The sequence below is a fragment of the Pseudoalteromonas sp. 0802 genome (assembly GCF_013350085.1).
Lineage (GTDB): Bacteria > Pseudomonadota > Gammaproteobacteria > Enterobacterales > Alteromonadaceae > Pseudoalteromonas.
In genome coordinates, this window is sequence record NZ_JABVXE010000013.1 from 1 (window position 1) to 56,532 (window position 56,532).

Consider the following 56,532-nt stretch of genomic DNA (forward strand, 5'->3'; position numbering starts at 1 on the left):
AGCCATTAAGCTAACCTGTACTAATTACCCGTGAGGCTTAACCATACAACGCCAAACGCGTTTTATGACAGCGTAACGAACAGAAGTTAAGACACTAAAGTAGACATTTACTTGATATCAGAATTCCAGATTTTAGTTAATTGCCAAGGCGATTAACAAACCAAATTTGCTTGGTGACAATAGCGTTTTGGACCCACCTGACCCCATGCCGAACTCAGTAGTGAAACGAAACAGCGCCGATGATAGTGTAGCAGCTGCTATGTGAAAGTAGGTCATCGCCAGGCTCCAAATAAGAGAAGCCCGATTCGAAAGAGTCGGGCTTTTTTGCGTTTTGAGCTATCCACACAACGTGCCCTATTTATTCTTGAGGTAGGTTGGGTAGAGCGAAGCGAAACCCAACGAGTTAGCGAGTTGCTAGTTAGCAAGGGTAAAGTTGAACTGTGTGGTTGTTTAGTACAGAGTCATTCTAAGCTCACCCTGTTCATTCTCTAGGTAGGTTGGGTAGAGCGCAGCGAAACCCAACAAGTTAGCGAGTTGCTAGTTAGCAAAGGTAAAGTTGAACTGTTTGGTTGTTAGGTAACTGAGTCACCCTCAGCAACAACCTCCGTAAGAGGCACTTCAGTGCCGAATTCAGACCAGAACAAACACATTTACGGCTAAAGCCGTACCTACAAGTACACTTTGCCTAGAACCTCCAGCTGAGGAAGACGCAGCACCAAACACCTCCACCGCGCGGCTGATCGCTGACGGCTGAAAGCTGATAGCTCTGTGTTGGGTTCCGCTGCGATCTACCCAACCTACGCCAGACCTTTAAACTTTCCCCTTTCTAACTTTACTCTCGCTAACTTATGTTGGGTTTCACTTCGCTCTACCCAACCTACCACCCAATTTACCCTTTGTTGCAATTTTAATCTTGGTTTAGTACCTGAGCTATGTAAAACTATTTCCGTTTTTAAACCACAATCAGGTGACATGAATGTCTCAAATAAAAGCTTGGAAACTTATCAGCCTGTTTTGTTTGGTAAGCTTGCTTATGGGCTGTGAGTCGAAAGAAGAGCAGCTGAAACAAACAATACAACAATCCATAGAAAAAGCTGAAGTTGAATTAAATCAACTCGGTACAGCGCTTGATAATGGCTCTTTGCGTAATGCGACGATACTTAAACAATACGGCAAGGTGCTTGCTGAGCAGCAACCGCAACTTTCTGAGATCGCCCGTGTAATTAGTCTTGATGCGACTCGTGAAGGGGCTATTTATTCAGGTCTTACACAACGCTTAGCTGATGTTAAGTCTACGTATCTAATACCACCATATGAAGATACTCTTCATCAACTTGATCTTATTCGTGATGCTGCCAAGCCATCTTTATTTCAAGATGCGCTTACCGATCCTATCAATATGCTTGCTGATATGTCGCAGGGGTCACTAGCACGGGTTGGCGCAATTAGTGAGGCCGCTGAAGGTGAAAGTGTTGGTAACCAGTTAGTTGGTAATCCTAACTATGGGCAATGGCAAACGAATAGCAGCGGTACCAGCTTTTGGGTTTGGTACGGGATGTATCGTATGTTAGGCGATGTATTCGACCGAGTTGAGTATGGTCGCTGGAGCCGTCACAGAAAGTACAGCTATTACAATGACTATGGCCGTTACCGTTATTCGAGCCCAAACCAGATTAAAGCACAACAAACGGTAGAGACACGTACTCGTCAGTCTTATCAACGCCAAGGTAAACAATTCACTAGTCCGTATGCCACTAAGCGCAGTGGTGCATCTGGATTAAGCCGTAGCAGCTATACGCCGCCACGCACACGCAGTAGCTATGCTTCTAGCAGTAGTTACAGTAAAAGCTCTGGGTCATTACGCAACAGCTCGAGCAGAACATCACGTGGCATTAGCCGCGGTAAGTAGTGAAAAGAATAACCACCGGAGTTACAACACATGTATGAATTTAATGGAATAACAACTTGGTCGTTGCAAGCTTTAGCAATCGACTTTGCAATCATTATCGCTTTATTTGTCAGCCTAAAATTTATCAAAGGCTGGGTATCTAACTTACACGCTAATGATGAAATAACTGAGCGTGACAATTTTGCTTTTGGTATTAGCTTTGCGGCAGGACTTGTGGCACTGGCTATTGTTCTAAGTGGCGTGAGCAGCGGCTCATTTGCACCGACTTTACAACAAGAAGCATTACAAATGCTAGGTTATGGTGTGATGGCGATTGTGCTTATCAAGCTAGGTCACTTCTTCCAAGACAAGGTAGCGCTTCGTAAAGTGAGCCTGCATGACGAAATCGTAAAAGGTAATGCGACTGCTGCACTCATTGATTTTGGCCATGTGGTGAGTGTGGCTATTGTTATTCGCTCAGCTTTATTTTGGGTGGCGACTGAAGGCTGGCATGGTATTCCAATTGTGATCGCAGCTTTTGCCATTGGCAGCATTGCGATGCTACTGATCAGTCAATATAGAGTGCAGTTATTCAAGCGTACTAATCGCAGTGGTGATTGCTTACAGCAAGCGGTTATTGACGGTAACTTAGCAGTAGGTATTCGTTACGCTGGCTTTTTAGTGGGTAGTGCATTGGCATTAACTGCTGCATCAGGTATTGCTCCTTATGCGGCTGACAACATTGTTGCTAGTTTAGGTTACTGGGCATTAAGTGCTGCAGTGAGTTTAGTTGCTTTCATTTTACTGCACTTAGTGACTATCAAAATCATCCTATCTGGTTGTGATATTTCAGATGAAGTGAACCGCCAGAAGAACGTGGGTGTAGCAGCTATCTCTGCAGCAATCTCATTTGCGATTGGCTCGACTATGGCAACCTTGTTAGGTGCCTAATTAAGTGTCTACTACAACAAGCGCCCCAAGTAGAGCCAATCTACTTGGGCATGATTTCCTATTAATAACTGTTATGGCCGTACTCGCTGGGTGCGGCCTAATTTATGAATACCTGCTATCTCATTATGCAGGTCGTGTCTTAGGCTCGGTCGAGAGTGCCATTTATGCCATGATCGGCACCATGATTGTCGCTATGGGTATCGGTGCATTTTTAGCACGTTGGTTTAAAGATGCATTTACTGCTTTCGCGTGGCTAGAGAGCATAATTGCTTTGGTCGGCATGGGCTGTATTTTAGCGATAGCGAGTGTTATCGCTGTCAGTTATTCATTGCCGCATATCTTCTCCGAAATTTTTAACTTGCCTGCAGATACCGTACTTAATGGCTATGTATTTGAAAAGCTACAAGAGTGGTCACGTTTCTTACCCTATGTGTTTGGTCTGTTACTCGGGCTATTGATCGGTATGGAGATCCCGCTGATTGCGCGTATTCGCCAGCAAGTTTATGGCCGCTTTTTAGAAAATAATGCGGGAACTATTTACGGGGCGGATTATATCGGTGCCGGTGTCGGTGCTGCTATTTGGGTGAGCATTATGCTTGCTATGCCAATTATGCAAGCAGCAGCTTGGACGGCGTTGTTTAATATTATTGCTGGTCTCGTGTTTTTATGGCGCTATCATCAACATGTTCGCTTCGCTAAGCTACTGCTAGTTTGCCATGTGCTGTTGTTGGTGTTTTTTGCGTTTGTGCTCGTGCTTGGCACCAGCTGGATGAAAAACCTAAGCAATGTTTTATACAAAGATAAAGTTATCTACTCGCAAGCAACTAAGTATCAGCACCTAGTTTTAACTGAGCGTTTGAGCCGCAATCAGCCCAATGCGATTACCGATCTTTACCTCAATGGCCGTTTACAATTCTCAAGTGTGGATGAGCAAATTTATCATTCAATGCTTGTCTATCCTGCTATGTTGGCCTCAAATCGCCATGACCGCGTGTTGATCATCGGTGGCGGTGACGGGCTTGCATTACGTGATGTTCTGAAGTGGCCAGTAGAGCATGTCACTCTGGTTGACTTAGATGGTCAGCTGTTAAACTTATTTGGTAATGATGTTGGCGACTATGATGCGCCAGAGAAAATCAGAACACGTTTAACAGCGCTAAATAAACATTCTATGAGCGATCCCCGGGCTGATATTCGCATTGCAGATGCCTTTTTAGAAGTCGAAGCAATGCTGGCAAAAGGCGAGCGCTTTGACACTATTTTAATTGACCTACCAGACCCTAATCATCCTGATCTTAATAAGATGTACAGTGATTATTTTTATAATCATGTGCGTCAGTTGTTGGCACCTGATGGGGCTGTGGCTGTGCAATCAACATCGCCTTATCATGCGAAGAAAGCATTTTTAAGTATTGCTAAAACAATGAAAGCTGCTGGCTTTGGTTATGTTGAGCAATACCAACAAAATATTCCTTCGTTTGGTCAATGGGGTTGGACTATCGCGACCACCGCTGGCAAATCAGCAAGTCAGCGAATTCGCGAAACTAACGAATTACCGGTGCCATCTCGTTGGGTAAGCAAAGAATATTTATTGGCTTCTTTTGTGTTTCCGAATCATTTTTTTGAACAAGTAAACACGATTGAAGTCAATAGATTAGGTTCAGGAACCTTATATGATTATTACCGCCAAGCGTGGCAAGTTGAAACCGAATTGTACAAAAATTGATATTTTATAGTTGACATAATATGTCGGCTATGCAAATCTTAACTCAGACATAATATGTCAAAACGTAAAAAGGTGAGACATGGAATTAAATGAACTATCAATCAAACTGGCTTCTTTTGAAACAGAAGGTGTGAGCTTTGAGTCTTTCTTGATTGCCAACGAAGGTGAGCAAGATGTGTTACAAGTTATCGTCGATGGGAATGATGAGTTACCTATCTTTGTTACTCAAACAGAAGAGCAATTACTGTGTATTAGCTACCTGTTTGCTGAAAACGAAGTACAAGCAGATATGCGTAATGAGTTAAACGAAACGTTACTACGTTTAAATGTACCAATCCCATTAAGCGCATTTGCAAAAATTGATGATAAATACGCTATTTTTGGCGCGTTATCGGTTAATTCATCGTTTGATGATATTACCCATGAGTTGGTAACACTGGCAGACAATGCGATTGATGCACTTGAAGCCGTGACTATTTATTTAAACGATTAATTAGCAATTTCTGGAGTTAAGATTATGAGTATTTTAAAGAAACTATTTACAGCTGTACGTGGTGGCGCTCGTGAAGCAGGACAAGCAATTGTTGATGCAAACGGTATCCGTATCTTTGAACAAGAAATTGCTGATGCACAAAATGCCCTACAACGCGCTAAAAAAAGCCTGACTGAAGTAATGGCAAAAGAGATGCAAACGAAGCGTAAAATTAGCGCACTAGATGCATCAATTGCAGAACATGAAGCGTATGCAGGTCAAGCACTTGAAAAAGGCAATGAAGCGCTAGCATTAGAAATCGCAGAAAAAATCGGTGATTTTGAAGCTGAGAAAGCAGAGCACGAAGAAGTGTTAGCTGGTTTTAGTAACCACATTGTGCAACTAAAGCAGCAAGTCAAAGATGCTGAAAAGTCGATTAAAGAAAACCAACGTCAATTAACGATGGTTAAAACGACAGAGAGTGTGCAGCAAGCAACAATGGCTGTTAATAGCACGCTAAATACTAATAGCTCATCAATGACATCAGCACGTGAGTCTCTAGAGCGTATTAAGCAGCGTCAGCAAGACCGCCAAGACCAGTTAGGTGCGGCTAAGCAATTAGAAGCTGATACTAATGGCGATGATTTAAAAGCGAAAATGGCTGAAGCGGGTATTGGTGATACCAACCCGAAAAGCGCGGATATTCTGGCGCGTATTAAAGCAAAACAAAATAGCTAATCAGTTAACACAAAGACAAAAGGTAACCCACGCACTGGGTTACCTTTTTTGCTTCAATAAGGAGTCAGCCAATGTTTAACTTTTTCAAATCTAAAAAAGCACCAGAGCGTCAGCTTACTGATCCAAGCCAATTACTCGTTGGTGATATGCTGACGGTGATTGATTCGTTTGCTTACCCAAGCTGGTTAAAAGGACAGACACTGCGTGTTATTGATGTGCAAACGTATCAGTATCAACGTAGTGCAGAGTATGAGTTGGTACTCGAAAGCGAATCTGGCCAAGTGGTGTTTTTGCAAATTGAATCAGATGACGGTGAGCAATGGGCAAATTTTGCGATCAAAATCCAACGCGACGATGTTGATGAGATTTTTACCCTTGATGAGTTCGCTCGTATTTTTGATGAAGACGAATTAACGGCAATTAACGTGCAAAATAGTCCGGAGCGTTTTAGTCACTTTTTAGCATCGAGCTACAAGCAATCAGAAGCGCCTTATGTGTGTTATTTCCATAATAAGGACTACCGTAATAAGCCTTTACCTCGTTATGAAGATGAAGGCGGTGAACCGTGTGAAATGATCTGTTTAAGCTCAGATGATGAATCGCATAGTTTAAATATTGAGATTTGGGAAGGCGGTGAAACAGAGGTATCACTTACGTTAACCAGACCAATTAGCGATATTGTTGACTTATTTCCTGGGGATGCCAAGTGAGTGATGCAAAAGCCAAATGGCAGCGTCAGGAGCAAGCCGTTAGAGCCACGCAAATGGCGTTTGATTTAAGCTCTGAAGTGCAAAAATCAATTAAGAAGCAAGCCATTGACCAAGAGCTTACGCCATCAGATATGATCCGTAAGATTTTGGAGCTCGACGTTAAGTCGAAAAAAACCAGACAGCGTTTATCGTTTAACTTAAATGATGAAGAGATTGCTTTATTGGCTGAGCGCTTTGGTGTTGCAGCCGATGATAAGCGTGCTGTGAAGCAGCGCGTGGCTGAATTACTCATTGAACACAGTAAAAAAAGCTAAGGTTTTGCCTTTACTTCTTTAAGCCCTTACACTGAGACTAGATGTTTTAAAGAAGTGGCATGACTGTGGATATTATTTTACTTGCGTATTTAGTTATTTTTGCATTATTTGGTACTGCAGCAAGTTACTTTGTTCGCTACATTTATGCTTACTGGGTGCATAATACAATGCAGGTTAAATACATATATAAGGCCGGGATTTGTATCATCAGCGTGGTGATAGTATCCGGCCTTATTGTATTGTTTACTTAATCTCGATTGCTTGGCACTGCTGTGAAATACACAGAGATTGTACAGGCAGAACTGGTGAGCAATCGTTAACAGTTAATGCTTGATCAGATGACTTCTCAGCCGCTGTAATTCGCTCTGCAAGTTGCTCTGCTTGCTCTTGTGTGTTGTTTAATGTTGAATAAACCACATAGCGACTTGGGCCACCACATGCCCGCTCACCAACTTCTAACACCTTACATTGAAAACTCGCAGTACAGCTATTATTGCTAACGATATCGTTCAGCTGATCGTTTAAATCACCTAGATCAACGCGCGCAGAACTACCCGACGTTGTTGTTTCGCAACCGCTTAAAGCAATGCTTGCTAACACAGTTGTGGTGATGAAAAGTTTCTTGAAAGTCGATGAACGAACCATTATTGCTTATTCCTTAGTATACACTTGCCGCAGAGCCTTCGATTCTAACACAAGTATTCTCAGAACACTGCGCACCCGGTGCGGTTAGATGCTGACAAATACTCATCATGTCGTTTGCTGCGTTAAATTGCTTTTCAAGGGCGGTGATATCTTTTGCAAGTTTTTCAACCTCAGCCGTGTCAGCTGTTTTGGTTGAATAAACAATGAAGCTACTTGGGCCGCCACAAGCACGACTACCAACAGGTAATACTTTACATTGGCTGCTGTTGTCACAGCTTGGATCATCGATTAATTGTTTAAGTTGCTCATGGGCAGAGCTAATAGTGGCTTTATCTGGGGCTGCTTTGGTCACTTCCTCAGCGTTTTTTATTTCAACGGCTTTTGGTGCCTCGACAAGTTTATTGCTGGTTGCCGTTGATTCGGCTTGCTCATTAGTTGCAGCGTCCGAGCACGCAGTTAATAACACAGGAAATAAAATTGCCAATAGTGGATAGCGCATAACATACCTAAAAATCGTTGAATAAGTACTCACTATCATACACATTGCTCAAAGTGGAGCAATAAAAACGTTAGCTTTCAGTAAGTAGCTCTGTATTCACAGAGCTACAGTAAGATAAAAGTTTTACACCTATCTGCAATAAATAGGTATTACAAACCACCTTGGGTTAGTTTGGCAGGGTTCAGTAACTCGCTCAGTTCTTCGCGCGAAATATCCGTATGCTCAGCAGCAACATCAATAATAGGACGACCTTCTTGATAAGCTAATTTGGCAATTTTTGCGGCTTTGCTATAGCCGATCACCGGATTAAGTGCAGTAACCAGAATTGGGTTTTTAGCGAGCGCTTTATCAACATTGCTTTGGTTTACTTTAAAGCTGGCAATCGCTTTATCTGCCAGTGCTTCACTGCTATTTGCTAACAGTTCGATACTTTGCAAAATGTTTAAGGCAATCACAGGCAGCATTACATTGAGCTCAAAGTTACCCGCTTGACCAGCCACTGTAATGGTCGCGTCATTGCCAATGACTTGTGCGCTGACCATGGCGGCCGCTTCAGGGATCACAGGGTTTACTTTACCCGGCATAATTGATGAGCCCGGTTGTAAAGCCTCAAGCTCAATTTCTCCAAGCCCTGCAAGAGGGCCTGAGTTCATCCAGCGTAAGTCATTGGCTATTTTCATTTGTGCTACAGCAAGTACCTTTAGCTGACCTGACAGCGCAACAATGGCGTCTTGTGAACCGATGTTATAAAAGAAGTTTTTGCTTGGGCTAAAGCGAATACCTACATTCTCACTCAAGTGTTGGCAAAACTCACCGGCAAACGCTGGGTCGGCATTAATGCCGGTACCAACCGCTGTGCCACCTTGTGCAAGTTCACAAACTCGCTCAAGAGCTTGGCGAATACCAGCCATTGCATGATCCACTTGTAACTGCCATGCAGCCAGTGTTTGTACAAAGCTAACAGGCATTGCATCCATTAAATGAGTGCGACCGGTTTTAACAATATGGCCCACTTCGGCTTGTTTGTTTTGTAGGCTTTGACTGAGTTTATCGAGTTTAGGAAACAGCTCATAAATGATGTTAATAGCGCTACTTACAGCAATCGCAGTGGGGATCACATCATTTGAGCTTTGTCCCATGTTTACATCATCGTTGGGGTGAACGGTTTCCCCTGCAAATTGGCTCGCCAGCGTTGCAATGACTTCATTGGCATTCATATTTGAGCTAGTGCCAGAGCCTGTCTGAAATACATCAACAGGAAACTCTGAAAAATGCTTACCATCGATGACCTCTTGGCATGCTTGCTCAATGGCTTTGGCTTTACCTTGGCTCAAATGGCCTAAAGCAGCATTACTTTGCGCGGCAGCTTGCTTAATGTAGGCGAGGGCGGTGATAAATTGCTTAGGCATGGCTAAGCCACTAATTTGAAAATTGTTGATAGCGCGTTGCGTTTGAGCTTGATACAAAGCATTCGCAGGGACTTGTAGCTCACCCATGCTATCTGATTCGGTTCTAAATTGGCTCATAAACACTCCTAAATCGGGTTAAATTCTTGGCTGAGAAGGCACGCTTCTCGCTCCAAACTGAAATACTTTTCAATACAGTTATGAGTTTTGTAGTAACGCTTTAGCGCAAGTTGCGGTTTATAAAGCTGAGCTAAACATTGTTTACGAATTGCATTATGCACTAATGAATCACACATTTTTTCAAGTAGTTCATGAAAGGTGCGTCTTAGATACAGCTCTTGCAAAATAAAGTTGTGATGCTTTTCGTAATAGCGTGAAATGTTTAAACCCGCTTCAACATAGTTAGCAACAAGTGCAGGGGCATGTAGCCCAGGTCTTTGGCAAACACATTTCATTTGCCGCTGATAATGGAGCATAGCATTGTGAGAGTGCATAGAAAACCGATTAACTGTAATGATAATTGTTATCATTACAGTTAATCGGTTTTAGTGCAAGTCTTATATAATGAAGCTAAGACTGAATGGATTAACTGTGTGTGATTAATTGTAGCCGAGAATAAAAATCTGGTCTGTTTCATGTTTTTTCGGCGCCTGTACATTTTCTTTGTTACATTGAGAAAGAAGATCGATCACGGTTGCTCTGTCGTCACAACTTGTTAAGGCGGCTTTTTCGCTTTCAGCACGTTCGCTGGCTGCAAGTGCTGCATCTACAGCGGTGTAGGGTGAGATATACATAATATTGCTCCTATTGGTTAACTCACTTAAGAAATAGCATAAGCTGTACCAATATTGATCAATAAATTTAACTTGTTGAAAATTATAGTTTTATATTTTTAACTAATAAATTCACCGCGACTTTATTATTTATTTTTGCTTTACTGTTGTGCACTAATTACCAAACATGGTGCACTAATTTGTATGGATAAACCCTTCTCTCAAGCCTGTGAAAACAACAAATTACCTATTTTAAACGTATTAGCAGAGTTCTTTTCTGATGTGACGGATGTATTAGAAGTCGGCTCAGGTACTGGGCAACATAGTGTGCATTTTGCAACGCATTTAGCACATTTGCAGTGGCATTGTAGTGATCGCGAGGTTAATCACCCGGGGATTTTACAATGGCATCAAGAAGCTGCATTAACTAACTTGCATGCGCCACTGACACTCGACCTTAATGATCCTTGGCCGGTTGAAACTGTGAATGCCATTTTTACGGCGAATACAATGCACATTATTAGCTGGCCACTGGTGGAGCGCTTTTTCCAAGGTGTAGCAAAGCATTTAGCGCCAAAAGGTAAACTGTGTATTTATGGACCATTTAAGTACCAAGGTAAGTTTACCAGTGCTAGTAATGCTGAATTCGATGCGTTTTTAAAACAGCAAGATGCACATAGTGCAATCCGTGATTTTGAAGCGATTTGCCAACTTGCAGAGCAAGCTGGCTTAACCTTGGTTGAAGATGTGCAAATGCCAGCGAATAACCAATTATTGCTGTTTAAAAGGCAGTAAGCTTTCGCAATGGGCTTTATAGAGCGCCATATGTTGGCGTTCTCTAGTTATAAAATCGCTAATGGCAGCTGCAAAATCACCGTGCTGAATATGATGCAGTGAATAGGTAGATACGGGCTTAAAACCGCGACTTATTTTATGCTCACCTTGTGCGCCAGAATGGAACTGTTTAAGTTTGTTGGCAATGCAGTATTCAATGCCTTGGTAATAGCAAAGCTCAAAGTGCAAACTATCAAGCTCATAATTTGTTCCCCAGTATCGACCGTATAAACAGTTCTGATCTTTAAAACTGAGTGTGGCGGCAATCACTTCTCCTTGATACTTAGCGAACATTAACACCAGTTTGTCGGCCATGCTTTGCTGTAATAACTCAAAAAAGGCGGTATTCAAATAACCATTGTGGCCTGAGTGCTTCAAATAGGTTTGGCGGTAAAAATGACTAAATTTCTGCATATGCTGTTTGTTGATGTCAGCACCTTCGAGCCATTCTATGGTTATCTGTTGTTCAGCTATTTTAGCGCGTTCTTTTTTGAGCGATTTACGCTTTCTTGCGGTGAGTGAAGCTAAAAAGTCCTCAAAGTCATTATAGCCTTCATTAAACCACTGAAACTGCACGCCATGACGTTGCATTACGGTATCGCTAGTTAATGCAGTCGCTTGTTGCTGGTGGCAAAAATTTATATGCCAACCTGACCAGCCTAACTGCGCTGCTGTTGCTGTGAGTACATGCTGAGTGTAAGCATAGACTTCAGTGGGGTTATCGTGATTTATACAAATTCTTTGCCCAGCAATAGGTGTGAATGGTACGCCACACAGCCATTTGGGGTAATACTCTAAGCCATGTTGTTGATAGGCTTCAGCCCAAGCCCAGTCAAATACATATTCACCATAAGAGTGGTGTTTTAGATACCCGGGTAGTAAGGCTATGACCTGTTCTTGCTGGTAAATTGCTAGGTGCATAGGTTGCCAACCCGATTCTTCACTCACACAGCCAGTTTGTTCTAAAGCAGCTAAAAAAGCGTGATCAGTAAAGGGTGTATCATTAAAAAATGACTGCCAAAGAGTGGCATCAATCTCACATATTCGATTAAACCAGCGGTGACTAAACTCACTCATTGTGCAGCCGATTCAATATCTTTGATGAAACCGTTGATATGCATAGCAAGCTTATCGAAATAAGGGTTAAACGTGAGTCGCGCAAAGGGTTTGTGCGCTTGTAAATTTTCGGCTGTTCGTTCACCCATCACAACGTTTTTTTGGTATTTGCAGGCTGTATAAAGCGTGTCGTCATCTAAGTAGCTGCCGCAATTGCGATACAATGCTGTGCGACCGTAGTAAGGGTTGCTGGGCTTATTAACAATACCAATATGTGACATTCCTTTGATTTTTTTACAGTCATCGGTGTCGCAGTCATCACGAATTATTTGGTAATCAGCTGGAAAGCTGGCTGGGATATTATTGTCATCACCATAGTATACAAGCCGATCAAGCTGGTTATTCTTGCGCGTTTTTGGGTCGTGTAGCTTAGTTAAAATTTTAAAGGTCGCTTGGTTATCTATTGTGGTGTCAACATCACTAAAGGTGCTAAATATCGCTACATTAGGGAGTTGGCGATGACGTAGTTCATCAAGGCTAATACGGCTCATTGCTTCGTGACTAGCTGAGGCTGCACTAAATGGAAACGACTCATACTTGGCAAAATCAAGGTCCGCGTCTTTATCAATCCAATTTACAAATGGAATCGCATCGACCCATTTCGCTAGCCAACCGTTTTTATTGTGTGGCTCGCTTGCAGGTGAAAACAACATAGCAGCAGTAATTTTATTATCGACCGGGCCTTGAGTTAAGTAATCAATAACCAGTGCAGCACCGGTTGAGTAGCCCCCTAATATCACCTGATCAAAGTCTTTTAATGTGCGCTCAATGGCATACACGCTAGCCTTTTGCCAATCATCGGCATCTATGTCTCTAAGTGCTGCAGGAGCGGTACCATGCCCAGGTAGTAAAATTGTGCGTACCGTATACCCTTGTTGATAATACACTTGTGCAAGGTCGTGATAGGTAAAGGGTGAGTCGGTTAAACCGTGGATCAAGAGCACTGCTTTACGGCTATTGGCCTGTTTAAGTTCAAATGGGCTTATTAAATCGGCAACAGTCGCGTTAGCTGGTCGAGCGCCTTGTGCAACAAGCTGCTGATAGGTGTCTGTGTAAACAGGGCATGGCAAACTAGCACGCGGGTTTTCGCTACTAATTTGCAGGTAAGCAGCGGTTAAATAGTCACTAAATGCTTGCTCGATATTATAACTAAAGGTGCTATGGGTGCGTGGTAATGGCTCTCTAAATAGTCCTTCGCGCTTACTTTTCATCATCAGTTCTTGGTCTTCAAGCTGAGTAAGGCAGGTTTGTTGCTGCGCCATTAATGAGCTGCTAAAGAGTCCACTGATGGCCCAAGAGATAGCAACTAAGTTGATGAATTTCATATTTTAAGAATCCTTTTAAAGCCTGTTTTTAGCTTATCGAGTTGTGTTTTATTTGCAAGCAAGCTGCGTCAAGCGAGTGGTAAATGACGCTTAGTGAACGCTTGTTTTAAGACTACTGTCGATTCGATGTTGGCAATACAATCAATACTACCTAATTTATGTTTCACAAAGCTTTCATAGCTTTCTAAATCAGCGGCAACAATCTTCAGCAGGTAATCATAACTGCCTGAAATAACGGAACACTCAAGTACATGGTCAAGTTTCTCAACCTGCTGTTCAAATTGCTCAGCAGCGGCAACAGAGTTCTGGTTTAAGCGAACAAAGGCATACACAGACACATTTAAATCAACGGCTTTAGGATTGATGGCAGCATGGTAACCACTGATCACATTTGCTGATTCGAGCTTTTTAATGCGGCGTAGGCAAGGGGTATCGGACAGGCTAACCGAGTGTGCCAGCTCTGAGACAGAAGTTCTCGCATTATCCTGTAAAGCATTAAGTAATTGTTGGTCTTTTTTATCTAATTTCATTTTTATTTGAGTGATTTTCACTAATCTAGATGGATTCTAGTCTATATTTTGGCGATTAGCACTCATTGAACTCTGTTAACATTATCGCAATATAATTATTTTGGAGTGAGCCTGTGACTGAGAACACTAAGGCATTTGATAGCTGGCTTCGCACCCGTTTTGTTGAGATCAACAGCGAATTAGAAAAACTATATTGGCAACAAGACGATAAAGCGAATGTAGAGGGTGTCGGTGAGCACCTTAAACGTCAATTAGAGCAAGAAGGTAATGAGCATATTCGTGCCTTACTGGCAGAGGGCAATACCGATGAAGGCTTTGATAATGCCTTTGACTTATTAGGTAATGTTGGTTTGTATATGGCGGCATGCCGTCGACATGAAATCACTGAGCCTTCTCGTGAAACAAGTTCACCGCTTGTTGAAGCCTCTGCGTTGGCAATGCACATCGGTGCATCTATTGGTGTAACCCCGCGTTTTGCAACGGCGCATTTAACCACCCACAATAAAGCGGTTGATGGTTTGTATAAGCGCTTTACTGACCTTGAAGATGAGAAAATCTTTGTCGATTACAACACCAAGGGCATTTTAGCGTATAAGCGCGCAGCAGATGCTTTATTAAAAATTCAGCCGTTAGGGATATCGCACCCTATCACGGCTGATTTACTGGCAGTAGCAAAACAAGCGCTGCTTGATGTGATTGAGTCGAACAATACGTTATACAACAAGCTCGATACAGACCGCTTTTTCTATTGTGTACGCCCGTATTACAAGCCGTATCGAGTAGGTAAAGAGGTATATCGTGGCGCGAATGCTGGTGATTTTGCGGGCATTAATGTTATTGATTTACTGCTTGGTCTTTGTTTTGCTAATGAACCTAGTTACTCGCAAATGCTGGTGGATAAATTCTTGTATATGATGCCTGAAGATCAGCAGATCCTGCGTGAAAGCATGCGTATGACAAGCATTATGGATGACTTTTTAGCAGCAGAAGCTGAGCGCGATAGCGAATGGTTACAAACTAACTTAAAGCTGTTCATTCAAGTGTGTAAACTGCATGGTGATACAGCCATTGGCCACCATAATCAGTTGGTCAGTAAATACATAGCGCAGCCTTCACAGCAAATGCAGCAACAACATATGGATAAAGTCACAGCCAGTGGGCCGCCTTTGCATGTGTTACTTAACTCACTAGAGCAGTTACGTGATCGCCGTGCGGCAGCAAAAAGGGACGATATTCGAACTCGGTTTGATGATTTAACTAAGTTAAAACAGTGGATTAAGTAATGAACAAAAACGATTTTGTAATTCCACAAGGCAGCTATTTGCTCAACCACTCTGTGGGGCGATCCTTAAAATCTGCTGAGCAGCATTTTCATCAGCAGTTTTTTGCTGCTTGGCAAAATGAAAATAAAGAACCATGGCAACAGTGGTTGCAAGGTGTTGAGGCATTTACGAGTAGTCTCGCTAAATTATTTAACTCGCAAAGTGAGTTATTTTGTCCACAAGTTAACTTATCGAGTGGTTTAACCAAGCTGTTGATGTCGCACCCACGACTGCAACAAGAAAATTGCAAAGTGTTAATGGCAGAAAGTGACTTTCCAAGCATGGGTTTTGCGATGCAAAAAGCCCTACCTGAAAGTGCTGAAATCGTGTTTATTGGTAAGCATGAAGATTTAACTGATGCGCAGATTTGGCAGTCATATTTAGCGAAAAATGATATTGATTTAGTCTTTATTAGCCATGTTTATTCAAACACGGGTCAGCAAGCGCCTATTAACGAAATTATCAATATCGCAAAGCAACACAACACATTGAGCTTACTAGATGTTGCGCAGTCTGCGGGTATTTTAGAGGTCGACTTAACTAAGCTTGATGCCGATTTTATGTTGGGCTCGAGTGTTAAATGGCTATGTGGTGGACCGGGTGCTGCTTATTTATGGGTTAACAGCAAGCAGCTATCACTTTGTCAGCCACAAGATGTTGGCTGGTTTTCTCATCAAAATCCGTTTGAGTTTGATATTAAGCACTTTGCTTATCATCAAACCGCGTTACGCTTTTGGGGCGGTACCCCTTCAGTTGCACCTTATATTTTGGCTTCGCATAGTATTAATTACTTTGCTGATCTTGGTATTGAGAAAGTACGCGCTCATAACTTAGCAATGCTCGCTCAGTTTCATGATCAATTAGCTGATTATATGCGCTCACCTATACAGGCTGACAAATGCTCTGGTACGGCTATTATGCATTTTGGCGAGCAACAAGCGGCTGTTAAAGCTGCGCTTATTGCAGCGAATATTGCGGTTGATGAACGTCACTTAGGCTTAAGAGTCTCTGCTCATATTTATAATGATCAGCAGGATATAGATACTTTTATCACGGCTGTGAAAAGCGCTTTAAATTAAGTGCTTGTCGAGCCTTTGCTTTAACGGAACGCCAGTGCGTCATTGGTTTTTCGGGGACCAGCGCTAAAATTTGCTCAAAGTCGATGTCATCAATACTTACTTCGTTGCTGTGGGCAAACATAATCCGTTTTGGTTGTAGCGCTTTTAGCATCAACAAAGAGCTTAAATACAGCTTTGGGTAAAAAACAGGAAAGGGTGGCACAAGCTGCCCTTTTACTTTTACTAGTAAATCAGCAATGTAAATTCGCTCGCTAGGAATATGATACAGGCTAATATCTCGGTCAGTGTGACCTGGGCTATGTAGTGCTTGCCAATCGTCAAAGCCGGGTAGGGTTGCATCAGTAGCAAGGTAATAATCTGCATCTAGATGGCGGCTGTACCAAAGGTTGTGGCGTTTTTTATTTAACCTACCTGCGACCCACCAAGCCAAAGCGATATCGGTTAAATGCATTAAGAAACCATCAATGCCTCTATACCATTGACCTGGAGCATTCGACGTCGCTATTTTGCCGCCGCTTAACTTTCTTAGTGCATGCGCTCCACCGGCATGATCTGGGTGCATATGGGTGACAACAATCAGTTTTAAGTCAGTGATGGGACGCTTGAGTTGTTCGGTAATATAGTCAAATACAGTATCAACATCAGCACGGCAACACCCATCAAGCAGCATCAATTTATCTGGATATTCAACTAAATAGATATTTTGAATATAACCTTCGAGCGTGTGAATGTGCAAAACAATTGATCCCTAAACTAAATCAGCAAATGTTGTTATATCATGTCTGACCAGTTTTGGTAAGTTAAGCTAATTGGATTGCGTGCCTCGCTCTTTGAGCTGCTTTTTGTTTTCTTCTAGCTGTGCTACTTGTTTTTCGAGGATGCTGATTTGGCTTTTATAGTAAGCGTTAATACGCTCACTTTGTTTGCTGATAGCATCATCAATAGAGGCTGCGCCTAACCTATTTGCGGCATCTTGCGTCATATTATTGAGTTTATCGATGCGCTCACTTTGTTGTTTTTGTAGTTCTTTAATTTCTAGTTGAAGGCGGTCTATTTCACGATCGGCTTTTTGAATTTTTAAATAATCTTCAACACTTAAGTCGGCAGGCTTTTGTGGTTTTTGCGGTTGCTCTGTAGCTGGTGTTTGGCTACTTGCTGGTGGCGGTGCAATTTTCACGATTACTGCATCTTTTCCACAAGGCTGCTCTGTAAAAGTGGCAACCCCGTCAATCATGCACTTATAAATAGTGGCTTGACTGTAGGCGCTGGCAAATAGGGCAAGAGTAAAAAATGCAAAACGAAACATAGCATCACTTTGTGTAGCAAATAGATACTTAGCATGCATGAAATATAATGAAGTGTGCAAGTTTTCGGGCATAAAAAAACCGCTTAAAAGCGGTTTTTAATAATAAAATGGTGGAGAAGGAGGGATTCGAACCCTCGATAGAGCTACAAACCCTATACTCCCTTAGCAGGGGAGCGCCTTCGGCCACTCGGCCACCTCTCCAGCGCATAATTCTGATTGTAATTTGCTGAAATTAATCAACAAATAAAAATAAGTGGTGGAGAGATAGGGATTTGAACCCTAGAGGGGCTACAAACCCCTGCCGGTTTTCAAGACCGGTGCATTCGACCACTCTGCCATCTCTCCACATCGTGATGCGAGAATAATACTTAGCTGAATCGGCTGTGTAAATAGGAAAAAGTTTGTTTGCTTGTTTTTTGAGCGTAAAGAGGGAGTTTTTTGTAAAAAGGTTTAATTAATTGCTGTTTTTAACTTAAAAGAAAGGGTTGGAGCAGTAAACGGAGGAGCTAAAGAAGGATCTTCGTTAGTGGTTGGGTGTTTACTGCACCGATAAAGTAACCATGGTTGGGGATTACTTGTGTTGTACTGCGCCGCCAAGAGCTAACTTTTTGCCATAGCGATTTAGTTTTGCCAACATTTTTGCTTTGCGGTTTGTTGGTTTTACGGCAACATGAGTTGCAGCGTTTTGGTTTAATGTATTAATTGGGTTCATTACTTTGCTCCGGGTTGTGTTTGGTTGAAAACGTGAGTATTTTGCAATCAAACTGGACAAAAATAAAACGATAAAAATTGAGTCTGTCGGATAACTTTTTCTAATCCAAAATCCTTTTATTAACATGGGGTTAAGTTTTTGTCCAAGTGATGTATTGCATGGTTATGCAGTTTCTTTAACGCTGAAGTGTAGGTAAATAAAGGTTTTTAGTTTTTATTATTTTTATTTATGCGTTTTTAGAGTGAGAAAGTGACTATTTATTCAGATTAATATAATTTGAACGAGTGTGGTGTTTTTGCCATGCAAGAAAAGAAGTAACCGTTGATGTTGATAATAATAAAGCCAAGTGACAAAAAAAATCATAAAAACAGTGTTGATTGGCTACTAAAAGAATGTAAAAAAAGACAGATTGAGCCTAAATTGTATTTAACCACAGGCAAGTTTGAGAATGATTGCGCTGATATAGCGCTTTTGGCTAAAAACCAAACTCAAGTTGTGGTGATTGGTGGTGATGGGACGCTGCATTTAGCCGTTAATGCATTAATGATGAGTCGCTGTTCTATCGCGTTAATTCCGGCAGGCACAGGAAATGATTTTGCTCGTGGCTTTGCGTGTAAACAACAGGCTTGGTATGACGCTGTTTTTAATAGCCGTACAGAGTTAATCGATGTTGGACAAATCAATCAGCGCTATTTTATTAATGTGGCGGGAATAGGTTTTGACGCTGAAGTCGTGACTCAACTAAATAAAGCCGGAAGTTTTAGCTCGTTTGGCTACACTTGGCAGGGCATCAAGCAGCTATTTTCATTTAAGGCACAGTCACTTCAGGGTGAGTTTAATGGTAAAGCACTCAGCTACAGTAATTTAGCGACGATTTTTGCTAATCATCATTACTTTGGTGGTGGCTTAAAGATTGCCCCTCAGGCAAAGTTAAATGATGGTCAACTTGATTGCTACTGCATGCCAGCTGGCGGTTTGTTGAAAAACCTGATCAGCTTTTTGTATTTACTGCTCGTAAAGCATCATGGTTTGCAAGCGCTAGAATATACCCAGTTAACAACTGCAGAGGTCACCACGAAAGGGTTGGCTATAGAAGCCGATGGTGAGCTTGTTGGTTTTACTCCGGCTAAAGTTAAGATTCACAAACAAGCACTTCGTTTTCATATGCCATAAAAAAGCGCCGACAAACTTGCCGGCGCTTGGTGTTAGAGGCGACATAGTCACTTCTAACTGGGGACGGAGCTTTTTTGCTGTAGGTTACGTGCAGCAAAAAATGCTTTAATTTGTCGAGTAGGAGTCAGCACGATAGCATTACCGAATAACACCAAGCTAAATCCCATAAAGGTATTCGCTTGCCATTCAAATCCTTCAAATAAAGTACTTAACACCACTGCAACCAGTGGGAATAATACGATTACATAGCTTGCGCGCTCAGGGCCGATGTTTTTAAGTAGCGCGAAGTAACAAGCAAATGCGATTACGGTGCCAAACACTGCTAAGTAGAAAAGCGACACCCAATAGCTACTCGGGGCGTTCAATGTAAGCTCAACATCACTTACTAAAACATAAGCTGCTAGACCTAAAGCGCTGTATAACATACCCCAGGCATTGCCTTGAAGTACGCCAATGTTACGTTGTGAATTTCGAACACTGACCATATTCCCCAATGAAGCCACAAAGGTTCCAGATAGCGCAAGTAGTAACCCGACCAACGCACCATTACTCAAGTCGAATTGCTGAATTTGTGGCCAAAACAAGCTGGCAATACCCATTACGCCGAGTAGAGCGCCAAAGTAAATTCGTTTCGCAATTGGCTTTGCGAAGAACAAGCGGGTGTTAATAATGTTCATCAATAGCAACATCGAAAACGCAATTGAGGCCATTGCTGAGGTGAGATAGTTCTGCGCCCAATACAGCACTAAATAATTTAAACCAAAGTTAAATAAGGCTAATAAAGCAAAAAATCCGTGATCACGCAGTGAATAATGCATAGGTAGCTTTTTCATGAGCACAAAGGCCCACATTAAAATAGCTGCAATGGCAAAGCGGTAAAATAAAGAGACCTCAACAGCGACATCACCTAGTTGAAACTCAATAGCTAGCCAAGTCGATCCCCAGATCAGTACTGTAGCAAGGTAGAGAGCGGCGCTTTTCATAGTTAGTACCCAAAAATTGAAAGTATGTTCATTTTAATCCTCTTCTGTATACTTAACATATACAGAAAACTAGAAATGCAACCTATACAGTTTGGTGGGCTATGTCACAAGTTATCAGTCGTAGTAACAGTGAGTTCTTATATCAACAAGTTATTCAGCTAGTTAGAGATCTTTGCTTGCAAGGCTCGTTATTACCGGGTGAAAAGTTACCTTCGCTCAGAAAAATGGCAGACAAGCTCAACATCAGTATTCCTACTGTAAAACAAGCGTATCAATTACTTGAAGGGCAAGGATTGATTGAAGCAAGAGAAAAGTCAGGGTACTTTTTAAAGTCTTCACAGTTAAATCAGTCACGACCAAAGCGAGTTAGGCTCAGTCGAGAGCCGACCACAGTCAATAAGCAAGGCTTGATTGAGCAAGTCTACAGCGCTATCCATAAAGCTAATGTGGTGCCATTTGGTATCGCCAACCCTGTAGCCGCTGCACCTACAGATAAAGCACTGGCACGAACAATGCGCCGAGTAATGACATTAGCGGGCGCATCGGCAATTAATTACGGGCCGATGGATGGCTTTGCACCACTTAAAAAACAACTCATTCATCGCTATCTGGATTTTGGCATTGGGGTTGATAGCGATGAATTAGTGATCACCAATGGTGCTCAAGAAGCGTTGGCGATTGCCCTTAAGTGTGTCGCTAAACCCGGTGATGTTATTGCTATCGAGTCGCCTTGTTATTTTGGCATTATCGAATTAATTGAAAGCTTAGGTTTAAAGGCACTGGAAATACCGCTGTGTCCTGATGAAGGAATATGGCTAGATGACTTGGCTCAAGCACTCGATGAACATGATATAAAAGCCTGTGTGTTTTCAACCTCATTAAATAACCCTGTTGGCAGTTTTATGCCTGATGCCAAGCGTGAGCAATTAGTGGCACTTTTAGAGCAGCGTGATGTGGCGCTTATTGAGGATGATGTTTATGGCGACTTACATTTTACAGCTAAGCGTGCCACTCCTGCACAAGCTTATTCAAAAAAGGGCTTAGTGATCACCTGCGCGTCGTTTTCAAAAACAGCTGCTCCCAGTTATCGCATAGGTTGGATCATTGCCGGTAAGTTTGCTGAACAAGCAAGACGACACAAACGCGCGCTTAGTTGCTCCGCGCCACTTATAAACCAGTGGACCTTGTATGAGTTTATAGCTAGCGGTGAGTACGACCGTAACATTCGTTTGCTTAGACAGCGCTTAAGTACCAACAAAGAGCGTATGATTTGGTGCCTGCAGCAATATATGCCAAGTTGTGCGCGTATAAGTAACCCGCAAGGGGGCTGTGTTATCTGGGTTGACCTTGGTAGCCAATATGATGCGGTAAAGTTATTCCATTTGGCACTTGAGGCGGGGATCAGTATTACTCCAGGGTTGATATTCTCAGCGGGTAAAAAATACCGTAGCTGTTTTCGTTTAAGTTATGGCTTGCCTTGGTCTGAAAACTTAGAGCAGGCGATTAAAACGTTATCGCAGCTGACTGTGCTGGCCAAAAAATAAAAAAGCGCAGAGCAAGCTCTGCGCGAAAGGACCAAGTGTTTTGGTTCAGGGATGTTAATTAGTCAATTACTCTGCATTCTGTTTGAAAGTAAATAGTTGATACTCTTTTAGCTCTGGTACTAGAACCACTAGCTCTTGCTCTTTATGAGCGATGTCAGCAAAGCTGCCGCATAATGCATCTGCACGCTCTTCAAGTTGAGCTGCCTGTGTTTCTACACGAGCTTCGATTTGTGCGCCCATGTTTTCCATACGTTGCTCAAACTCATCCATGTCGCCACCTGAACCTAAAAGTTCAGAGCCTAGCGCCACTAAAATACTACCCATCGATTGCATCATGGCTGACTCGACAGCCGATTCGATTTGCTCATCGAATTGGTCTTCAAAGTTTTGGCCAAATTTTTCGAAATTTTGCTGACCCATGGTGAACGCACCTTGCTGATAGAAAGCGTTTTGTACTTCTACGCTGATATCGTCCATTAATTCTGAAATGTCGCTTAGGCCATCAATATTGAAAGCATTTGATACTTCTTCGATGGCTACACCAGCTATTTTTACACCATCAAGTGCGATATTTGCTACTTCAGGAAGTTGGCTGCGTAAGCTGTCTGAGTAATCTGCAATTGCTTGCTGTTGTGAAGCATCAAGCGACACGCTTTGACCATCGATATATAAAGTGTGTTGATCGATGATTTTCATAGTGCGATTATCGGCTGTGTATACTTCTAACTCGCTTGGTGTAATGCGTACATCATTTATAAATTCAACATCACACTGCTCACCGCTGAATGAAATATTTGTATCATTATCGTTATGAGCCATTGCGCCGGTAGCGATAAATAAAGAACTTACTAACAATAACTTTTTCATTTTTTTCTTTCCTGTTTGAAATGACACAAATACATAATCAAATTGAATGCCAAAATTTATAAATTCAATTAATTCAAAATCTTGCTGTGTTTTGAGGCTTTTTCAAAAATTGCGGGGAATAACTTTTTAACCATTTTTTAGTCAAATTAACTAAAAAATACACATGCATAAATGACTTTTATCGAAACGATAAAAAACTCTCACTTTTCAGAAATCAAATTTAGCGCTATTTATTCACAATATTGACATATGACCTATTTAGCATGGGTGTATGGCTTTATTTTGGTGGTTTTTTAGATACTAAATTACTACTGAGCTTTTTAATCTTTGCCAATTCATCGAGCAAATTTTAATCTCAAGAATTGGTCTCAAACACTTTATGGAGTGGGTTGTGGGTAAGACATTTAGTTATGACGCGCTAGATGACGATTTTGTTGAAGACGAGTACGAAATGGTCGGGCGTAATCAACACGACAAGAAAAAGCAACGCGTTAAGAAGAAGTTGGAAGACTATCTTGAACAAAAACGCTTGCGCAGAAACTTAGGCGATGACGACTTTGACGAGTACTTGAACGACTAAGCATAAATTTAGATAAAGAGGCAATTTGCCTCTTTATTGCTTTTAGACCTTGTTATTTGCCCAGTGCTGCTGCGATGTCTGACTCTAGCTGTTCAGGTTTTGTCAGTGGCGCATAGCGCTTAATTGCCTTGCCATCTTTACCAATTAAAAATTTGGTGAAGTTCCATTTTATTTTGCGGGTGATAAATCCCGGTAACTCTGATTTTAGGTATCTAAAAACAGGGTGAGCATGTTCGCCATTCACATCGACTTTGCTCATCATTAAAAAGCTAACGCCATAGTTAATTAGGCAGCCTTCTTTAATTTCCTTCGCATCCCCAGGCTCTTGTTTACCAAACTGGTTACATGGAAAGCCAATTATTACTAAGCCTTGCTCATGATACTTTTCATGCAGTGCTTGTAAGCCTTCATATTGTGGAGTGAAACCGCATTTACTTGCTGTATTTACAACAAGTACGACCTTGTTTTCAAAATCAGAAAAGTCAACGGTTTGGCCTTGTAGGCTGGTGGCAGAAAGTTGGTGAAATTCGCTCATAATGATAACTTTTTATTATTGTTGCATTGATTCTAACTTGCTTGGAGTTTTTCTAAAAGGGTAAATTTTAATCAGCGGTTTTTCTTACTTGGCGTTAAGTATCGCAGCTAACTTAAAATTATAAATAATCCCATTCCTGCCAGTGTTGTGTAGTATATGTTATGTGTTTTATAAGCCACGATAACAGACACAATAGCAGCACTTAGATAAGGGTTTTGCCAGTCTAGATTTATCCCTTCGTCATTAATAAACACAATGGGCACCCAAATTGCGGTGAGTACGGCTGGGGCGCTAAAACTTAAAAATTGCTGCATTTTCGGGCCGACTTTAAACGGTAATGCGCGGTGCAAAAATAAGTAACGTGTGAAGAAGGTGATACACGCCATTAATAAAATGGTGGTCATCATTGTGTATGCTCCTCTTTTGCTTGCAAGCGACTAATTAGGTAGCCCACTGTCATAGCGATAAGAGCCGCGGTGACAAGCCAAAGTTGAAAGCCCTGACTTTTTAATAGTGTTGCTACAACGCCTGCGGTGATCACTGTAGCCAGTGTCGCAAGGTTCTTTACACCCGGAATAACTAAAGCAATAAACGTGGCAGCGATGGCAAAATCAAGGCCAAGGTGTGTTAAATCGGGAAGGAGGCTTCCTGCGACAATACCTAGTAAGGTCCAGATATTCCAGGCAATATAAAAACTAAAGCCGGCACTGAGTGCGTAAATAAGGCGAACTTTTGTGCGGTAGGCTTTGCGATGGTGCGAAAAAGCAAATAATTCATCCGTCAGTACAAAACTCACTGGTAGTCGCCAACGAAAGGGTTGATCTATGACTTTGTGGCGAATAGCTAGACCATATAAAAAGTGCCGTGAGCTAATAATGAGTGTGGTAAATAAAATAGTTAAAAGCGGCGTATTGCCTGCCATTAATTCAATCGCAACGAGCTGTGCTGAGCCTGCAAATACCAACAACGACATAGCTTGTGTTTCTAAAGCACTGAAGCCATTTTGAACTGCTAACGAGCCACATAAAATTCCCCAAGGTAACACCGCAAGGCATAACGGGAGCATGTCGAAAAATCCTTTTAGCAAGGCTCTTATTGTTGATTTATGCATCTTATCGCTCATGTTTGTTGTTATGGCTCAGATCAAAACAGCTGAAATAGAGGTGTGTCAAAATAACTGAAGTTTGCAATAATGTATAGCCGAGCCTGTTGCTGAAATCATTAGCGTCTTTTAAAGGGAAAGTTACAATGTCAAAAGTTAAAGTATGGGATGGCTTTATAAGAAGCTTCCATTGGTTATTAGTTGCGGCCATCGCAACCCTCTATTTTAGTGCTGAAGAAGGTATGTTGGAGCTGCATTTTGCTGCAGGCTACTTCACTCTAGCGCTTATTATTACACGCCTTGTTTGGGGCCTTATTGGTAGTAAAACGGCAAAGCTGTCTGCACTGATTCATTCACCAATCGCCGCAATTAAATCGTTTACAAGCAATGAACATAAGGCGGGTCACGGCGCGGCGGGGAGTTATATGGTGATAACCTTTTTTGCGTTACTTATTGTACAGCTAACCTCTGGCTTAATGACTAGTGACGATATATTAACGGATGGTCCACTAGTCGAGCATGTATCCTCAGATACCGTAGAGTTTGCCGGTTGGTTACATCACTTAAACTTTGACATTTTGTTGTATGCCATTGTGTTGCATGTATTGGCGATTGTGATTTACCGCATTAAAGGAAAAAACTTAGTGAAACCTATGCTAACGGGTAGTAGCGAGCAAGTTGCGGTTACTGAGCCTGTTACTAAATCACCGTTGGTAGCTTTTGTTATTTTTGCAGTGTGCTTAGTGGTGCTATTTACGACTTGGGGTGCAGAGCCCCTCAGCTATTTGCTTGGCTAGGTAATCTAATACCAATCCGCAATAATACTTAATCATTTTGAGGGATAAAACCTGTCGCTACCTGCGTTAAAAATTTCTGATTTAGAACAAACTAAATAACGAAATTTTTGCCTTGCTATCAACGAGGTTCTATTACCTCAAAATAGACCACTTAATTAAGCGAATTGGTATAAGACATTAAAAAAGGCGCTAATAAGCGCCTTTTTAGTTCAAATTTTTAACTAGTCTTTGAAAGATTTATGGCAATCTTTACAGCCTTTAGCCCATGCGCCAAATGCTTTGCCAATTACTTTTTTATCGCCGCTTTGTGCTGCAACTGCTAGCTCATCTGCATATTGTTGGAAAGCAACTGCTTTTTTCATAAAGGTTTCGTTGTCGCTCCAAACAGCTGCAAGTGCAGATGTATCACCTTTATCAGAACCCGCTACAAAAGCTTCCCAAGGCATTTTTGATAATGCCGCTGCATTGTTTGCACGCTTTTGAAAACGTTCTGCATCAAAAGGTACTTTTCCTTTTAGCATATCGCCCATGTCACCAATTTGTACGCGGATCATTGAAAATGCTGCCTGACGATACTCGATTGCATCGCTTGGCTCTTCAAATACAGAATTTGCTGATGCGCCTAGTGCCATTGTAGATAGCATTGCGCCTACTACTAATTGTTTTAATTTCATTCCTTTTGCCCCTTAAGATGTCATAAAAGTAAACTAACTGAGTTGTATCTTAGCTCAATATAATATTCAAGTGTATTGCGGTTAATCTTAACTTAAGTTTAATTTAATCATTTATATCTATATCGGCGAAGATCATACCACGGCGCATACTTCTCGTTGCTAAGAAAACCTCGCATAGTAAAGATAAAAACCCACATATCAACAGCGCCATAGCGGCCACAAAGCAGCTAGCAATTGTCACGCTTAAGTTGATCGATTGGATATGCGATAAAAATAGACACATAACCACAGCACATACTAATAAGGCACTGAGTACACTTAAACTAAATGCGATATGAATGCAGCGTGAGCGTTTCAACAGCGCCCTTAGCTCCGTTGTTAATGACTTATTGAAGTCTTCATCAATACTGACTTTAAGTTTACGTTCTAATTGCCGAGCTCTATCGGTGATACGTGCCAAACGATTGGAAAGCACGCCTAATGTTGCAGCAATACCGGTAATTAAAAAGACGGGTGCAACAGCGGTTTGAATTACTTTTGCCATGGTAAGAATGTTGATAACTTCTGAATTCATTTTCAATACTCTATTTAATAAAACTCAACATAATGTTCATTTACAAATGTTTACAACTCTAGCTTGCATCTTTAAATCATTTTAAAACAATACGTTACTTAAACTCAGCGTTCTTTGTTTTAGCTGGATGTAATTCTTATGTAACAGAAATGTTGTTCTTGCTAGGGTTTCCGTTTTATATTGGTTCTGAAACTTTGTTTCAATCACTATTTAGACGATAACATAACATATCCCAGGGGAACCCATGTCTAAAAATCTAATAAAAAGAACTGCAGTTGCTTTGGCTGTAACCAGTGCAATGTGCGCTAGTGCACAAGCCAATGACTTTTCTAAATATAATCTTGCCGGCAAAAAATTAATCCAATCGAGCGCGGTAACTAAAAAAGAACAAAAAGCTCATCGCGAAGCTACAAGCTGGTTAATTAAGCTAAATGCTCCAGCATCAGTTAATGCAAAAACAATGGGCGCGGATGTAGCGTCAATTCAAGCGCAAGCAAAAGTAGCGCAAGCAAGCGTAGAGCAAGCAATCAACAGTATGGACTTGCCTGTACAAGTTGTCGCTAAAACATCAACATTAGTAAGCTCAATCGTAGTCAATGGTAATAAGCAAGATGTTGCTAAGTTACTATCGAACTCTCAAGTTGAGGGCATTTACCCAGTATACGATTATGAATTGCATGTTGCTGACAGCGCTGACTATATTGAAGCAACTCCTTTAGTATCTAATGGTTTAGCAACAGGTGAAGGTGTTCGCGTTGCTGTGCTTGATACAGGTATTGACTACACTCATACCGCTTTTGGTGGTGCGGGTACTGATGAAGCATATGCTGCAGCGATTGCAGACCCTGCGTCAGTAGATTGGCCACAAGGTAAGGTGTTAGGCGGCTACGACTTTATTAATGATGATGCTGACCCTATCGATGTGACAACTAACCACGGTACACACGTTTCTCACTCTGTGAACGGTATTGCGCCAAACGTAGATTTATTCGTTTACTCTGTGTGTAATAGTGGCTGTCCAGGTCTTGCGCAACTTTTAGCTCTTGAAAGTGCGATGGATCCGAATGGTGACGGTGATATGAGCGACCGTGTTGACGTTGTAAATATGTCACTAGGTGGTGATTACGGAGATATTGCCAACGATGCTGTAGGCTTATTCATCAACCAAGCAGTTAAGCTTGGCACAAACGTTGTTATCTCTGCTGGTAATGACGGTGCATACCCGTTCATCGTTGGTGGTCCAAGTACAACTGAAAACGCTCTTTCAGTAGGTGCAATGACTCACCCTACAGGTGAAGAATCAGTTGGTAGTGGTACAGTTAATGGTGAAGAAGCGATTGTGCAACCAGCCAGCTTCGGTCCACAAACCGCATTCAGTTACACCAGTGACAACCTTGAGCTAGTTTACCCTGATGCAAACCAAACAGCATGTGAAGCGTTTGCTGATGATGTGGATTTCACTGGCAAAGGCGTAATTCTTGACCGTGGTGCGTGTAACTTCAGTGCGAAAGTATATTACGCACAAGAAAAAGGCGCAGTATTTGTTATTATCGCAAACAACACAGATGATGGTACGCCAGCACCAATGGGTGGTTCTGAGCCACTTGTTACTATCCCTTCTGTAGGCGTAACGTTTGCAGCTGGTACAGCTCTAAAAGCGGGCGGTACATTTAACCTAACAGTTGAGCGTCTTGTTATGTCTGGCGCGATTGCAGACTTCACATCGCGTGGTCCTTCAATGGGCGGGCTGTTAAAACCAGAGATTACAGCACCAGGTGTAAACATCATGACTGCTCATCCTGGTCTTGGTGATGGTCTTACTGGCGCAACAGGTACTTCATTCTCGGGCCCAATTACTGCTGGTGCGGTGAGCTTATTAAAAGAAGCGCTGCCAGAGCGTAACGCGTTTGAAATTAAAGCGACATTAATGAACACGGCAAACCTAAATGTAACTATGGAGCCGTTAGCGATTAACCCAGACGCTGAGCTTGCACCAATTAGTTATATCGGTGCAGGTCTTGTTGATGTAAACAAAGCGGCTAACTTACCGGTTGCTGCTTGGGCTGCAGATACAAAACAAGCTGCGCTTTCGTTTGGTTTAGTAAACGCATCAGAAACAGTTGAGCTTACTAAAACAGTTCAAGTTAAGAACTTCTCTAACGAAGACCAAGTGTACACACTTTCTCTTGAACAACGTTATGCAGACGATGTTGAGCGTGGTTCATTCTCACTTGACTACCCAGAGTCAATTACAGTGCCAGCAGGTCAAACAATGTCATTTGACGTGACAGCAACAATTGATCCTGCAACTCTACCTGAGTGGACTTTAACTGAGGAAAATATTGGTTCTCAAGATGCTACGGCTGATTTAACTAACTTAGAGCTTGATGGTGCGCTAATCTTCTCTGATGGCAGCGATGAAGCATTCCACCTTGTTTATCACGTATTACCAAAAGCAAATGCGGCAATGAGCTTCATGCCAGTTGTGACTGATAACGGCGTTGCACATGAAGTAACAAATACAGGTGCTGTAGCACTTGAGCCAGTGTTCGCGCCAACAGTAATGACTGATGATGTTGATGAAGACCAACGCTTTGACTTAGTGGGTGCGTCAATCGAAACGTTTGCCGTATCGACTGAAATCTGTGAAAGCGGTTTTGTGACATTAACGACGCTTGTTCTAAATGAAGGTATTACTCACTCTTACGTGGGTGGTTTCATGGCTGACTTCGATATGGACCAAGATGGTGTTTACGATGTTACAGTACAAAATGGTAAGTTAGAGTGGTTCTACGATGTTGAGCCGGGCACTGCAATTACCTTTACTCACGGCTATGGTAGTGCTTCTGGTTTCTTAGATAATTATTACCAAATTATCGGTAACAACCACCTCACAATGCAAAGCTGTATTGAAGCATTTGGCCTAACAGCCGATGATATTGGTCGAGCAACTGTAGATGTTCGTTTCCGTACAGAAGAAGAAACATGGACACCAATTGCAACTGAAGAAGGTGATGTTGCAATGGGTACTTACACATTCACAGATGCATCAAGTGATGTATATGCAATGTTTGTAGATGAAGCTGGTGAAGCTGTTAGCTCAATTGAACCAGGTGCTTCAGCTACTTTATACAATGCAGGTGAAGACTTCATGATTCTTTCAGACTCGGGTTCTAAAGCGTATGCTGCAACACCTGAATCAGACTCGAATACTCCACCAGTTGTTGTTGATACTGAGTTCTCTGTTGATGAAAACACTGAAAACGGTACGGTAATTGGTACGCTAGAAGCAACTTATGGTGCTGATTTAGCAAGCCCTGTTACAGAGTTCATTGTAATTAGCTCAAGTTCAACAGCTATTTCAGTAACATCTTCAGGTGATGTTGTAGTTATGAATCAAGACGTACTTGATTATGACGCTGGTTTAACATCAATTGAACTAGAAGTTGTTGCAACTGACAGATCAGGTAATGTTTCAGAGTCTGCTATGGTAACTGTTACAGTTAACAACCTAGCTGATGAAGCGTCTGAGCAACCAGTTGTAGTTGAAGAACCAGAGAAGAAAAAATCTTCTTCAGGTTCACTAGCGTGGCTAACATTACTTGCTGCACCGTTCGCATTTATGCGTCGTCGTAAGCAAAAGTAATTACTTGATAAATAACTAATAAAAGGGAGCTTCGGCTCCCTTTTTACATTGCTTCACAAAGTCTACTTATATATTGCAGTTTTTTTACTTATATTGGAGACAGAATAATAAAACGAATACAGGAATCCCATGAAAGTTGGCCATTCACTTTGCCTTGCGGCACTCTCTTTAGCTGTTCTATCAGCGTGTAATAAAGTCCCAGATAATAAAGAAAAAGCCGTTATTACAGAGCAAGTTCAGGTTGCAGCACCCGTCGCCAAAAAAATACCCCATGAAATGACCATTCATGGAGACACTCGTATCGATAACTACTATTGGATGCGTGATGATAAGCGCAAAGATGCCGCTGTTATTGCCCATTTGAATGCTGAAAATGCGTATGTTGAAAGCAAGTTAGCGCATACACAAACACTACAAAACACCTTGTTCGAAGAACTTAAAGGGCGTATTGAGAAGGATGACGATACCGTACCGACAAAAAAAGGGGAATATTACTATTTCTCACAAACGCGCGGTGATGACGAATACCCGGTTTATGTGCGCAGCAAAGATAGCCAAGGAGGAGGTAAGCAGGTTATCTTAAATGTGAATGAGCTTGCTAAAAATCATGACTATTTTGCCGTAACTGGTTTAGCTGTGAGCCCAAATGGCAATTTGCTGGCTTATGGCGAAGACACTGTGAGTCGCCGTATTTACACAATTAAAGTAAAAGATTTAACCACAGGTAAAATGCTCACAGAGAGCCTTGAAGGCACAGAAGGTGATGTCGTGTGGGCGAATGACAACAAAACCTTTTACTACATCAAAAAAGACCTACAAACGCTGTTAGGCTACCAAGTATATCGCCATACGCTAGGCACCCCGCAAGCTGACGATGAACTCGTTTACGAAGAGAAAAACACTAGTTATTACACCGGTATTTACAAGAGTAAAGACCAACAAGAGATCTATATTAGTCATGGTAGCACCAGTGCATCTGGCGTCTCGGTTATTGATGCTAATGATGTCAAAGCAATGCCAAAACGTTTTATTGAACGCGAAGCAGGGCTTGAATATGACATCAAAAAGTTAGGCGATTGGTATTACATCGTTACTAATTTAAATGCAGTTAACTTTCAACTTATGAAAGTGCACCGCGATAAGGCTCATGATAAAGCAAATTGGCAAACGCTAATTGCTGGTCGTGATAACGTGAAGCTTGAAGGCATCGAGTTATTTAACAATCATTTGGTATACGAAGAGCGAGAAATGGGGCAAACCCGTATCACTATTCGTGACCTTCGTAACCAACAAGAGCAAGTCGTTGCGTTTAATGACCCAACTTATATGGTCTTTAGTTATGGTAATGGTGAGTTAGATAACCCTAACTTACGTGTTTACTATTCAAGTATGACGACGCCAGGCAGCAGCTACGATATCAACCTAGAAAGTGGCGAAAAAACCCTGCTTAAACAGCGTAAAGTGTTAGGTGATTTTAATCCTGACAATTATGCCTCTGAGCGAGTTTACGTGACCACCCGAGATGGTGTCGATGTTCCTGTGAGCCTTGTTTATCGTAAAGACAAGTTCAAAAAAGACGGCTCGAATCCGCTTATGCAATATGGTTATGGTTCGTATGGTGCGACCATGGATCCGAGCTTTTCTAGCTCTCGATTAAGCTTACTTGATCGTGGTTTTGTGTTTGCGATTGCGCATATCCGTGGCTCACAAATGCTGGGTCGTCCTTGGTACGAAGACGGCAAGTTGCTGAAAAAACAAAACAGCTTTAATGACTTTGTTGATGTGACTAAATCATTAGCAGCTCAAAAGTATGGTGATAAGGATAATATTTTTGCCATGGGTGGCAGTGCAGGTGGCTTACTAATGGGGGCTGTTGTGAATCAAGCGCCTGAACTTTATAAAGGGGTGATTGCAGCAGTGCCTTTTGTTGATGTAGTCACGACCATGTTAGATGCTAGCTTACCACTGACAACGAATGAGTATGACGAGTGGGGCAACCCGAATGATAAAGTCTATTACGATTACATGCTGTCATATTCGCCGTATGACCAAGTTAAGAAGCAGGCTTACCCAAATATGTTAGTCACCACCGGCTTACACGACTCTCAAGTTCAGTATTTTGAGCCTGCAAAATGGGTTGCTAAGCTACGTGAATATAAAACCGATGATAACCTGTTGCTGTTCAAAACCGACATGGAAGCAGGGCACGGCGGTGCTTCTGGGCGCTTTAAAAGCTTGCAAGATACCGCTTTATATTACGCCTTTATGCTCGATTTAGCGGGTATCGAAAAATAATAACAACACAGGCATCCGTGATTAAGCGGGTGCCTGCATAGCTAAATTAAAGCGAAATTCACTGCCTTTTCCTAAGGTACTTTTTACGTTTATTTCACTATCCATTAGGGTGAGCAGTTGCTTGCAAATAGCGAGTCCTAAGCCTGTTGAGCCTCGTTTAATACTATTACGAGCCTGATAGTGAGGTTCGAAAATCGCATTGAGTTCATCCTCATGAATACCAACCCCGGTATCAGACACTGCCACGTATAACAGATCACTTTGCTGGCTAACCTTAACAGCAATTTCACCGCCATTTGGGGTATGCCGAATGGCATTTTCGATTAAGTTTGTAAGCACCCGCTCTAATTTTGCGATGTCTGCTGTCACGGTAAAATCGCAGATTTCGGGAATAACCTTGAGTGAAATTCCCGCTGATTGCGCTGTTAGAGCAAGCTTCGCCACACAATCATAAATTAATTCGCCCAAATTAAAGGTTTCAGATTGTATTTTCACTTGCCCGCACTCTAAATTAGCCAGCTCAAAAATTTGTTCAATCAGCTGTTTTAGTTGCTGGCAGTTATCCATTGCAAGGTTGAGATAATGACGTTGCTCGGGCTCGTTTAAGTGGCTATGCGGTTTATTGATCACCTCCAAAAAGCCGTGCAGTGAAGAGAGCGGCGTACGTAAATCGTGTGATAAATGAGTCAGTAACTCACGGCGTTGTTTATCGGCTTGTTGTAATGACTGAAACTGCTCATCAATACGCGCCAGCATGGCATTGACGCCTTTGCTTAAATTGCCAATTTCATCATCAGCTGTGTAGCTAGAATCCAATGACATTTTTGTTAGGCTGTAATTAGCCGTTTCTATTTTATTAAGTTCTTTATTGAGTTTTTTTAACGGTAAAGTGAAAAATCGAAACAACAGCAACATCGCAATAAAGAGCGCAACTAAGGCGGTTATAAACCACATAGCGGCAAGCCAGAGGTTATCATTGGCTTTAATGTTTTTAAGGGTTGTATCGTAAGCTTGCCCGCCAATAATCACGTACAAATAGCCTTGCAGTTGCTGCTGATTATAAACTGGCGCGGTCGAAAATATTTTTACGCCATCCTTGCTACGCGGATCGTCACCATAAATCGGTGTAGCAGTGGGGTTGTCGAGTAGCTGCTGTATTGGGCTTAAGTTTATTTGCTGCCTAACGACTTGCCCCGGTTTAGCTGAATAAGTCAGTAAATGACCTTCTGGGTCTACAAAATAAAACTCAAATGCCGGACCAAGTATCATCAGCGTGTGAAATAAGTTTTCAAGTGCGTCATAGTCATACACACCTTGTTTGATCAGTGGATTGTCATGCACTAAATGCTCGGCTAGTTGGAGGTGCAAGTTTTGCTGAGCATGATGTACCGAGCTTTGTTCTAATTGCTTACTCCAATTTAAAACGAGTGCGCACAACAGGCTAAAAATAAGCACCAATGACCAAGCGAGTTTTTGATATAGCGTCATTGATTTCATTAGTTTGCACTCAATTGACCGGGGTTTAGTTTATAGCCTACCCCCCAAACTGTTTCGATAAAGTTTGCTGGGTGATGTTGCTCAAACTTACTGCGTAAACGGTTTATGTGGGAATTAACCGTATGCTCGTAGCCGCTGTGTTGATAGCCCCATACTTGGTCTAGTAATTGTTGGCGGCTAAAAACATGGTTTGGGTGTTTAGCAAAATAGACCAGTAAATCGAATTCGGTGGCGGTTAAGTTAATTGCTTGGTCAGCTAAAAATGCTTGGTGGCTGGCAAATTCAATGTGTAGTTCTCCAAGTTGAATTGCCGCTTGAGCGCTATCTTCATGGTGTGATTGAGCTGCTATAAGTTGTGACCTATGCCGTAATTGCGTTTTTATTCGTGCTTGTAATTCTCTGGCGAAGAAAGGTTTGCAAATGTAATCATCAGCGCCCATTTCCAAACCAATCACTCTGTCCATATCGCTACTGAGTGCGGTCAGTAAAATAACGGCAATACTTGGGTAGTGCTCTTTAATTTTGCGGCATAAGCTCAAGCCATCCATTTGTGGCAGATTAATATCAAGCAGTACTAAGCCGTAACTTGAGCTGGCAAGCTTCTTTATTGCAGCTTCAGCGCTCGAGGCTTCATCAATATGTAAGTTTAGGCAGTGCAATTGTGTGCTGATAAGTTGGCGGATTGCTCTATCATCTTCGACGATTAATAATTTTTCTTGGCGCATGGCTCACTCCAAATCACAGAGGCACATCCTTATGACCTCGGTGTAAGGAGTGCGATTATTATTGCGTCCGCGTTATCGTGATTCGAACAACCGGGTTATCAAACTTATGCTGGCTGGTGAGCACAGAATTTGTCAGGCCGTCATCTTGACTAACCACACCTGGGTGCATTGCAACATGGTTAATATCGTCGCGCATTTCGTTGTAACCTTCGCCTGAGTCAGCAGGGCCTGGGATCGTGCCTTGCGCTTCAGTGTTAGCTTCGGTGCCTGCATCATAGGCAAAACTAGTACGAGACAGTGACTCATTAACCGCTAACGAAGACACGTCTATAGCATTAAGACCGGTAAACGCGTCATTTGTATTCACCAACATGGTTGCTAAGCTAATTTTTAATGAATCAAGCTCACCTGTTGTCAGGGTCAACGTGACTTGCTCACCTGGTGGTAATGGGCTTTCTGCTGAAGCTGCTTGCATTGTCATTTCTGCTGCGAGTAGCTCGCTGTTATCGCCGCCTTCAGCCATAATTTCAAGTGCTTCAGATGCTGGCTCGCCAATTTTCCAAAGCATGCCTTCGGTGTGAGCAATCACAGCAACAGGGGAGAAAGGTTGAGCAGCGGTGAGATTGACTACCTCCACCATAAATTGATGATTTGTCGCCATCTCACCCATTTCCATTGTCATTTCTTCCAGCGCTTCATCCATGTTGTCTGATGATTTATCTGAATCCCCACAAGCCGCAAGGCCGGCACTTAATGCGAGGATAATTAAGCTTTTTGAAAAGCGCATAATAACCTCCTATTTAACCGTAACTGTTAGCATCGCAACTGGGTTTAACCATCTGTGCACGGTGTTATCAAGGTCACTCATACCCGCTTCTAAATCGTCGTCACCTAAATTACCCGGATGAATATGCACCATCATATTGGTTTCGTTACTGGTGACGCCGCTGCCATTCATACCCGCATTACCACCTGGTGCGGCAGGAATGCCTAGCGTGCCCGGCATACCTGAACCCTCAACAACAAGCTCATCATTGGCTTCGGTGCCTGCATCATACGCATTGAGATAAACAGTATAGGTACCAGCTTCGGTTGGGATCATCCAACTATCTAAACCTACAAAGCCATCATTGGTAGGCAGTAGCATGGCTGTTAGAGATAAGTAGCTATTGCCATCCTTGGTGGATAAGCTCGCCATCGTTGAGCTTGCTGGGGCTAATAAACCTTCAGCTGGGTTGGCAACCATGTCGCTGTTTGCGGCTGTGGCTTCAGTCATTAATGGCTCGAGATTGCCACCTTCAGCCATAGTCTGTAGGGCTGTAGAAGCAGGCATAGCAACGCTGAAAAGTTTGCTATCACTGTTATGAGCCGTAATGAGAATAGGGGTAAAGTGTAAACCTTGCGTGAGGTTAGTTAGTTTTATATCAAGCTCAGCAGCTTGGCTTGCAAGGCTAGTTACTGCGCATGCAGCGAATAAAGTTAAAGGTAAAGCTTTCATGTGAGATTCCTGTTTTTGATGATTCAAAACCAGTATCGAATAGCAATATCCAGAAACCCTCACGAAGTTATCACATTTTTATCACAACGTTGATTACAGCCTTTTTTGCTGGTTGAGAGTTTTAAATTTAACCAATTTAACTAGGGTAAAAAGTCATTACGGTTTATAGTAGAGAAACAAACAGACCCATAACAAGGAATTTAAAATGGATGATAATCAGAAAGTTGAAATAATTGTGGCAGATAAAGAGCAGCGCACATGGGCAATGTTTTGTCACTTAAGTGCCTTAGCAGGCTTGCTTTTCCCGTTTGGTTCGGTGATTGGGCCTTTGATTGTTTGGCTTGTAAAAAAAGAAGAAATGCCACTTGTTGCTGAGCATGGTCGCAAATCATTAAACTTTCAATTAACCATGATGATTGCTTACATTGTGTGCTTTATGCTGATGTTTGTTGTCGTTGGAGTCATCCTGCTGCCATTAGTAGCGCTATTCTCATTGATTATGGTGGTAGTATCGGCGATTAAAGCCAACGATGGTAAAGAAGTTAAATATCCAATGGCGATAGAATTTATAAAGTAAACTAATTGCCATATACTAAAAGCTCAGCCATTTGCTGAGCTTTTTTATGTGATGTTTATGGCCTACTTATCGTTATTTTTCAGCGCGTTTATTTCCGCAACCTTATTACCTAGCTCTTCAGAATTAGTAATGACAGCTATGATAGCCAGTGGTGACTATCTACTTTGGTTGTTATGGTTAAGTGCAACTGTAGGCAATGTGCTTGGGAGTTGTGTGAATTATTGGCTGGGCACGCAAGTCATGCGATTTAAAGAGCGTAAATGGTTTCCCGTTTCACAAAAGTCGCTAGACAAAGCCGAACAGCAATTTAATAAATACGGTATTTACAGTTTGCTATTTGCTTGGCTGCCTATTGTCGGTGACCCTTTAACGGTTGTTGGCGGAATTTTTAGGGTTAAGTTTTCAATCTTTTTGTTACTCGTGACCCTAGGCAAAGGCGCACGTTATTTAGCTGTGCTTGCCTTTGCGGTAGGGCTTGAAAAGCTATTTTAGTTTTTTTGCCAATCAAGAGTCAGTGATACTGAATCAGCAAAGCGCAGCGCATGAGGTTTATCGACGCGTACTTTGGCATAGTGAACGCTTTGATGCTGGTGGCAAATTGCTAAAATCTCAGCAACCAGTTTTTCTAACAGCAAAAAGTGGCCTTCTTCGACAAGGCTGATCACTTCTTTAGTAATGGTCTTGTAGTTTAGCGCTTTATCGACTGCGTCAGTTTCACAAGCTTGATCAGCAGGGTAATGAATTTCTAAATTAATCACTACATCTTGTTTTTTCTCACGTTCCTCAGGGTTAAAACCTATAAAGGTTCGTAGCCTGAGGTTAGTGACATTAATAATTGCATTGGCCATCATTACCCTCTAACTAGTTGTAAAAACTCGTTACGGGTTTTTGGATCGGCTCTGAAGTTACCTAACATAACCGATGTACGCATGCTTGAGTTTTGCTTTTCAACACCGCGCATCATCATACACATATGTTTTGCTTCAACGATTACACCAACACCTTTCGCGCCTGTCACTTCTTCAACCGCTTTAGCAATTTGATGGGTTAATTGCTCTTGAATTTGAAAACGACGCGCATACATGTCAACAATTCGCGCAAACTTAGATAAACCAAGCACTTTGCCATCAGGAATATAAGCAATATGGCAGCGGCCAACAAATGGCAGCAAGTGGTGCTCACACATAGAGTAAAGCTCAATGTCTTGGATCAATACCATGTCATCGGCATCTGAAGTGAATACCGCATTGTTGGTGATTTCATCTAATGTTTGACGATAGCCTTTAGTCAGATACTCCATCGCTTTTGCTGCGCGTTTTGGTGTGTCGAGTAATCCTTCACGAGCAGGATCTTCACCTACTGCGGTAATTATTTGTTGGTAACTATTTTTTAAATCATCGTGCATAGCTTTCTCAGTAATTCGTTATTTTAAATGTCTGCCACCATCAACAGGCATAGAACGACCTGTGATGTAGTGACTGCTTAGTAATAGTTCTACGCTGTTAATAATCTCGGCGCAGCCGGGCTCAATGCCCATTAGCGATTTCTTTAATGTTTTGGCTTTGTATTCGTCGCTATCGTGTTCATTAAAGATAATTAACGAAGGGGCGATAGCATTCACTTTAATGTCTGGTGCAAATTTAGCGGCAAACGACTTGGTTAAATTATCAAGCGCTGCTTTGCTTGCTGCATAAGCAAGGTGCTTAGGGCTGCCTTTTTCAACCACATAATCGGTTAAGTGAATAATATCTGCGGCTTGGCCACTGTTTTGCTGATAATGCAGTAGCAAATCAGAAGCTGCTAAATTAATTAAATAGGGCGCTTTGGCGTGGATACGCATCATGTTATCGAATAGGTCTGCGTAATCGTGGTTATTTGCTTCGCAATCCCAGCTAGACGCATTATGGATAATTGCCTTGAGCTGGTTGGTATGGGTTTTTAATTCTTCGATAAAATGCCCGATAGCTTGGTCACTATTAAAATCAGCATGGATGCAAATAGCGCCTTTACCTGCAAGCACATCAATTGCTTCATGGCGGGTACGGTAAGTGACTATGATTTCTTGCCCTTGCGCTAAAAAGTGCTCGGCCAGAGCGAGTCCAATACGTTGGCCTGCGCCAGTAATTAAAATGGGCGATGACATAAACTAATATAAAACCTTAGATTTTTGATTTGAAATGTAATGTATTTAACTGTAACAACTATAAACCAAATTACAGAACTATTTCATCTTTACTGCAATCATGTTGCTAACTTTTACGTCAAGCATAGCGCTCTAGATCATTTAGCGCGGCCGATAATGAGTGATTGAAGGTTTTGAATATTGCTAAGGGTCTGTACGAGGAAGGAAAAAGGGCAATTATTATTGCCCTTTTAGTGTTTTAATCGTTTTTAAAGCTCGTCGTATACCGTTGGGATCGCTTGGCGCTTATGTTGAGTACGTAAGTAAATTGCTGTTAGCTTTTCTTCGACTTCATTGCTGACTTCTTTACCTTCTAAGAAATCATCAATTTGATCGTAAGTGAGGCCAAGCGCTTCTTCGTCAGTTAGACCTGGGCGATCACACTCTAAGTCGGCCGTTGGGGCTTTATGTACAAGGACAGCTGGCGCTCCCAAGTGCTCAGCAAGCGCACGAACTTGACGCTTTGATAAGCCAAATAAAGGTGCCAGGTCACATGCTCCGTCACCAAATTTTGTGTAGAAGCCAGTGATGTTTTCAGCACTGTGATCGGTACCAACAACTAAGCCTTGGCTGAAACCGGCAATTTCATACTGCGCAACCATGCGTTGGCGTGCTTTTACATTACCTTTGATAAAGTCGATTTTAGCTTGCTCTGGTAATTCAGCACCACCACCAACAACCGCGGCCATTGCTTGTTCATGCATGCCATCGACAGCCGCTTTAATGTTAACCGTCATACGCTTACTTGGTTGAATAAAATCTACGGCTAGTTGTGCTTCGTCTTCATCTGCTTGTACGCCGTAAGGTAAGCGCACAGCAATAAATTGATATTCGTTAGTGTTGTGCTCTTGGTTTAATTCATCCACCGCTAATTGGCATAAACGGCCACAGGTTGATGAGTCAACACCGCCACTGATCCCTAATACAAGTGAGCGAGAGTGCGCAGCAATAAGTCGGCTTTTAAGAAAGTTAACACGACGGGTGATTTCCGCTTTTACATCAATAGTTGGTTGGACTTTCATTTCCGCCAGAATGTCGGCACGCATGGTAGAGCTCCTATTTTTCGTTGTGGTTGTCAGCGTTTTTTACATTATGTTACGGGCGCGGTTTTTATTAAAGACCTAAATGCGCTTTTATTGCGTTAATTTGTTGCTTAAGATCTTCGATTTCGCTTCGTAATTGTTGCACTTCACTACTGTTATCTTGAACAGGCTCATTAGCAGCCATGTCCTCAGTAATGCTGTCTGGGTCAACAAATAAGTGCATGTAGCGGCTCTCTCGCTTTCCGGGCTCTCGAGCTAAGCGCGCAACATGTTCTTGCTCTATAAGTGCATTTAATGCGGCTTCGACTTCATTGACGTTACTAAACTCAGCGAGGCGGTTGCTGCGTGTTCTCAACTCGCCTGGTGTTTGCGGGCCACGTAACAGTAACAAACAGATAATGGCGCGTTGTTGCTCAGTAAATTGCAAACTGCCAAATTCGGTATTACAGAAGCGGTGAGCATATTTATTTACACGCCCAGATAGCCCTTCATCAACCGTTACTAAGCGTGATGCAATAAGCTCATCGAGGGTATCTTGGACTTGCGCTTCAGTGAGAGACAATACAGGTTCACGGTTAGATTTTTGATTACATGCATTAGTCAGTGAGTTTAAAGATAGCGGGTAATGTTCGGGTGTTGTACTTTGCTTTTCGAGTAAACAGCCAATAACACGTTGTTGAATTGATGATAATTGCATGGTTTTACTCTCTTTTTATTCTTCAGTGCTTAGCCACACTGTTAATTTTTTATTGAGCGAGTCAAATTTAAGGGGTTTGGTGACATAGTCGTTCATACCTGCGTTTAAACAACGTTCTTTGTCACCTTGCATCGCATTTGCAGTGAGTGCGACGATATTAACCCCCTGATGAGCTGCGCCTGCTTCACCTGCCCGAATGGCTCGCGTTGCTTGGTAACCATCCATTTCTGGCATTTGGCAATCCATTAACACTAATTGGTAGGGGCTTTGCTCTCGGCTTGAAAGTTGTGCAATTGCTTCAAGGCCATTTTCAGCGATATCAAAACTAATGCCTGCTTGCTTTAGCAGCGAACCTGCCACCATCTGATTCACTTTATTATCTTCAACCAGCAAGACTTGCGACTCAGTATTATCGCTACTGGTCACGACCTTGGTTATTAAGGCCTCTTTATTAACCTGCTGCTGTTCAATGTATTTGTCGTTCGCCAGTGAATTAAATAAATCAGACTGCGTTAATGGTTTAAAGATAATACTCTCAACTTTTAATGTTTGTCTCGTTTGTTTTTCAGTAAGACTCATTGGGGCCATTAAAATTCGTTTACAGCTGGTGGCATTAAAGTATTTTAAGAATGCTTGTTGGTGCTCTTTTGTTGCGCTGCTATAAAAAAGATAATCCACTAAAATTGCATCGCAGCCATTATCGGTTGGCATTGCAGCACGATTGAGTAAGCTTGGCATATCAGTATAGGTCTCGACCTCTGCTCCCCATAGCTGCAATTGTTTTTTGGCAATATTGCTACTGAGCTTACAATTATCAGCAATTAAAATATGCTTTTTATCTATAATGTGGCTTGGCTCTGGCGCTTGCTTTGTATGATCACGTTTAACTTTTACAGTAAAATTAAAGGTGCTGCCTTCCCCGTATGAACTAACCACACTGACATCACCATCCATTAACTGACACAGCTGTTTTACTATTGCAAGGCCAAGCCCTGTACCGCCGTATTGGCGTGTAGTTGATGCATCCGCTTGCGTGAATGAGTCAAATAAAGTGGCTTGCTTTTCGGGCTTGATACCTACACCCGAATCAATAACAGAGCAGTTCAAGAACAATTCTTCGTTGTTTGTTTCGAGTTTGGCGATGACGATAATCTCACCATCTTTTGTGAATTTAACCGCATTGCTAACTAGGTTATTGATGATTTGTCTAATCCGGTTTGGGTCGCTAATGATAAAGCCGTGATTAAGGTGTGTGGTATCTAGCAGCAACTTGGTATTGTTTTGTTCTGCTTTAATGGCAAACGATTCGATAGTATCGCCAAGTAGTTTTGATACATTAAAGCTAACATTTTCAATATCGAGCTTACCGGCCTCAATTTTAGAGAAATCTAAAATATCGTTAATGATATGCAATAGTGATTCAGCCGATGATTGCGCCAAATCTATATGGTGGTTTTGCTGGGTGTCTAGTTTGGTTTGTTTGATGATATTGAGCATCCCGATCACGCCATTCATAGGGGTGCGGATCTCATGACTCATGCTTGCTAAAAATTCACTTTTGGCTTTTACTGCTTGTTCAGCAGCTTCTTTTGCTTGAACGAGTTGTTGTTCGGTCTCTATACGGCGCTGACTTGCGTGTAAACTACCAATGAGTGCCGCAACTGCGATTAAAAAGCTTTCTTCATTTTTACTCCAATGTCTGCGGTTATGACATTTTTCGGCGCACACAACCCCCATTGTTTTGCTACCAGTAGGAATGATCACTGTCAGCATTGAACGTATATTAAACCAATCAAGGTAGTTGCTACGTAGGTCACTAGTCAGTGGATGTTGTTGTGCATCACTGGCATTAATTACAGCGTGATTGTTAATGGCATCAAAATAATTTTGAAATTCAAATTGTTGTAGTGAAATCGGCTCGCTAAATTCAGGCTGGCTTTGGTCGTGAATAGCAAAGGTATTGAGCGACTGGCGGTCGTCACTAAATAGCCAAATACTCGCGCGATCAATATCAAAAGCGTGACAAATTGCTTGCACAATCACATGTTTAGATAAGTTAAGGTTACCAGTCAGTACAGCATCATTAACGGTAAGAGAGGCTAAAATCTCATTATGTAAGGCTATTTTGTTGTTTTCTAGCTCATCTCGCTTACGGGTATCAATATTTTGTAGTGAACCAAAAAGTTTTATACAACGGCCATTTTTATGCTCGGCTTCGCCATGTAGCAGCACCCAAACCTCATCACCTTCAGCAGTGATGATTTGTACTTGAGTTTCAAAACTCTCACCATACTTGATTGCACGCTCGTTAAGGCGACGAATTTTATCTCGGCTTTCACCCGCTTTGAAATGTGTAAAGTTAGCAGGCCACTCTGGTTGTACATTAAGAGGAAACTTAAAAATTTGCTTGGTCATATCAGACCAATAGACGGTTCTTGTCTCTAGATTAAAAGACCAAGCGCCGACTTTAGCAAGACTACTCATGGTTTCTAACATACGTTCGCTTTTGTACTGTCTTTCGACCATGCGTAAAAAGAATACTGAGGCGCCAGCAAATAAAATACAAAATAGAATAATGGCCAGTCTAAGCGGCCAAATAGCAGAACTTGGTGGCTGCCATCCAGATTTTGGTGTGGCGTACATCTGCCACTCACCACCTGGAAAGTTAATTCTAAAGCTCAGAGGGTTTGTGTTGAGCACGTCCTTAGAGCCGAAGAAAAAATCACCTTTAGCACCAAGGCCATTTTTGCCTTGTAGGGCAATATCATAATGCTGACTTAGCGCGATTAACCCCGAGTTCGTGTAAATTTTGTCTATATCGAGGACAACAGAGAGGAGCCCTCAAAAAGTGAGTTCTGGTGGAGTGAATACGGGCATTCTTGCTATCAATGCTTGACCACCTTGCACCAACTCTAAGGGGCCGGCCATAACAATACGGTTTTCATCCCGTGCTCTAATTGCGTCGTCACGCTGCGCTGGGTTTTCTAAAAAATTTAGCCCGATAGATTTCTCATTACCCACAAGAGGGTAAGTCATCTGAATAACCATATCAGGGGCCGCGCCGATGTTTCTAAGCTCTGAAGACGTTGAAAATAAAGGGCTAGCAATTTGCGTGAAGCGGGCTTGGTCTAAATTGGGTTCGGCTGCAACGGCAACCGCCAAGCCGCGTACAAGTTGAATGTTAGATATTAAGGTGGCTTCGAGCTCTGCACGATAGGCACTTACTTTTGCCAGCTCCTGTGCACGAAAAGCATCTTTCTCGCGGCTGTAATTAATTTGGTCGATTACAAGGCCAATCACGATGATACAGGCAAGTGAAAACCAGAAGGCTAGCTTCAGTTTTTGTAGTTTTTTATTATCTGTTTCGGTCGCTAGCGGCATGAGAAATATCAGGTTTTATACTATTTACCTACTATAGACAATTTCTGTGGTAATTAACAATGAACAGCAAATCTATAAACCTAATTTCAATTATTTGTATCGCAACACTATTCTTTCACAAAACTAAGGTTAATATAGTGTTACTTTAGCGCAAGGATAATTGGCATGTTTAAGATAATCAAATGGTTACTAATTGGTTTGTTCGTTGTAATGTTACTCGCAACGGGGCTTGTTTATGGCGTATTAAACTTAAGTTTACCGGCACTTGATGGTCGCGGTAAAAGCGACGCTATTTCGCAATCAGTTAAGATTGAGCGAGATACCTTAGGACAGGCTGTTATTCATGCCGAAAACCGATTAGATGCAGCCTATGCTCTTGGTTTTGCTCATGGTCAGGACCGATTCTTTCAAATGGATTTACTGCGCCGTAATGCTGCAGGTGAGCTTAGTGAGTTATTTGGTAAAGCTGCCGTTGGGCTTGATAAAAAAATGCGCTTTCATCAGTTACGTAAACGCAGTCAGATTGCTGTCGCGCAGTTACCTGCTAAAGATAAAGCGCTATTAAAAGCGTACGCGAATGGGGTTAATGAAGGCCATGCGCAAGTGGGTTTCGATAGCTTTGAATATTTACTCACAGGCGCTGAAGCAAAACCTTGGCAAAGCGAAGACAGCTTACTAATCATTTTTAGTATGTATTTAGATTTACAAACGGCCACCTTTGAGCGCGACAAAACACTGATCGAAATCGAAGATTTATATGGTAAGGCGATGGTTGACTTTATTACTCAGCCTAGCCTTTATCAAGCGGCACTCGACAACAGCCAATTAGCACCTTATGACGGCGGTATTCCTAATCTCAAAGACCCTCAATGGGCTATGACTGACATTGCAGACCGAAAGGAACTTGGTAGTAATAACTGGGCGGTTACTGGGCAGTTAACTGAAACTGGTGCTGCAATGTTGTCTGACGATATGCATTTATCGTTTGCTGTGCCAATCATTTGGTACCGTGCCCAGCTCAATTACCCACTCAATGGTGAAAGGCAGCAAATTACCGGTGTGTCATTACCAGGGGCTCCTGCCATTGTTGTTGGTACCAATAATAAAATAGCTTGGGGATTCACCAATGGTTATTTAGATACAGCCGATTGGATAGCCCTTGAGAGCAAGGAGAAAACCTGGCAGATAGATGAACCTATCTTACTAAATGACGGCAACAGCGAAAATTACGCTTTGACCATGAGTGAGTATGGCCCAGTTAAAGAAATTAACGGCAAATCTTATGCGCTAAGTTGGGTTGCCCACCATGAGTATGCGGTTGATATGGAGTTACTTAAGCTTGAGCAAGCAAACACGGTTGATGATGCACTAGCGCTTGCTGCTGAGGTGGGTATTCCTGTACAAAATCTGATGGTTGTTGATGATAAAGGTAATGCAGCTTGGAAGAATATGGGAGCCGTGCCTGCCCGTAAAGAGCCCCATCAATTAGCGGTGGCTGAGCAAGCGTATCCTGCACAGTGGCACGAAAACGAAACCCAGCGTCCATTTGTTAAAAACCCAGAAAGTGGCCGTTTATGGACGGGCAACTCACGAGTTGTTTCCGCAGAGGATGACCAGCGCTTTGGTAATGGTGCTTATGCCATGGGGGCTCGCTCGGCACAAATTCGCGACCGCTTATTTGAAAAACAACAGTTCAACGAACAAGATTTTTATGACTTACAACATGATAACGAAGCGCGTTTCTTAACGGCTTGGCATAAACTGCTGGTCAAACAGCTTAGCAACGCAGGCGATAAATACGCCCTGTATTTAAAAGAGCTAAATAATTGGCAGGCGTGTGCTTGTAGCGACTCAATTGGCTACACCTTAGTAAAGCGCTACCGCAGTGAAGTGATTAACGGCTTATTTAGCCCATTAGAGAATAAGCTAAAAGCCCTCGATAGTAGTTTAAAACCAGTAAAACGAGACTTAGAACCTGCTGTTTGGCAACTTATCGAAGCGCAGCCTCAGGCATGGTTAAACCCTGAGTATGCAAACTGGCAACAACAAATGATAGGAGCCTTTGACCGCGTTATCACTAAACTAACCGATCAATATGGTAACAACCCGCATAGCTGGGAGTGGGGCAAGGTTAACGAATTAGTGATTGAGCACCCATTTGCCAAGCAAATACCTGCACTGAAAAGCTTATTGAATATGCCTACGGAGCCTGGGTTTGGCGATACCTTTATGCCTTCGGTGCAAGGACGTAGCTTTGGTGCTTCACAGCGCTTTATTGTTCAACCTGGGCACTTAGATAAAGCGATAATGGCTATTCCGGGTGGGCAATCAGGGCATCCATTGTCAGAATTTTATCGTGCCGGGTTTAACGATTATGTCAGTAAGGGTTTAACGCCATTATTGCCACAAGAGATTGCCCACAGTATCACTATCGATGCGGTTAATTAACCGCATCAGCATCTTTGAAAGCAGGATGTTGGCCTTTAGCAATGGTAGTTTGGTTGCGTCCTGCGTGCTTGCTTTTATAAAGCGCTTCATCAGCGTGTTGTAGCATTTTTTCTATTGAAGCGAGCGGTTGCCATTCAATAAGCCCAAAACTCATAGTGACATTGAGATCGGGGAATTCATGATGCACCTCTAGCTCGGCGATTTTTAAACGTAAGGTTTCAATTTTTGCAAAGGCCTGCTTTGCATCTGTATTAGTTAATAAAATTAAAAATTCTTCACCACCCCAGCGTACCGCTATATCTTCATCATCAATAAATTGGCGAATTAGCCTGGCAACATTAACGAGCACCGTATCACCTTTTTCATGACCATAATTGTCGTTAATACTTTTAAACTTATCGATGTCAGCCATAACAATACAAAGACTGCTCTCAAGCTCTATGCTCTTTTGATGTGCAGCAGTGATTAATTTTTTTGCAAAACGGCGGTTGTAGAGCTTAGTGAGTGGATCGCGGGCTGCCATTTCTGTTAACTCAACCCTTTGTGACAAAGTGATTTCTCTGATTAGACCCATGCCATAGACCATAGGTAAACCGGCAATAATAATATTGATTACATTTACATGTGGTAGTAACTCTGGGTAAGCAAAGCCGTACTGAACATCTGAAAAAAATACATATAGCAGGGCGAATATCGCAATCATCACTAAGCTATATAAAGCTGCACGCTTAAAGGTTAATTGATAATCGATCATTAAAATACAAGATACAGTCCATAGGTAAAACTGAAATCCTGCACCTAAGCCAAGGGTGGCACAAACAATGACCGCATGAATAATTACTTCAAGGCAAAATACTCTAAGTGCTAGCGAAGTTAGTCCTTGCTTAATTAAAAAGATGCCGCTTGCCCAAGCAAGCACACTCAAGATATTAACTAAAGCAAGCGTATTTGCCCCTATGTGAGCAAATACGGGGATCAGCAAGACATGAACAATCAACGCGAAATAGGCGATTTTAGAAATAATCAGAAATTTAACGTGTTCAATCTCTTCTAAGCCAGATTGCTTTGATTGTTTTAGTAAGTGTTTGATCAATCCAACCTCAAATACACATGGAGAGTAGCGTAATTATAGATGAAAAGTTGAGCAATGCAGGTTTATAATTGCTCGCTTTTGCTTTGTAAACGCATGCCACTGATGTTTATGAATGAAGCTAAGCATTTGTTCACATCATGTTTGTTAAGCTTGGGGCTTGGCAGAGTGGGCATTTGATGCCACTCTAGTTAAAGCTAATCTAGAAACATGCTGAGCAATGTTTGCTGTGATTATTCTCTCGTGCCTAAAAAGGAGTAGCTATGCCGGCGGAAAAAACGCATTTAGAGATCTGTAATCTAACTAAAGAACAGTACCCACAAATAAAGACCCTCATGGATCAAGCTTACCCAGGGCTTGGAGGTGCTTGGCCAAGCCATACTATTTTTAGGTTAATAGACCAGTTTCCGGAAGGGCAAATAGGTATTGTTGACGATGGTGTCTTAGTCGGCATCGCCCTGAGTGTTCAGGTAGATTACGCGCGCTTTTCTAACCCACATACCTACGAAGATATTGTTGATGGCCATGACCGTGTATTTAGTGATCCTGAAGGTGATGCACTTTATGGTTTAGATGTGGTGATTTCATCAACTCACCGAGGTATGCGATTGGGTCGTCGCTTATACGATGCACGAAAAGAGCTGTGCCGTCAGTATAACTTACGCGCCATTTTAGCGGGTGGGCGTATTCCGCGTTATTACAATCACAGTGCAGAGATGACTCCGATGGAGTACATCGAAAAAGTAGACCACAAAGAGCTGTACGATCCGATTTTAAGCTTTCAGCTATCTAATGATTTCCAAGTTAAACGTTTACTTAAAAAATACCTTCCTGAAGATCAGGAATCAGTTGGTTACGCCACTTTACTTGAGTGGAATAACATTATGTTTGAGCCGACTGATACAGTACTTGAGTCGACCAAATCAATTGTCCGTGTCGGTGCCGTACAGTGGCAAATGCGCTGTGTTGAGTCTGTTGAAGAGCTGCTCAAGCAAGTGGAATACTTTGTTGATACGGTGTCTGACTATAAAAGTGACTTTATTCTGTTTCCGGAATTTTTCAATGCTCCGTTAATGGGTCTTACCGAGCAAAGCAATCAAACAGAAGCCATTCGCTATCTGGCCGAATACACAGAAACCTTCCGTGATGCAATGTCGCGCATGGCGGTTGAATACAATGCCAATATTATCACAGGCTCCATGCCGCTTGCTGAAGATGACAAGATTTATAATGTCAGCTACCTATGCCACCGCAGCGGTAAAATCGATGAGCAGCGCAAAATTCATATTACGCCCCACGAGCAAAATGACTGGGTGATCCAAGGCGGTGATAAAATTGCTGTATTTGAAACGGATGCGGGTCGTGTCGGTATTCAAATTTGTTACGATGTAGAGTTCCCTGAGCTGTCACGTATTCTCGCTAAGCAAGGGTTAGATATTTTGTTCGTGCCATTTTGGACGGATACAAAAAATAGTTACTTACGTGTTCGTCATTGTGCGCAAGCACGTGCAATTGAAAATGAATGTTATGTTGTGATTGCAGGCTCGGTTGGTAACTTACCTGAGGTTGAGAGTTTAGACGTACAGTATTCGCAATCAGCAGTGCTTACTCCTTCTGATTTCTCATTCCCACATGATGCGACCTTGAATGAAGCAACACCGAATACCGAAATGCTGTTATTCAGTGATTTAGATATGGATAAACTGAAAATCCTTCACAGTGAAGGTACTGTTAGAAACTTAAAAGACCGCCGCGAAGATTTGTATGACGTGATCTTGAAAAAGCGAGATAACTAATGGCGTGGTTGTATTTAATTGTCGCAGGTCTGTTAGAAATTGGCTGGCCTGTTGGCCTTAAAATGTCTCAACAGGCAGACAGTCGCTGGTTAGGCATTGCAATTGCTGTCGCATTTATGGTCGCTAGTGGTTTTATGCTGTGGTTGGCGCAAAAGGATATTCCGATGGGAACATCTTATGCGGTATGGACAGGCATAGGAGCAGCAGGCACTTTCTTAGTTGGTATTTTATTTTATGGGGATGCCGCCACATTTGGCCGTATTGCCGGAGTATTGCTGATAATTAGCGGTGTGATAACGCTAAAAATTAGTCATTAAAAAAGCGGCTATGCCGCTTTTTTAATGACTAGAAATAAGCCTAATTTGGTAGCATTACCAGAATGGCTGCCAGTGCAATTAACACAAGCCCCGCCGTGTCTTGGCGTTTTAACGGCTGTTTTAACCAAAGAATCGATACCATAATGGTAAAGAATACTTCTATCTGCCCCAGTGTTTTTACATAAGCAACATGCTGCAAGCTCATGGCACTAAACCAACCGATTGAACCTAAACAGCTACAAAAACTGACAGCCGTAGTGGTACCTTTGTGATGCCACATTTTCTTAAATGTATCGCGTTCTTTAAATGCAATATACACGCACAGCATCAGTGTTTGTAAGCTAATTATCAGCACTAACACCCAAGCTGCTGAGTGTGGAAAAGTCAGTCCTGAATTTAAACTTGCCTCACGGATCCATGATGAAGAGAGAGCAAAAGAAGTGCCGCAAGCAAGCCCAAGCAGTGCAGTGCCCAAATTAAAGTGTTTAACATTCGCGATGCCACTTAATAGCAATACCGCAATTGCACCAATAAATACGCCAACCCAACCTAGCAGTGAGAGTGCTGAGCCAAAGAACATAACACCTAAAATGGCCGCCATCAGTGCTTCACTTTTTGCAAGCCCTGCGCCGACTGCAAAGTTATTCATTTTAAACAGTTTTACCATCAAACCGGTGGCAACGATTTGGACGATACTGGCGCCAACAATGTAGCCAATAAAAGCCAGATTAAAGTCAGGGAGTGCGGCGTCTTGATATTGATAAAGTACAAATAAATACAGTGCAGCAATCGGGCTGGCAATAATAAAGCGAGCAAGCGTTACCCCGGCAACGCTCACTGTTGCACTGAGTTTACTTTGCAGAGCGTTTCGCCACGACTGCATAAATGCCGCAAAAATAGTTAAGAAAATCCAAGTCATATTGAAAATAAATTAATGAGGAGAGGCAATTAGAGTAACAAAACCAAAGTATGAGAGCATTAGCTTATCGACCAACTTGAGAAAAACTCAGCTGTGACAATATGCCGCAGGGCTTTTATGCCGGCTTTAGACTATAGTGACAATGATGCTATTGCTGGCCGCTGCTGTTTTAAGTAGCGGCTTTTTTTTGTTTGCGCTAGGGTAGGTTATTACTGTTAAAAGATAAGGAAATATCATGACCACACTGATTATCTGCGCACTCATCGCAGTACTTATACCCTATTTAGCTAAAGCACCTGTGGCTTTTGCACAAAATAAGTTGGCAGGCTACGACAATAAGCACCCACGCGAGCAACAAGCTAAACTAACCGGCTTTGGTGCTCGTGCGTTGGCAGCACATCAAAATAGCTTTGAATCGCTGATTATTTTTGCTGTCGCGCTGGCAGTCGTAATAGGTAGCAATAACGTCTATCAGGCAACTGAGACCCTAGCGATTGTGCATGTTATTGCCCGCGTGTTGTATTGTATTTTCTACTACATAAACCAAGATATTCTGCGCTCATTAGTTTGGCTAGTAGGCTATGTTTGTGCTGTGGCGATGATTGCTGTTTGCCTTTAGTTACAAGCCAATGAGTTAAAAACCACAAAGCAAGCGGCTTAAATAAGGCGCTTGCTTTAGGGTCTTAAGTGGTTACTTTTACTTAGAGCTAACTTTAATTTTTTCTATTAAATCCTTTGCTTGATAGTTTTCGTCTAAGGCGAAATCGAGTTGTACTAAGGCGTTTTTAAAGCCAGATTCAGACGGCGCATATTGCCATTGTTTTAAGGCTCTTATCGCTTCTCGATTGAAAACACCTTCAGGCTCTGCACTTACTACACTAACATTGCTGGTGGCGCCGCTTGGTAAAATATCGTATTTCAAAACGACTGAACCGCTAATACCTTGCTCTGCAGCTTGAATTGGGTATATCGGCTCTACACGCATAACCGCTTGATAGTCCTTTGTCTTTTCAACGGACATCGGCTGTTTTGCAATGGCAAAGCTGCTAAGCATGCCCGCTGTAAAAATAACTAACGCTGTTTTTGCAATAAATGAGCTGTTGTCGATCTGCTTTATTTGATTTAGACGTTGTAACATGGTGTTTTTATCTCCGTATTGTGAATAAGCCATTAAGCCTGTTCTGCTAAAGCTTGCACAGTTCACTAATGCCTTACTGTATAGAATTCGTTGTTCAGTTGATTTATTTTTGAGTACTTGCTCATCACATGAAAGCTCTTGAATGCGGCGCAGACTTGCATAACCAAGCCAAGCGACAGGGTTAAACCACAGCAAAATAGTGGCACTTAAAGCGATGGCATTAATTAGGTTGTCTTTGCGTTTAATGTGCACTGATTCATGTTCTAAAATAAGCGCTAAAGCATGGCTGTTGTAATGGCTTTGATAGTTTGTAGGCAGCACTAGCTTGGTGTTTATAACCCCTACAACCATAGGTGAACTCACCTGATTGCTTTGGTATAAGCGCATGCTTTGGTTGCTGTGCTGATCAAGCGTAATTGGCGCTAATTGCAGTTTTGCTAGAAAACGGTAATGAAAATATACGGCAGTGATCAGCAGTGCGGCACTAATAAAGCCATAAATAGCAAACCAAGTGAGCGTAAACTGCGGCATTATTGCTGTGTTTGGCGTGATAGTCAGCTTACTGATAAAGTCGTTTTGAATTGGTTTTAAGTGTTCTGGTAGGTTCGCTAACAATAAACTAATCGGTAACAGCGCCCACAGTGTATAAACCAAGCGTGCCGACAGCTGGCTTAGCAACTTTCGCTCTAGCAGCAATAAAAACATTATTGCAGATGAGATCAAAAGTTGTTGATCTAACAACCAATTAAAAAATGCATCTAACATAACAAGCCTTATTTTTGCTGTTTTTCCCAATCATCAATGACCTTTTTCAGCTCATCAATATCATGTTGCGAGAGTTGCTCTGATTTAGCAAAGCCACTCACCAGTGGCGCAATACGGCCATTAAAAAAGCGTTCAATAAAGCTTTGGCTTTCTTTTAATGTGTATTCTTCACGGGCGATGCAAGGAGTGTAATTATATTGGCGGCCTTGTTTCTCGAAGCTAAGTGCGCCTTTTTTAACTAAACGGCTTAGTAGCGTTTTGATGGTTTTTTCGTGCCATTCTTTATCGTCACTTAAACGCGCAATTACTTCACTTGCCGTGGCTGGGTAGCCAAGCCATACCGCATCTAATACTTCGAATTCAGCTTTAGAAAGTTCAATCATTTTTATGCCTACAGATGTAATCTTTAATTTAAGATTACACGTGTAATCAATTAATGCAAACTTTTTTGTTAGAGAATGTCACTTTTTTTGATACTGACTATCTGTCCTTCGGGCAAATTAAGCGTGGTGAGTGACAATTTTGCGATATCTGTGCGGTAAAGGTCGATGACTTTGTAGCCACAAAAACGTGCCATTTTACGTATTTGCCGATTTAAGCCTTGTTTTAAGACGATGCAAAACTGCGTTTCGTTGACTTGAGTCACCGTGCAAGGGAGGGTTATTTGTTTATCGACAGGCACACCGCTCGCCATTTTTTTACAGAAGTCGCTATCAAGGGGTTTATCTACGGTGACTAAATAGCGTTTGGGTTGGTGGTAATCAGGGTGGATCAGTTGATTACAAAACTCACCGTCATTGGTCAAAATCAACAAACCTCGGGAGTCTTTGTCGAGCCGGCCAATTGGGTAAACCCGGGTAGTTTTAGGCAGGCTATGAATAAGGCTTGTTGGGTCATCAGCATTTAACTTGCAATCTATACCAACGGGTTTGTGATAAGCAAAGTAGGTGAGTGGCGCTTTAGCTAAAATTTTTTCGCCAAGTACAATCACATCATCGTGCTCATCAACATGATCTATATGATTTGCGGCACGGCCATTTACTGTTACCTCACCTTGATCTATCAAGCGCGATGCTTGCTTTCGAGAGCAAACACCCGCATGGGCAATAAATTTAGCAAGTCGTACTTTTTCTGGCATGAGTGATTTTTGTACAATTAATTTGATCACAGTATATCAAACCCGCGTATAAGAAGTACTACATCCAAAAGGGGTTCGACATGGCAATTAAGTTATCTGAACTTGCAGCGCACCAACCACTGCAAAAGGTTATCCTTCATTCGTTGGAAATGGCACTGTATCAGGTGTCTGTGATGATCAATAACGTTGAGTATTATGTTACTGATGAGCAAGGTGAGTTTATTCGTGATATTAGCCCGTTGCACATACAAAAGCGCCTTGATCACCTAAGTTATGGCGATATGGTTTTACGCCACACCAGTGCTTATGATGAAATGTGCGGTCAGCCCGAAAAGCTCGCGAGTAATATGCTCGAAGTACCTTATGGCAAGAACCACTTATACTGATTAACGATATAAGCGTATACTGAGTCATAACATTTTATAGGTATACTATGTATCAATTAAAAAGTGATGACTCAGCTGATCTAAACAACCAGCTAAGAGAACATATTGTGGCTTTCAACGCCGCGCATTTTAATGCCGAGCGTATTCCTTTAGGCTTTAAGTTCGTTAATAAACAAAACAGTGTTGTTGCCGGTATCCATGGTCAAGTATTTGGCAATTGGCTGCTTATTAGTTGGCTTTGGTGTGATGATAAGACACGTGGTAAAGGGCTTGCGACACGATTGTTAGCTGAATTAGAGAGCAAAGCTAAAGCATTTGGTGCAAGCACCGCTCAACTTGATACGCTCGATTTCCAAGCCAAACCCTTTTACGAAAAAAACGGCTACCAAGTTAAATACGAGATGAAAAACTACCCACTCGACGGCTGCCGTTATTTTATGGAAAAAACCCTTTAATTATTGGCTTTTACTTACTTCGCTTTAAGCACGTCTTGCTCGGTAAAAGCAATCCCTAAGAAAGGGGTCGCTTCAGGGGCAAGCATAAAGGTGCGAATGTTCATATGGTCTTGCCCTTCAGGATTGGGCAACACGTCATCACGATAAAACGCGCCAAAACAATCTAGGGTATTTTGTTTGCTTAGTTGATTAAGCTTTGCAAAGGCAAAAATTTTACACGAACCGTTATTTTCATTTGCTTCGCTTAGCAGGCCATGATTGTTAAAACCGCTTGGGGTAAAATCATAATTGCTGTCTATAACCGCCATGGTATCGGTAAACTCAATTTGCTGTGGTGTGCTTGCTAATGTTGCCAGGAATTCGTTAAGAGTCATTGCTTGTCCTTAAAAATTGTTCTTTATCAACTCTAACTCATTCACTTGCTGATTGATATTAAACTTAAAATTCTCTAAAAAGTTCATACCTAATAAGCCATAGCCAGCATGACTTTCTATTACCAGCACTTCAAAATTACGAATACGTTGTTGACCGACTTGAAATGATGCGAGCTGATAACGCTGTGCTTCAACAATTCCATTAGCTGTGTTTACTTGCAAGGTGCCAAGGTAATTGGCTGGGGTGTTAAGCGAGTTTAATAATGTTTGGTTAATTACAGTAAAGCTAGCGCCGGTGTCGATCATCAGCTCGGTTTCAATATCATCGTTGATAATACTGTTTACTAAAAAGTGTGAACCTCGAGCGGTTAACTCTATAACTTCAACACCTGCGAGGGCTTGTTGAATCATCAGATGTAATTGCTCAGCCTGTTGTTTATAGTCATGATCTTCGGGTAGTTGATCTAGGGTTATTTGGCTTGCGACATAATCTTCTAAATGGTAGTTAGCTAATGCATGGTTATATAAGTAATGGGCGTTGCCAGGCGCGTAATCAAGCCATTGTTGACTAATATTAAGTAGGGCTTGCCATTGTTGTGCTGCAGTAAGCTCATCAATATAGGATGTGCTTAGCTCGTCTATTTGTTTGTTAAGTTGTTGCTTATCATTGCTGTCTAACTGGTTGCTAAGAGCCAGTAAATTGATAATACCTTGTTGGGTATCACCTTGTGCTATTAAACGCTTTGCCTCAAGTTCAAGCATGGTGACATCGTAAGGGTGGCTATTTAAAAAGGCCGTTAAAAATTGCTCACTTAAAGTGAATTTTTTATGGGAAAGCCATGATTCTAGTTGCTGTTGCCAAGCTTGCTTTAGCTGCCTTGCATAGCGAGGTTCATTCACTAGTAATTGAGTGTACTCGGCCACCGCTTTGTCGAATAATTGGTTGCTAAATAGCGCAACAGCTTGCTGGAAGTGGGCAGGTAAGACCGT

Annotated in this window: 59 protein-coding genes, 2 tRNA genes, 1 rRNA gene and 1 pseudogene (1 of these 63 only partly in view); 26 read left to right on the forward strand and 37 right to left on the reverse strand. The window is 42.0% G+C overall.

Annotation, left to right across the window (positions count from 1 at the left end; all coding sequences use genetic code 11):
* The first annotated feature begins 169 nt into the window (after positions 1–169).
* From rrf to HUS61_RS21705, 9 genes are all read left to right on the forward strand, one after another.
* Positions 170–284, forward strand: a 5S ribosomal RNA gene (gene rrf / locus HUS61_RS15950).
* 692 nt (positions 285–976) lie between these two features.
* Positions 977–1,909 (forward strand): CHAD domain-containing protein, encoded by a 933-nt coding sequence (locus HUS61_RS15955; protein ID WP_175083126.1) that lies wholly within the window; start codon positions 977–979, stop codon positions 1,907–1,909.
* Positions 1,910–1,939: 30 nt separating this feature from the next.
* The gene (locus tag HUS61_RS15960; protein ID WP_062566277.1) at positions 1,940–2,839 is read left to right on the forward strand and encodes a DUF350 domain-containing protein; all 900 of its coding nucleotides are present in this window, start codon (positions 1,940–1,942) and stop codon (positions 2,837–2,839) included.
* A 73-nt stretch (positions 2,840–2,912) separates the two neighbouring features.
* Positions 2,913–4,565, forward strand: coding sequence for a polyamine aminopropyltransferase (locus HUS61_RS15965; protein WP_371319681.1), 1,653 nt, complete (start codon positions 2,913–2,915; stop codon positions 4,563–4,565).
* Between the two features lie 79 nt (positions 4,566–4,644).
* Entirely contained in the window at positions 4,645–5,058 is a 414-nt protein-coding gene (locus HUS61_RS15970) for a YjfI family protein (protein ID WP_054563728.1), read from the forward strand.
* Between the two features lie 24 nt (positions 5,059–5,082).
* Positions 5,083–5,775: a PspA/IM30 family protein gene (locus tag HUS61_RS15975; RefSeq protein WP_054563727.1), complete on the forward strand. Its 693-nt coding sequence runs from the start codon at positions 5,083–5,085 to the stop codon at positions 5,773–5,775.
* A gap of 71 nt (positions 5,776–5,846) precedes the next feature.
* Positions 5,847–6,485, forward strand: a complete 639-nt coding sequence (locus tag HUS61_RS15980; RefSeq protein WP_055199258.1) for a hypothetical protein — start codon at positions 5,847–5,849, stop codon at positions 6,483–6,485.
* Complete coding sequence (locus HUS61_RS15985) at positions 6,482–6,799, forward strand: hypothetical protein (RefSeq protein ID WP_054554605.1); 318 nt, start codon at positions 6,482–6,484, stop codon at positions 6,797–6,799. Before HUS61_RS15980 ends, HUS61_RS15985 begins: the two co-directional genes overlap by 4 nt.
* Before the next feature lie 65 nt (positions 6,800–6,864).
* Positions 6,865–7,050, forward strand: coding sequence for a hypothetical protein (locus tag HUS61_RS21705; RefSeq protein WP_251603672.1), 186 nt, complete (start codon positions 6,865–6,867; stop codon positions 7,048–7,050).
* On the opposite strand, the gene HUS61_RS15990 is transcribed toward HUS61_RS21705, so the two are convergent.
* The 5 genes from HUS61_RS15990 to HUS61_RS16010 form a co-directional block, all read right to left on the reverse strand.
* Complete coding sequence (locus HUS61_RS15990; protein WP_058585357.1) at positions 7,043–7,444, reverse strand: hypothetical protein; 402 nt, start codon at positions 7,442–7,444, stop codon at positions 7,043–7,045. The genes HUS61_RS21705 and HUS61_RS15990 overlap by 8 nt on opposite strands.
* A 13-nt stretch (positions 7,445–7,457) precedes the next feature.
* Complete coding sequence (locus tag HUS61_RS15995; RefSeq protein ID WP_054554607.1) at positions 7,458–7,943, reverse strand: hypothetical protein; 486 nt, start codon at positions 7,941–7,943, stop codon at positions 7,458–7,460.
* A 149-nt stretch (positions 7,944–8,092) separates the two neighbouring features.
* Positions 8,093–9,469 (reverse strand): lyase family protein, encoded by a 1,377-nt coding sequence (locus HUS61_RS16000; protein WP_175083128.1) that lies wholly within the window; start codon positions 9,467–9,469, stop codon positions 8,093–8,095.
* Between the two features lie 8 nt (positions 9,470–9,477).
* On the reverse strand, positions 9,478–9,804 hold the full coding sequence (locus HUS61_RS16005; protein WP_175080668.1) for a hypothetical protein: 327 nt from the start codon (positions 9,802–9,804) through the stop codon (positions 9,478–9,480).
* Between the two features lie 144 nt (positions 9,805–9,948).
* A complete protein-coding gene (locus HUS61_RS16010) occupies positions 9,949–10,143 on the reverse strand; it encodes a hypothetical protein (protein ID WP_054554610.1) in 195 nt (64 codons plus the stop codon).
* A 183-nt stretch (positions 10,144–10,326) separates the two neighbouring features.
* On the opposite strand from HUS61_RS16010, the gene HUS61_RS16015 reads away from it, so the two are divergent.
* On the forward strand, positions 10,327–10,917 hold the full coding sequence (locus HUS61_RS16015) for a DUF938 domain-containing protein (protein WP_175083129.1): 591 nt from the start codon (positions 10,327–10,329) through the stop codon (positions 10,915–10,917).
* On the opposite strand, the gene HUS61_RS16020 is transcribed toward HUS61_RS16015, so the two are convergent.
* The 3 genes from HUS61_RS16020 to HUS61_RS16030 all read right to left on the reverse strand — a co-directional run bounded on the left by HUS61_RS16020 (position 10,894) and on the right by HUS61_RS16030 (position 13,927).
* Positions 10,894–12,033, reverse strand: a complete 1,140-nt coding sequence (locus tag HUS61_RS16020) for a GNAT family N-acetyltransferase (RefSeq protein ID WP_175083130.1) — start codon at positions 12,031–12,033, stop codon at positions 10,894–10,896. The genes HUS61_RS16015 and HUS61_RS16020 overlap by 24 nt on opposite strands.
* Complete coding sequence (locus HUS61_RS16025) at positions 12,030–13,397, reverse strand: carboxylesterase (protein WP_175083131.1); 1,368 nt, start codon at positions 13,395–13,397, stop codon at positions 12,030–12,032. The genes HUS61_RS16020 and HUS61_RS16025 overlap by 4 nt, the downstream gene beginning before the upstream one ends.
* A gap of 68 nt (positions 13,398–13,465) precedes the next feature.
* Positions 13,466–13,927 (reverse strand): Lrp/AsnC family transcriptional regulator, encoded by a 462-nt coding sequence (locus HUS61_RS16030; RefSeq protein WP_062566269.1) that lies wholly within the window; start codon positions 13,925–13,927, stop codon positions 13,466–13,468.
* Positions 13,928–14,040: 113 nt separating this feature from the next.
* On the opposite strand from HUS61_RS16030, the gene HUS61_RS16035 reads away from it, so the two are divergent.
* Both HUS61_RS16035 and HUS61_RS16040 read left to right on the forward strand, forming a co-directional pair.
* The gene (locus HUS61_RS16035; RefSeq protein WP_135923124.1) at positions 14,041–15,210 is read left to right on the forward strand and encodes a monodechloroaminopyrrolnitrin synthase PrnB family protein; all 1,170 of its coding nucleotides are present in this window, start codon (positions 14,041–14,043) and stop codon (positions 15,208–15,210) included.
* Positions 15,210–16,328, forward strand: a complete 1,119-nt coding sequence (locus HUS61_RS16040; RefSeq protein ID WP_175083132.1) for an aminotransferase class V-fold PLP-dependent enzyme — start codon at positions 15,210–15,212, stop codon at positions 16,326–16,328. The genes HUS61_RS16035 and HUS61_RS16040 overlap by 1 nt, the downstream gene beginning before the upstream one ends.
* Here HUS61_RS16040 and HUS61_RS16045 read toward each other — a convergent pair.
* The 5 genes from HUS61_RS16045 to HUS61_RS16065 form a co-directional block, all read right to left on the reverse strand.
* Positions 16,300–17,064, reverse strand: a complete 765-nt coding sequence (locus HUS61_RS16045) for an MBL fold metallo-hydrolase (protein ID WP_175083133.1) — start codon at positions 17,062–17,064, stop codon at positions 16,300–16,302. The two genes, HUS61_RS16040 and HUS61_RS16045, sit on opposite strands and share 29 nt — an antisense overlap.
* 69 nt (positions 17,065–17,133) lie before the next feature.
* Positions 17,134–17,634, reverse strand: a complete 501-nt coding sequence (locus HUS61_RS16050) for a DUF4124 domain-containing protein (protein WP_175083134.1) — start codon at positions 17,632–17,634, stop codon at positions 17,134–17,136.
* 108 nt (positions 17,635–17,742) lie between these two features.
* Positions 17,743–17,835, reverse strand: a tRNA-Ser gene (locus tag HUS61_RS16055).
* 53 nt (positions 17,836–17,888) lie between these two features.
* A tRNA-Ser gene (locus tag HUS61_RS16060) sits at positions 17,889–17,979 on the reverse strand.
* Positions 17,980–18,205: 226 nt separating this feature from the next.
* Complete coding sequence (locus HUS61_RS16065) at positions 18,206–18,346, reverse strand: hypothetical protein (protein ID WP_166341396.1); 141 nt, start codon at positions 18,344–18,346, stop codon at positions 18,206–18,208.
* A 324-nt stretch (positions 18,347–18,670) separates the two neighbouring features.
* Here HUS61_RS16065 and HUS61_RS16070 point away from each other — a divergent pair, with 324 nt between their 5' ends.
* A complete protein-coding gene (locus tag HUS61_RS16070; protein WP_175083135.1) occupies positions 18,671–19,519 on the forward strand; it encodes a diacylglycerol kinase family protein in 849 nt (282 codons plus the stop codon).
* Positions 19,520–19,572: 53 nt separating this feature from the next.
* On the opposite strand, the gene HUS61_RS16075 is transcribed toward HUS61_RS16070, so the two are convergent.
* Positions 19,573–20,502 (reverse strand): DMT family transporter, encoded by a 930-nt coding sequence (locus HUS61_RS16075; protein WP_054563712.1) that lies wholly within the window; start codon positions 20,500–20,502, stop codon positions 19,573–19,575.
* 101 nt (positions 20,503–20,603) lie between these two features.
* On the opposite strand from HUS61_RS16075, the gene HUS61_RS16080 reads away from it, so the two are divergent.
* Positions 20,604–22,046: a PLP-dependent aminotransferase family protein gene (locus HUS61_RS16080; RefSeq protein WP_175083136.1), complete on the forward strand. Its 1,443-nt coding sequence runs from the start codon at positions 20,604–20,606 to the stop codon at positions 22,044–22,046.
* A 66-nt stretch (positions 22,047–22,112) separates the two neighbouring features.
* On the opposite strand, the gene HUS61_RS16085 is transcribed toward HUS61_RS16080, so the two are convergent.
* Positions 22,113–22,913, reverse strand: a complete 801-nt coding sequence (locus HUS61_RS16085) for a YggN family protein (protein WP_054563710.1) — start codon at positions 22,911–22,913, stop codon at positions 22,113–22,115.
* A gap of 391 nt (positions 22,914–23,304) precedes the next feature.
* On the opposite strand from HUS61_RS16085, the gene HUS61_RS16090 reads away from it, so the two are divergent.
* Positions 23,305–23,493, forward strand: coding sequence for a PA3496 family putative envelope integrity protein (locus HUS61_RS16090; RefSeq protein WP_082389337.1), 189 nt, complete (start codon positions 23,305–23,307; stop codon positions 23,491–23,493).
* Positions 23,494–23,545: 52 nt separating this feature from the next.
* On the opposite strand, the gene HUS61_RS16095 is transcribed toward HUS61_RS16090, so the two are convergent.
* The 3 genes from HUS61_RS16095 to HUS61_RS16105 all read right to left on the reverse strand — a co-directional run bounded on the left by HUS61_RS16095 (position 23,546) and on the right by HUS61_RS16105 (position 25,139).
* A complete protein-coding gene (locus tag HUS61_RS16095; protein WP_054563709.1) occupies positions 23,546–24,028 on the reverse strand; it encodes a glutathione peroxidase in 483 nt (160 codons plus the stop codon).
* Positions 24,029–24,135: 107 nt separating this feature from the next.
* Positions 24,136–24,435, reverse strand: coding sequence for an AzlD domain-containing protein (locus HUS61_RS16100; protein ID WP_063700605.1), 300 nt, complete (start codon positions 24,433–24,435; stop codon positions 24,136–24,138).
* The gene (locus HUS61_RS16105; RefSeq protein WP_282658943.1) at positions 24,432–25,139 is read right to left on the reverse strand and encodes an AzlC family ABC transporter permease; all 708 of its coding nucleotides are present in this window, start codon (positions 25,137–25,139) and stop codon (positions 24,432–24,434) included. Before HUS61_RS16105 ends, HUS61_RS16100 begins: the two co-directional genes overlap by 4 nt.
* 137 nt (positions 25,140–25,276) lie before the next feature.
* Between HUS61_RS16105 and HUS61_RS16110 the strand changes: the two genes are divergently transcribed.
* The gene (locus HUS61_RS16110; RefSeq protein ID WP_175083138.1) at positions 25,277–25,927 is read left to right on the forward strand and encodes a cytochrome b/b6 domain-containing protein; all 651 of its coding nucleotides are present in this window, start codon (positions 25,277–25,279) and stop codon (positions 25,925–25,927) included.
* A gap of 221 nt (positions 25,928–26,148) precedes the next feature.
* Here the strand turns inward: HUS61_RS16110 and HUS61_RS16115 are convergent, their stop codons facing one another.
* Positions 26,149–26,601, reverse strand: a complete 453-nt coding sequence (locus HUS61_RS16115; protein WP_054554627.1) for a cytochrome c — start codon at positions 26,599–26,601, stop codon at positions 26,149–26,151.
* Positions 26,602–26,704: 103 nt separating this feature from the next.
* On the reverse strand, positions 26,705–27,175 hold the full coding sequence (locus tag HUS61_RS16120) for a DUF2721 domain-containing protein (protein WP_175083139.1): 471 nt from the start codon (positions 27,173–27,175) through the stop codon (positions 26,705–26,707).
* A 244-nt stretch (positions 27,176–27,419) separates the two neighbouring features.
* Here HUS61_RS16120 and HUS61_RS16125 point away from each other — a divergent pair, with 244 nt between their 5' ends.
* Entirely contained in the window at positions 27,420–30,821 is a 3,402-nt protein-coding gene (locus HUS61_RS16125) for a S8 family serine peptidase (RefSeq protein ID WP_175083140.1), read from the forward strand.
* Positions 30,822–30,950: 129 nt separating this feature from the next.
* Positions 30,951–33,116 carry a S9 family peptidase gene (locus tag HUS61_RS16130; RefSeq protein WP_175083141.1) on the forward strand — a complete coding sequence of 722 codons (2,166 nt, stop codon included), beginning with the start codon at positions 30,951–30,953 and terminating at the stop codon, positions 33,114–33,116.
* Positions 33,117–33,137: 21 nt separating this feature from the next.
* On the opposite strand, the gene HUS61_RS16135 is transcribed toward HUS61_RS16130, so the two are convergent.
* Genes HUS61_RS16135 through HUS61_RS16150 form a run of 4 tightly spaced genes read right to left on the reverse strand, consistent with a single transcriptional unit; the run spans position 33,138 to position 36,836 of the window.
* Positions 33,138–34,613: a HAMP domain-containing sensor histidine kinase gene (locus tag HUS61_RS16135; RefSeq protein WP_175083142.1), complete on the reverse strand. Its 1,476-nt coding sequence runs from the start codon at positions 34,611–34,613 to the stop codon at positions 33,138–33,140.
* Entirely contained in the window at positions 34,613–35,338 is a 726-nt protein-coding gene (locus HUS61_RS16140) for a response regulator transcription factor (protein WP_175083143.1), read from the reverse strand. The genes HUS61_RS16135 and HUS61_RS16140 overlap by 1 nt, the downstream gene beginning before the upstream one ends.
* A 58-nt stretch (positions 35,339–35,396) precedes the next feature.
* On the reverse strand, positions 35,397–36,125 hold the full coding sequence (locus HUS61_RS16145; RefSeq protein ID WP_175083144.1) for a spondin domain-containing protein: 729 nt from the start codon (positions 36,123–36,125) through the stop codon (positions 35,397–35,399).
* A 9-nt stretch (positions 36,126–36,134) separates the two neighbouring features.
* On the reverse strand, positions 36,135–36,836 hold the full coding sequence (locus HUS61_RS16150) for a spondin domain-containing protein (RefSeq protein ID WP_175083145.1): 702 nt from the start codon (positions 36,834–36,836) through the stop codon (positions 36,135–36,137).
* Between the two features lie 205 nt (positions 36,837–37,041).
* On the opposite strand from HUS61_RS16150, the gene HUS61_RS16155 reads away from it, so the two are divergent.
* Entirely contained in the window at positions 37,042–37,413 is a 372-nt protein-coding gene (locus tag HUS61_RS16155) for a DUF4870 domain-containing protein (RefSeq protein ID WP_054563699.1), read from the forward strand.
* 57 nt (positions 37,414–37,470) lie between these two features.
* The gene (locus tag HUS61_RS16160; protein WP_175083146.1) at positions 37,471–37,905 is read left to right on the forward strand and encodes a YqaA family protein; all 435 of its coding nucleotides are present in this window, start codon (positions 37,471–37,473) and stop codon (positions 37,903–37,905) included.
* Here HUS61_RS16160 and folX read toward each other — a convergent pair.
* The 6 genes and pseudogenes from folX to HUS61_RS16190 form a co-directional block, all read right to left on the reverse strand.
* Complete coding sequence (folX, locus tag HUS61_RS16165) at positions 37,902–38,261, reverse strand: dihydroneopterin triphosphate 2'-epimerase (RefSeq protein ID WP_175083175.1); 360 nt, start codon at positions 38,259–38,261, stop codon at positions 37,902–37,904. The genes HUS61_RS16160 and folX overlap by 4 nt on opposite strands.
* Before the next feature lie 2 nt (positions 38,262–38,263).
* Entirely contained in the window at positions 38,264–38,818 is a 555-nt protein-coding gene (gene folE, locus HUS61_RS16170) for a GTP cyclohydrolase I FolE (RefSeq protein WP_058585381.1), read from the reverse strand.
* Positions 38,819–38,836: 18 nt separating this feature from the next.
* Positions 38,837–39,556, reverse strand: coding sequence for a dihydromonapterin reductase (folM, locus tag HUS61_RS16175; RefSeq protein WP_062566254.1), 720 nt, complete (start codon positions 39,554–39,556; stop codon positions 38,837–38,839).
* Positions 39,557–39,804: 248 nt separating this feature from the next.
* Positions 39,805–40,641, reverse strand: coding sequence for an ammonia-dependent NAD(+) synthetase (gene nadE, locus HUS61_RS16180; RefSeq protein WP_054563697.1), 837 nt, complete (start codon positions 40,639–40,641; stop codon positions 39,805–39,807).
* Positions 40,642–40,708: 67 nt separating this feature from the next.
* Entirely contained in the window at positions 40,709–41,335 is a 627-nt protein-coding gene (locus HUS61_RS16185) for a YceH family protein (RefSeq protein ID WP_175083147.1), read from the reverse strand.
* 15 nt (positions 41,336–41,350) lie between these two features.
* Positions 41,351–44,716 (reverse strand): annotated as a pseudogene (locus HUS61_RS16190) (ATP-binding protein).
* A 165-nt stretch (positions 44,717–44,881) separates the two neighbouring features.
* Between HUS61_RS16190 and HUS61_RS16195 the strand changes: the two are divergent.
* Positions 44,882–47,164: a penicillin acylase family protein gene (locus HUS61_RS16195; protein WP_175083148.1), complete on the forward strand. Its 2,283-nt coding sequence runs from the start codon at positions 44,882–44,884 to the stop codon at positions 47,162–47,164.
* Here HUS61_RS16195 and HUS61_RS16200 read toward each other — a convergent pair.
* Complete coding sequence (locus HUS61_RS16200) at positions 47,157–48,257, reverse strand: GGDEF domain-containing protein (RefSeq protein ID WP_181447786.1); 1,101 nt, start codon at positions 48,255–48,257, stop codon at positions 47,157–47,159. The genes HUS61_RS16195 and HUS61_RS16200 overlap by 8 nt on opposite strands.
* Positions 48,258–48,517: 260 nt before the next feature.
* On the opposite strand from HUS61_RS16200, the gene HUS61_RS16205 reads away from it, so the two are divergent.
* Positions 48,518–50,050: a carbon-nitrogen hydrolase family protein gene (locus HUS61_RS16205; RefSeq protein WP_058585386.1), complete on the forward strand. Its 1,533-nt coding sequence runs from the start codon at positions 48,518–48,520 to the stop codon at positions 50,048–50,050.
* Entirely contained in the window at positions 50,050–50,367 is a 318-nt protein-coding gene (locus tag HUS61_RS16210) for a multidrug efflux SMR transporter (RefSeq protein WP_054554646.1), read from the forward strand. Before HUS61_RS16205 ends, HUS61_RS16210 begins: the two co-directional genes overlap by 1 nt.
* 40 nt (positions 50,368–50,407) lie before the next feature.
* On the opposite strand, the gene HUS61_RS16215 is transcribed toward HUS61_RS16210, so the two are convergent.
* On the reverse strand, positions 50,408–51,286 hold the full coding sequence (locus tag HUS61_RS16215) for a DMT family transporter (RefSeq protein WP_175083149.1): 879 nt from the start codon (positions 51,284–51,286) through the stop codon (positions 50,408–50,410).
* 235 nt (positions 51,287–51,521) lie between these two features.
* Here HUS61_RS16215 and HUS61_RS16220 point away from each other — a divergent pair, with 235 nt between their 5' ends.
* A complete protein-coding gene (locus HUS61_RS16220; RefSeq protein WP_175083150.1) occupies positions 51,522–51,905 on the forward strand; it encodes an MAPEG family protein in 384 nt (127 codons plus the stop codon).
* A 78-nt stretch (positions 51,906–51,983) separates the two neighbouring features.
* Here the strand turns inward: HUS61_RS16220 and HUS61_RS16225 are convergent, their stop codons facing one another.
* From HUS61_RS16225 to HUS61_RS16235, 3 genes are all read right to left on the reverse strand, one after another.
* Complete coding sequence (locus tag HUS61_RS16225; protein ID WP_175083151.1) at positions 51,984–53,189, reverse strand: TonB family protein; 1,206 nt, start codon at positions 53,187–53,189, stop codon at positions 51,984–51,986.
* A gap of 8 nt (positions 53,190–53,197) precedes the next feature.
* Positions 53,198–53,572, reverse strand: a complete 375-nt coding sequence (locus HUS61_RS16230; protein ID WP_054554650.1) for a BlaI/MecI/CopY family transcriptional regulator — start codon at positions 53,570–53,572, stop codon at positions 53,198–53,200.
* 68 nt (positions 53,573–53,640) lie between these two features.
* Entirely contained in the window at positions 53,641–54,327 is a 687-nt protein-coding gene (locus tag HUS61_RS16235; protein ID WP_175083177.1) for a pseudouridine synthase, read from the reverse strand.
* An 80-nt stretch (positions 54,328–54,407) separates the two neighbouring features.
* Between HUS61_RS16235 and HUS61_RS16240 the strand changes: the two genes are divergently transcribed.
* Complete coding sequence (locus tag HUS61_RS16240; protein WP_175083152.1) at positions 54,408–54,713, forward strand: DUF6482 family protein; 306 nt, start codon at positions 54,408–54,410, stop codon at positions 54,711–54,713.
* A gap of 47 nt (positions 54,714–54,760) precedes the next feature.
* Entirely contained in the window at positions 54,761–55,168 is a 408-nt protein-coding gene (locus tag HUS61_RS16245) for an N-acetyltransferase (RefSeq protein WP_175083153.1), read from the forward strand.
* Between the two features lie 14 nt (positions 55,169–55,182).
* Here the strand turns inward: HUS61_RS16245 and HUS61_RS16250 are convergent, their stop codons facing one another.
* Together HUS61_RS16250 and HUS61_RS21825 are read right to left on the reverse strand one after the other, a co-directional pair.
* Positions 55,183–55,542 carry a HopJ type III effector protein gene (locus tag HUS61_RS16250; protein WP_175083154.1) on the reverse strand — a complete coding sequence of 120 codons (360 nt, stop codon included), beginning with the start codon at positions 55,540–55,542 and terminating at the stop codon, positions 55,183–55,185.
* A gap of 9 nt (positions 55,543–55,551) precedes the next feature.
* Positions 55,552–56,532 carry the 3' portion of a retropepsin-like aspartic protease gene (locus HUS61_RS21825; RefSeq protein ID WP_175083155.1) on the reverse strand. It continues 132 nt past the right edge of the window, so 981 of the gene's 1,113 nt are visible here — the last part of the coding sequence; its start codon lies off the right edge, out of view — the gene reads right to left on this strand; it ends in the stop codon at positions 55,552–55,554.

Coding starts and splice junctions, on each gene's coding strand:
- HUS61_RS16215 (WP_175083149.1), bottom strand. CDS start 51,286: ATGACTTGGATTTTCTTAACTATTTTTGCGGCATTTATGCAGTCGTGG.
- HUS61_RS16195 (WP_175083148.1), top strand. CDS start 44,882: ATGTTTAAGATAATCAAATGGTTACTAATTGGTTTGTTCGTTGTAATG.
- HUS61_RS16015 (WP_175083129.1), top strand. CDS start 10,327: ATGGATAAACCCTTCTCTCAAGCCTGTGAAAACAACAAATTACCTATT.
- HUS61_RS16140 (WP_175083143.1), bottom strand. CDS start 35,338: ATGCGCCAAGAAAAATTATTAATCGTCGAAGATGATAGAGCAATCCGC.
- HUS61_RS16125 (WP_175083140.1), top strand. CDS start 27,420: ATGTCTAAAAATCTAATAAAAAGAACTGCAGTTGCTTTGGCTGTAACC.
- HUS61_RS16120 (WP_175083139.1), bottom strand. CDS start 27,175: ATGAATTCAGAAGTTATCAACATTCTTACCATGGCAAAAGTAATTCAA.
- folX (WP_175083175.1), bottom strand. CDS start 38,261: ATGGCCAATGCAATTATTAATGTCACTAACCTCAGGCTACGAACCTTT.
- HUS61_RS16160 (WP_175083146.1), top strand. CDS start 37,471: ATGGCCTACTTATCGTTATTTTTCAGCGCGTTTATTTCCGCAACCTTA.
- HUS61_RS15980 (WP_055199258.1), top strand. CDS start 5,847: ATGTTTAACTTTTTCAAATCTAAAAAAGCACCAGAGCGTCAGCTTACT.
- HUS61_RS16020 (WP_175083130.1), bottom strand. CDS start 12,033: ATGAGTGAGTTTAGTCACCGCTGGTTTAATCGAATATGTGAGATTGAT.
- HUS61_RS16080 (WP_175083136.1), top strand. CDS start 20,604: ATGTCACAAGTTATCAGTCGTAGTAACAGTGAGTTCTTATATCAACAA.
- folM (WP_062566254.1), bottom strand. CDS start 39,556: ATGTCATCGCCCATTTTAATTACTGGCGCAGGCCAACGTATTGGACTC.
- HUS61_RS16245 (WP_175083153.1), top strand. CDS start 54,761: ATGTATCAATTAAAAAGTGATGACTCAGCTGATCTAAACAACCAGCTA.
- HUS61_RS16040 (WP_175083132.1), top strand. CDS start 15,210: ATGAACAAAAACGATTTTGTAATTCCACAAGGCAGCTATTTGCTCAAC.
- HUS61_RS15975 (WP_054563727.1), top strand. CDS start 5,083: ATGAGTATTTTAAAGAAACTATTTACAGCTGTACGTGGTGGCGCTCGT.
- HUS61_RS16250 (WP_175083154.1), bottom strand. CDS start 55,542: ATGACTCTTAACGAATTCCTGGCAACATTAGCAAGCACACCACAGCAA.
- HUS61_RS15965 (WP_371319681.1), top strand. CDS start 2,913: ATGGCCGTACTCGCTGGGTGCGGCCTAATTTATGAATACCTGCTATCT.
- HUS61_RS16115 (WP_054554627.1), bottom strand. CDS start 26,601: ATGAAATTAAAACAATTAGTAGTAGGCGCAATGCTATCTACAATGGCA.
- HUS61_RS16025 (WP_175083131.1), bottom strand. CDS start 13,397: ATGAAATTCATCAACTTAGTTGCTATCTCTTGGGCCATCAGTGGACTC.
- HUS61_RS16065 (WP_166341396.1), bottom strand. CDS start 18,346: ATGAACCCAATTAATACATTAAACCAAAACGCTGCAACTCATGTTGCC.
- HUS61_RS16205 (WP_058585386.1), top strand. CDS start 48,518: ATGCCGGCGGAAAAAACGCATTTAGAGATCTGTAATCTAACTAAAGAA.
- HUS61_RS15970 (WP_054563728.1), top strand. CDS start 4,645: ATGGAATTAAATGAACTATCAATCAAACTGGCTTCTTTTGAAACAGAA.
- HUS61_RS16070 (WP_175083135.1), top strand. CDS start 18,671: ATGTTGATAATAATAAAGCCAAGTGACAAAAAAAATCATAAAAACAGT.
- HUS61_RS16000 (WP_175083128.1), bottom strand. CDS start 9,469: ATGAGCCAATTTAGAACCGAATCAGATAGCATGGGTGAGCTACAAGTC.
- HUS61_RS16235 (WP_175083177.1), bottom strand. CDS start 54,327: ATGCCAGAAAAAGTACGACTTGCTAAATTTATTGCCCATGCGGGTGTT.
- HUS61_RS16135 (WP_175083142.1), bottom strand. CDS start 34,613: ATGAAATCAATGACGCTATATCAAAAACTCGCTTGGTCATTGGTGCTT.
- HUS61_RS16075 (WP_054563712.1), bottom strand. CDS start 20,502: ATGAAAAGCGCCGCTCTCTACCTTGCTACAGTACTGATCTGGGGATCG.
- HUS61_RS16130 (WP_175083141.1), top strand. CDS start 30,951: ATGAAAGTTGGCCATTCACTTTGCCTTGCGGCACTCTCTTTAGCTGTT.
- HUS61_RS16030 (WP_062566269.1), bottom strand. CDS start 13,927: ATGAAATTAGATAAAAAAGACCAACAATTACTTAATGCTTTACAGGAT.
- folE (WP_058585381.1), bottom strand. CDS start 38,818: ATGCACGATGATTTAAAAAATAGTTACCAACAAATAATTACCGCAGTA.
- HUS61_RS16095 (WP_054563709.1), bottom strand. CDS start 24,028: ATGAGCGAATTTCACCAACTTTCTGCCACCAGCCTACAAGGCCAAACC.
- HUS61_RS16230 (WP_054554650.1), bottom strand. CDS start 53,572: ATGATTGAACTTTCTAAAGCTGAATTCGAAGTATTAGATGCGGTATGG.
- HUS61_RS16145 (WP_175083144.1), bottom strand. CDS start 36,125: ATGCGCTTTTCAAAAAGCTTAATTATCCTCGCATTAAGTGCCGGCCTT.
- HUS61_RS16110 (WP_175083138.1), top strand. CDS start 25,277: ATGTCAAAAGTTAAAGTATGGGATGGCTTTATAAGAAGCTTCCATTGG.
- HUS61_RS16225 (WP_175083151.1), bottom strand. CDS start 53,189: ATGTTAGATGCATTTTTTAATTGGTTGTTAGATCAACAACTTTTGATC.
- HUS61_RS15960 (WP_062566277.1), top strand. CDS start 1,940: ATGTATGAATTTAATGGAATAACAACTTGGTCGTTGCAAGCTTTAGCA.
- HUS61_RS15990 (WP_058585357.1), bottom strand. CDS start 7,444: ATGGTTCGTTCATCGACTTTCAAGAAACTTTTCATCACCACAACTGTG.
- nadE (WP_054563697.1), bottom strand. CDS start 40,641: ATGCGTGCCGACATTCTGGCGGAAATGAAAGTCCAACCAACTATTGAT.
- HUS61_RS16100 (WP_063700605.1), bottom strand. CDS start 24,435: ATGATGACCACCATTTTATTAATGGCGTGTATCACCTTCTTCACACGT.
- HUS61_RS16220 (WP_175083150.1), top strand. CDS start 51,522: ATGACCACACTGATTATCTGCGCACTCATCGCAGTACTTATACCCTAT.
- HUS61_RS16185 (WP_175083147.1), bottom strand. CDS start 41,335: ATGCAATTATCATCAATTCAACAACGTGTTATTGGCTGTTTACTCGAA.
- HUS61_RS16050 (WP_175083134.1), bottom strand. CDS start 17,634: ATGTTTCGTTTTGCATTTTTTACTCTTGCCCTATTTGCCAGCGCCTAC.
- HUS61_RS15995 (WP_054554607.1), bottom strand. CDS start 7,943: ATGCGCTATCCACTATTGGCAATTTTATTTCCTGTGTTATTAACTGCG.
- HUS61_RS16210 (WP_054554646.1), top strand. CDS start 50,050: ATGGCGTGGTTGTATTTAATTGTCGCAGGTCTGTTAGAAATTGGCTGG.
- HUS61_RS16105 (WP_282658943.1), bottom strand. CDS start 25,139: ATGCATAAATCAACAATAAGAGCCTTGCTAAAAGGATTTTTCGACATG.
- HUS61_RS15955 (WP_175083126.1), top strand. CDS start 977: ATGTCTCAAATAAAAGCTTGGAAACTTATCAGCCTGTTTTGTTTGGTA.
- HUS61_RS16155 (WP_054563699.1), top strand. CDS start 37,042: ATGGATGATAATCAGAAAGTTGAAATAATTGTGGCAGATAAAGAGCAG.
- HUS61_RS16240 (WP_175083152.1), top strand. CDS start 54,408: ATGGCAATTAAGTTATCTGAACTTGCAGCGCACCAACCACTGCAAAAG.
- HUS61_RS16010 (WP_054554610.1), bottom strand. CDS start 10,143: ATGTATATCTCACCCTACACCGCTGTAGATGCAGCACTTGCAGCCAGC.
- HUS61_RS16085 (WP_054563710.1), bottom strand. CDS start 22,913: ATGAAAAAGTTATTGTTAGTAAGTTCTTTATTTATCGCTACCGGCGCA.
- HUS61_RS16150 (WP_175083145.1), bottom strand. CDS start 36,836: ATGAAAGCTTTACCTTTAACTTTATTCGCTGCATGCGCAGTAACTAGC.
- HUS61_RS16005 (WP_175080668.1), bottom strand. CDS start 9,804: ATGAAATGTGTTTGCCAAAGACCTGGGCTACATGCCCCTGCACTTGTT.